This is a genomic window from Mycobacterium sp. IDUB_17 (genome assembly GCF_055419465.1).
The window spans coordinates 904109-961302 of record NZ_JBVAXS010000001.1; the positions used below are offsets into that span (position 1 = coordinate 904109).

The 57194-nt window shown below is 67.1% G+C and carries 55 protein-coding genes and 1 pseudogene (2 of these 56 running past the window's edge); 34 read left to right on the plus strand and 22 right to left on the minus strand.

Going from position 1 to position 57194, the window contains the following annotated elements; translation table 11 throughout:
* Positions 1-1087, plus strand: the 3' portion of a protein-coding gene (locus tag ACZYZ7_RS04400; RefSeq protein ID WP_463740287.1) for a PE-PPE domain-containing protein. It extends 104 nt beyond the left edge of the window; only the last 1087 of its 1191 coding nucleotides appear in the window; its start codon lies off the left edge, out of view; it ends in the stop codon at positions 1085-1087.
* Positions 1088-1114: 27 nt separating this feature from the next.
* Here the strand turns inward: ACZYZ7_RS04400 and ACZYZ7_RS04405 are convergent, their stop codons facing one another.
* The 3 genes from ACZYZ7_RS04405 to ACZYZ7_RS04415 form a co-directional block, all read right to left on the minus strand.
* Positions 1115-4186: an MMPL/RND family transporter gene (locus ACZYZ7_RS04405; RefSeq protein WP_463740288.1), complete on the minus strand. Its 3072-nt coding sequence runs from the start codon at positions 4184-4186 to the stop codon at positions 1115-1117.
* A gap of 74 nt (positions 4187-4260) precedes the next feature.
* Positions 4261-4995 (minus strand): hypothetical protein, encoded by a 735-nt coding sequence (locus ACZYZ7_RS04410; protein ID WP_463740289.1) that lies wholly within the window; start codon positions 4993-4995, stop codon positions 4261-4263.
* A gap of 47 nt (positions 4996-5042) precedes the next feature.
* Entirely contained in the window at positions 5043-5411 is a 369-nt protein-coding gene (locus tag ACZYZ7_RS04415) for an XRE family transcriptional regulator (RefSeq protein ID WP_463740290.1), read from the minus strand.
* A 135-nt stretch (positions 5412-5546) separates the two neighbouring features.
* Here ACZYZ7_RS04415 and ACZYZ7_RS04420 point away from each other — a divergent pair, with 135 nt between their 5' ends.
* Together ACZYZ7_RS04420 and ileS are read left to right on the plus strand one after the other, a co-directional pair.
* Positions 5547-6113, plus strand: a complete 567-nt coding sequence (locus tag ACZYZ7_RS04420; RefSeq protein ID WP_463740291.1) for a hypothetical protein — start codon at positions 5547-5549, stop codon at positions 6111-6113.
* Positions 6114-6426: 313 nt separating this feature from the next.
* Complete coding sequence (gene ileS / locus ACZYZ7_RS04425) at positions 6427-9582, plus strand: isoleucine--tRNA ligase (protein WP_463740292.1); 3156 nt, start codon at positions 6427-6429, stop codon at positions 9580-9582.
* Positions 9583-9607: 25 nt separating this feature from the next.
* Here the strand turns inward: ileS and ACZYZ7_RS04430 are convergent, their stop codons facing one another.
* Positions 9608-9826 (minus strand): RNA-binding S4 domain-containing protein, encoded by a 219-nt coding sequence (locus ACZYZ7_RS04430; protein WP_135454401.1) that lies wholly within the window; start codon positions 9824-9826, stop codon positions 9608-9610.
* A 32-nt stretch (positions 9827-9858) separates the two neighbouring features.
* Here ACZYZ7_RS04430 and ACZYZ7_RS04435 point away from each other — a divergent pair, with 32 nt between their 5' ends.
* Positions 9859-11241 (plus strand): DNA polymerase IV, encoded by a 1383-nt coding sequence (locus tag ACZYZ7_RS04435; RefSeq protein ID WP_463740293.1) that lies wholly within the window; start codon positions 9859-9861, stop codon positions 11239-11241.
* Here the strand turns inward: ACZYZ7_RS04435 and ACZYZ7_RS04440 are convergent.
* Positions 11223-11687 carry a hypothetical protein gene (locus tag ACZYZ7_RS04440; protein WP_463740294.1) on the minus strand — a complete coding sequence of 155 codons (465 nt, stop codon included), beginning with the start codon at positions 11685-11687 and terminating at the stop codon, positions 11223-11225. The two genes, ACZYZ7_RS04435 and ACZYZ7_RS04440, sit on opposite strands and share 19 nt — an antisense overlap.
* Positions 11688-11709: 22 nt before the next feature.
* On the minus strand, positions 11710-12678 hold the full coding sequence (locus tag ACZYZ7_RS04445) for an asparaginase (RefSeq protein ID WP_463740547.1): 969 nt from the start codon (positions 12676-12678) through the stop codon (positions 11710-11712).
* Positions 12679-12723: 45 nt separating this feature from the next.
* Here ACZYZ7_RS04445 and lspA point away from each other — a divergent pair.
* The 7 genes and pseudogenes from lspA to dnaE form a co-directional block, all read left to right on the plus strand.
* Positions 12724-13335 (plus strand): annotated as a pseudogene (gene lspA / locus ACZYZ7_RS04450) (signal peptidase II); the annotation flags it as partial.
* A gap of 164 nt (positions 13336-13499) precedes the next feature.
* Entirely contained in the window at positions 13500-14423 is a 924-nt protein-coding gene (locus ACZYZ7_RS04455) for an RluA family pseudouridine synthase (RefSeq protein WP_077739357.1), read from the plus strand.
* 50 nt (positions 14424-14473) lie between these two features.
* Positions 14474-15373: an EamA family transporter RarD gene (gene rarD / locus ACZYZ7_RS04460; protein ID WP_450069182.1), complete on the plus strand. Its 900-nt coding sequence runs from the start codon at positions 14474-14476 to the stop codon at positions 15371-15373.
* 31 nt (positions 15374-15404) lie between these two features.
* Entirely contained in the window at positions 15405-15782 is a 378-nt protein-coding gene (locus tag ACZYZ7_RS04465) for a YciI family protein (RefSeq protein ID WP_450069183.1), read from the plus strand.
* A gap of 29 nt (positions 15783-15811) precedes the next feature.
* Complete coding sequence (locus ACZYZ7_RS04470) at positions 15812-16987, plus strand: RNA polymerase sigma factor (protein WP_463740295.1); 1176 nt, start codon at positions 15812-15814, stop codon at positions 16985-16987.
* Positions 16988-17059: 72 nt separating this feature from the next.
* Entirely contained in the window at positions 17060-17707 is a 648-nt protein-coding gene (locus ACZYZ7_RS04475; protein ID WP_463740296.1) for a TetR/AcrR family transcriptional regulator, read from the plus strand.
* A 69-nt stretch (positions 17708-17776) separates the two neighbouring features.
* Positions 17777-21328: a DNA polymerase III subunit alpha gene (gene dnaE, locus ACZYZ7_RS04480; protein ID WP_463740297.1), complete on the plus strand. Its 3552-nt coding sequence runs from the start codon at positions 17777-17779 to the stop codon at positions 21326-21328.
* Here the strand turns inward: dnaE and ACZYZ7_RS04485 are convergent.
* Positions 21294-21776: a PPOX class F420-dependent oxidoreductase gene (locus ACZYZ7_RS04485; RefSeq protein WP_463740298.1), complete on the minus strand. Its 483-nt coding sequence runs from the start codon at positions 21774-21776 to the stop codon at positions 21294-21296. The two genes, dnaE and ACZYZ7_RS04485, sit on opposite strands and share 35 nt — an antisense overlap.
* A gap of 64 nt (positions 21777-21840) precedes the next feature.
* On the opposite strand from ACZYZ7_RS04485, the gene ACZYZ7_RS04490 reads away from it, so the two are divergent.
* Entirely contained in the window at positions 21841-22221 is a 381-nt protein-coding gene (locus ACZYZ7_RS04490) for a MerR family transcriptional regulator (protein WP_450069271.1), read from the plus strand.
* An 11-nt stretch (positions 22222-22232) separates the two neighbouring features.
* On the opposite strand, the gene ACZYZ7_RS04495 is transcribed toward ACZYZ7_RS04490, so the two are convergent.
* Positions 22233-23066 carry a class I SAM-dependent methyltransferase gene (locus ACZYZ7_RS04495; protein WP_450069188.1) on the minus strand — a complete coding sequence of 278 codons (834 nt, stop codon included), beginning with the start codon at positions 23064-23066 and terminating at the stop codon, positions 22233-22235.
* Between the two features lie 136 nt (positions 23067-23202).
* On the opposite strand from ACZYZ7_RS04495, the gene ACZYZ7_RS04500 reads away from it, so the two are divergent.
* Positions 23203-23607, plus strand: a complete 405-nt coding sequence (locus ACZYZ7_RS04500; RefSeq protein WP_463740299.1) for an SRPBCC family protein — start codon at positions 23203-23205, stop codon at positions 23605-23607.
* Here ACZYZ7_RS04500 and ACZYZ7_RS04505 read toward each other — a convergent pair.
* Both ACZYZ7_RS04505 and ACZYZ7_RS04510 read right to left on the minus strand, forming a co-directional pair.
* Positions 23601-23831 carry a hypothetical protein gene (locus ACZYZ7_RS04505; protein WP_135454428.1) on the minus strand — a complete coding sequence of 77 codons (231 nt, stop codon included), beginning with the start codon at positions 23829-23831 and terminating at the stop codon, positions 23601-23603. The two genes, ACZYZ7_RS04500 and ACZYZ7_RS04505, sit on opposite strands and share 7 nt — an antisense overlap.
* A 73-nt stretch (positions 23832-23904) precedes the next feature.
* A complete protein-coding gene (locus ACZYZ7_RS04510; RefSeq protein WP_450069189.1) occupies positions 23905-24342 on the minus strand; it encodes a lipoprotein LpqH in 438 nt (145 codons plus the stop codon).
* A 150-nt stretch (positions 24343-24492) separates the two neighbouring features.
* Here ACZYZ7_RS04510 and ilvA point away from each other — a divergent pair, with 150 nt between their 5' ends.
* On the plus strand, positions 24493-25773 hold the full coding sequence (gene ilvA, locus ACZYZ7_RS04515; RefSeq protein WP_463740548.1) for a threonine ammonia-lyase IlvA: 1281 nt from the start codon (positions 24493-24495) through the stop codon (positions 25771-25773).
* 49 nt (positions 25774-25822) lie between these two features.
* Here the strand turns inward: ilvA and ACZYZ7_RS04520 are convergent, their stop codons facing one another.
* The gene (locus ACZYZ7_RS04520; protein WP_450069190.1) at positions 25823-26989 is read right to left on the minus strand and encodes an MFS transporter; all 1167 of its coding nucleotides are present in this window, start codon (positions 26987-26989) and stop codon (positions 25823-25825) included.
* A 52-nt stretch (positions 26990-27041) separates the two neighbouring features.
* Here ACZYZ7_RS04520 and ACZYZ7_RS04525 point away from each other — a divergent pair, with 52 nt between their 5' ends.
* Positions 27042-27533, plus strand: coding sequence for a winged helix-turn-helix transcriptional regulator (locus tag ACZYZ7_RS04525; RefSeq protein WP_463740300.1), 492 nt, complete (start codon positions 27042-27044; stop codon positions 27531-27533).
* On the opposite strand, the gene treZ is transcribed toward ACZYZ7_RS04525, so the two are convergent.
* From treZ to ACZYZ7_RS04545, 4 genes are read right to left on the minus strand one after another with little or no spacing between them, the layout of a single operon-like run.
* Positions 27527-29260, minus strand: a complete 1734-nt coding sequence (treZ, locus tag ACZYZ7_RS04530) for a malto-oligosyltrehalose trehalohydrolase (RefSeq protein WP_463740301.1) — start codon at positions 29258-29260, stop codon at positions 27527-27529. The genes ACZYZ7_RS04525 and treZ overlap by 7 nt on opposite strands.
* Positions 29253-31520, minus strand: a complete 2268-nt coding sequence (treY, locus tag ACZYZ7_RS04535) for a malto-oligosyltrehalose synthase (RefSeq protein ID WP_463740302.1) — start codon at positions 31518-31520, stop codon at positions 29253-29255. Before treY ends, treZ begins: the two co-directional genes overlap by 8 nt.
* 1 nt (position 31521) lies before the next feature.
* Complete coding sequence (gene glgX / locus ACZYZ7_RS04540; protein ID WP_463740303.1) at positions 31522-33690, minus strand: glycogen debranching protein GlgX; 2169 nt, start codon at positions 33688-33690, stop codon at positions 31522-31524.
* A 4-nt stretch (positions 33691-33694) separates the two neighbouring features.
* On the minus strand, positions 33695-35866 hold the full coding sequence (locus tag ACZYZ7_RS04545) for an acyltransferase family protein (RefSeq protein ID WP_463740304.1): 2172 nt from the start codon (positions 35864-35866) through the stop codon (positions 33695-33697).
* 46 nt (positions 35867-35912) lie between these two features.
* Here ACZYZ7_RS04545 and ACZYZ7_RS04550 point away from each other — a divergent pair, with 46 nt between their 5' ends.
* From ACZYZ7_RS04550 to ACZYZ7_RS04565, 4 genes are read left to right on the plus strand one after another with little or no spacing between them, the layout of a single operon-like run.
* A complete protein-coding gene (locus ACZYZ7_RS04550) occupies positions 35913-37256 on the plus strand; it encodes an adenosylmethionine--8-amino-7-oxononanoate transaminase (RefSeq protein ID WP_463740305.1) in 1344 nt (447 codons plus the stop codon).
* 60 nt (positions 37257-37316) lie between these two features.
* Positions 37317-38465, plus strand: coding sequence for an 8-amino-7-oxononanoate synthase (locus ACZYZ7_RS04555; protein ID WP_463740306.1), 1149 nt, complete (start codon positions 37317-37319; stop codon positions 38463-38465).
* Entirely contained in the window at positions 38462-39139 is a 678-nt protein-coding gene (gene bioD, locus ACZYZ7_RS04560; protein ID WP_135454445.1) for a dethiobiotin synthase, read from the plus strand. Before ACZYZ7_RS04555 ends, bioD begins: the two co-directional genes overlap by 4 nt.
* Position 39140: 1 nt before the next feature.
* The gene (locus ACZYZ7_RS04565) at positions 39141-39650 is read left to right on the plus strand and encodes a 2'-5' RNA ligase family protein (RefSeq protein ID WP_463740307.1); all 510 of its coding nucleotides are present in this window, start codon (positions 39141-39143) and stop codon (positions 39648-39650) included.
* Positions 39651-39661: 11 nt separating this feature from the next.
* On the opposite strand, the gene ACZYZ7_RS04570 is transcribed toward ACZYZ7_RS04565, so the two are convergent.
* The gene (locus ACZYZ7_RS04570) at positions 39662-40279 is read right to left on the minus strand and encodes a TetR family transcriptional regulator (protein WP_450069198.1); all 618 of its coding nucleotides are present in this window, start codon (positions 40277-40279) and stop codon (positions 39662-39664) included.
* 96 nt (positions 40280-40375) lie between these two features.
* Between ACZYZ7_RS04570 and bioB the strand changes: the two genes are divergently transcribed.
* From bioB to ACZYZ7_RS04585, 3 genes are all read left to right on the plus strand, one after another.
* Positions 40376-41383, plus strand: a complete 1008-nt coding sequence (bioB, locus tag ACZYZ7_RS04575) for a biotin synthase BioB (RefSeq protein ID WP_135454451.1) — start codon at positions 40376-40378, stop codon at positions 41381-41383.
* 11 nt (positions 41384-41394) lie between these two features.
* Positions 41395-41634 carry a biotin synthase auxiliary protein BsaP gene (gene bsaP / locus ACZYZ7_RS04580; protein WP_167857844.1) on the plus strand — a complete coding sequence of 80 codons (240 nt, stop codon included), beginning with the start codon at positions 41395-41397 and terminating at the stop codon, positions 41632-41634.
* A gap of 62 nt (positions 41635-41696) precedes the next feature.
* Entirely contained in the window at positions 41697-42371 is a 675-nt protein-coding gene (locus tag ACZYZ7_RS04585) for a DUF2567 domain-containing protein (RefSeq protein ID WP_450069273.1), read from the plus strand.
* On the opposite strand, the gene ACZYZ7_RS04590 is transcribed toward ACZYZ7_RS04585, so the two are convergent.
* The 3 genes from ACZYZ7_RS04590 to ACZYZ7_RS04600 form a co-directional block, all read right to left on the minus strand.
* Positions 42352-42549: a hypothetical protein gene (locus ACZYZ7_RS04590; RefSeq protein ID WP_463740308.1), complete on the minus strand. Its 198-nt coding sequence runs from the start codon at positions 42547-42549 to the stop codon at positions 42352-42354. The two genes, ACZYZ7_RS04585 and ACZYZ7_RS04590, sit on opposite strands and share 20 nt — an antisense overlap.
* A 141-nt stretch (positions 42550-42690) precedes the next feature.
* Positions 42691-44022 (minus strand): lipase family protein, encoded by a 1332-nt coding sequence (locus ACZYZ7_RS04595; protein ID WP_463740309.1) that lies wholly within the window; start codon positions 44020-44022, stop codon positions 42691-42693.
* Positions 44023-44064: 42 nt separating this feature from the next.
* Complete coding sequence (locus ACZYZ7_RS04600) at positions 44065-44757, minus strand: NUDIX hydrolase (protein WP_463740310.1); 693 nt, start codon at positions 44755-44757, stop codon at positions 44065-44067.
* Positions 44758-44803: 46 nt separating this feature from the next.
* Between ACZYZ7_RS04600 and nadA the strand changes: the two genes are divergently transcribed.
* From nadA to nadC, 3 genes are read left to right on the plus strand one after another with little or no spacing between them, the layout of a single operon-like run.
* Positions 44804-45847 (plus strand): quinolinate synthase NadA, encoded by a 1044-nt coding sequence (gene nadA, locus ACZYZ7_RS04605; protein ID WP_463740311.1) that lies wholly within the window; start codon positions 44804-44806, stop codon positions 45845-45847.
* Positions 45844-47445, plus strand: a complete 1602-nt coding sequence (locus tag ACZYZ7_RS04610) for an L-aspartate oxidase (protein WP_463740312.1) — start codon at positions 45844-45846, stop codon at positions 47443-47445. Before nadA ends, ACZYZ7_RS04610 begins: the two co-directional genes overlap by 4 nt.
* On the plus strand, positions 47445-48302 hold the full coding sequence (gene nadC, locus ACZYZ7_RS04615) for a carboxylating nicotinate-nucleotide diphosphorylase (RefSeq protein WP_463740313.1): 858 nt from the start codon (positions 47445-47447) through the stop codon (positions 48300-48302). Before ACZYZ7_RS04610 ends, nadC begins: the two co-directional genes overlap by 1 nt.
* Here nadC and ACZYZ7_RS04620 read toward each other — a convergent pair.
* Complete coding sequence (locus ACZYZ7_RS04620) at positions 48299-49117, minus strand: helix-turn-helix domain-containing protein (RefSeq protein WP_450069203.1); 819 nt, start codon at positions 49115-49117, stop codon at positions 48299-48301. The two genes, nadC and ACZYZ7_RS04620, sit on opposite strands and share 4 nt — an antisense overlap.
* 99 nt (positions 49118-49216) lie before the next feature.
* Between ACZYZ7_RS04620 and ACZYZ7_RS04625 the strand changes: the two genes are divergently transcribed.
* Complete coding sequence (locus tag ACZYZ7_RS04625) at positions 49217-49627, plus strand: SRPBCC family protein (RefSeq protein WP_463740314.1); 411 nt, start codon at positions 49217-49219, stop codon at positions 49625-49627.
* A gap of 112 nt (positions 49628-49739) precedes the next feature.
* On the opposite strand, the gene rhtB is transcribed toward ACZYZ7_RS04625, so the two are convergent.
* Positions 49740-50375, minus strand: a complete 636-nt coding sequence (rhtB, locus tag ACZYZ7_RS04630) for a homoserine/homoserine lactone efflux protein (RefSeq protein WP_463740315.1) — start codon at positions 50373-50375, stop codon at positions 49740-49742.
* A gap of 21 nt (positions 50376-50396) precedes the next feature.
* Complete coding sequence (locus ACZYZ7_RS04635) at positions 50397-50807, minus strand: nitroreductase family deazaflavin-dependent oxidoreductase (protein WP_135454472.1); 411 nt, start codon at positions 50805-50807, stop codon at positions 50397-50399.
* Between the two features lie 104 nt (positions 50808-50911).
* On the opposite strand from ACZYZ7_RS04635, the gene hisD reads away from it, so the two are divergent.
* The 8 genes in view from hisD to hisI are tightly spaced (at most 31 nt apart) and all read left to right on the plus strand, a layout consistent with a single transcriptional unit that may run on beyond the window.
* Entirely contained in the window at positions 50912-52240 is a 1329-nt protein-coding gene (hisD, locus tag ACZYZ7_RS04640) for a histidinol dehydrogenase (protein WP_463740316.1), read from the plus strand.
* Between the two features lie 31 nt (positions 52241-52271).
* Positions 52272-53411: a histidinol-phosphate transaminase gene (locus ACZYZ7_RS04645; protein WP_450069207.1), complete on the plus strand. Its 1140-nt coding sequence runs from the start codon at positions 52272-52274 to the stop codon at positions 53409-53411.
* Complete coding sequence (hisB, locus tag ACZYZ7_RS04650; protein ID WP_135454477.1) at positions 53408-54016, plus strand: imidazoleglycerol-phosphate dehydratase HisB; 609 nt, start codon at positions 53408-53410, stop codon at positions 54014-54016. Before ACZYZ7_RS04645 ends, hisB begins: the two co-directional genes overlap by 4 nt.
* Positions 54013-54630 carry an imidazole glycerol phosphate synthase subunit HisH gene (gene hisH, locus ACZYZ7_RS04655; protein ID WP_044518435.1) on the plus strand — a complete coding sequence of 206 codons (618 nt, stop codon included), beginning with the start codon at positions 54013-54015 and terminating at the stop codon, positions 54628-54630. The genes hisB and hisH overlap by 4 nt, the downstream gene beginning before the upstream one ends.
* The gene (gene priA, locus ACZYZ7_RS04660) at positions 54627-55361 is read left to right on the plus strand and encodes a bifunctional 1-(5-phosphoribosyl)-5-((5-phosphoribosylamino)methylideneamino)imidazole-4-carboxamide isomerase/phosphoribosylanthranilate isomerase PriA (protein WP_463740317.1); all 735 of its coding nucleotides are present in this window, start codon (positions 54627-54629) and stop codon (positions 55359-55361) included. Before hisH ends, priA begins: the two co-directional genes overlap by 4 nt.
* A gap of 4 nt (positions 55362-55365) precedes the next feature.
* Positions 55366-56187 carry an inositol monophosphatase family protein gene (locus tag ACZYZ7_RS04665; RefSeq protein WP_463740318.1) on the plus strand — a complete coding sequence of 274 codons (822 nt, stop codon included), beginning with the start codon at positions 55366-55368 and terminating at the stop codon, positions 56185-56187.
* Positions 56184-56969, plus strand: a complete 786-nt coding sequence (gene hisF, locus ACZYZ7_RS04670) for an imidazole glycerol phosphate synthase subunit HisF (protein ID WP_463740319.1) — start codon at positions 56184-56186, stop codon at positions 56967-56969. The genes ACZYZ7_RS04665 and hisF overlap by 4 nt, the downstream gene beginning before the upstream one ends.
* On the plus strand, positions 56966-57194 hold the 5' portion of the coding sequence (gene hisI / locus ACZYZ7_RS04675) for a phosphoribosyl-AMP cyclohydrolase (protein ID WP_463740320.1). Its footprint extends 122 nt past the window's final position; only the first 229 of its 351 coding nucleotides appear in the window; the start codon lies at positions 56966-56968; the stop codon falls past the right edge of the window. Before hisF ends, hisI begins: the two co-directional genes overlap by 4 nt.

The following is a 57194-nucleotide window of genomic DNA, read 5'->3' on the forward strand; positions in this document are numbered from 1 at the left end:
CGGCGCCCGCGGGCCCGGCATCCCGTGGGACCAGATCACCAACAGGGTGGGCCGCGGCTTTTACCCGAATGCGAACCGGCACATCGTCGAGTACCCCGCCGGGATGGTGTACGGCCGGTTGCCGGACCAGTTGTGGCCCGGCAACGACATCTCGACCGACAGCGTGGGCGATTCGGTGGACATCGGTGCCCGCAACCTGAAGACCGCGCTGGCGGGCACCCCCGGGCAGACCGTGGTGGTCGGCAACTCCGAGGGCGCGCTGGTGCTCAGCGAGGCGCTGGCGCGCCTCTCGCAGGATCCCGGTGCGCGTGCCCCGGAAGGCGTGTCCTTCACGCTGTTCGGCCCCCCGCAGTCGGTGACGCCGTTCAGCCATTCGGTGCTGTCGTCGCTGACGCCGGGAACGTACGTTCCGCTGATCGACTACACGGTGCGCGGTCCGGTGGAGAGTCAGTACGACACCACCTTGGTGGTGGGCGAATACGATTTCATCGCCGACTTCCCAGACCGGCCGGACAACTTCCTGGCCCTGGCGAATTCGCTTGTCGCCCTTGAGTACCTGCACACCGAGACCTCGTACAGCGCGCCCGGGGACGTGCCGCCGCAGAACGTCTTCGTCACGGTCAACTCCCGTGGTGCGACGCAGACGGCGATGTTCCTGCCCACCAAGCTCTTGCCGTTGACCCGACCGCTTCGCGACCTGGGTGTTCCCAACGAGCTGGTCGATCAGCTCGACGGTGTGGTGCGGCCCATGGTGGATGCCGGCTACTCACGTAACGACTATCCGGGTGCCCCGGCAACCGGTATGGATCCGGTGGCCCGGGCCAACGTCGAGGACTGGTTGCGGCAGGCCGGCACCGGCCTGTCGGAACTGCCGCCACAGCCGGCCCCCGCGTCGCAGCCCACGATCAAGCTGAGCCGGACCGACCAGGAGAACATCGACAAGGCCGTGCAGGGCGTCAAGCTGAGCCCCACCGATCAGGCCAACATCGACAAGGCCGTGAAGGACGTCAAACTCAGCCCGACCGACCAGGCCAATATGGACAACGCGGCTCAGCAGGTGAAGAACCTGTTCCCGGGGATCGGCTAGACCACTTCGCCTTTGCCGCCCGGGGGCTCAGCTGCCGGGCTGGGTTCCTCGCTTGGCGGCCACCCTCAGCCGGCTTCTGAGCCGGTTGAGCTGACCTGTCACGAAATCCGACGGCCACCAGTTCGCCGACCCGATCAGGGTGGCGATCGCGGGAACGGTCAAGGTGCGCACCAGGAATGTGTCCAACAGAATCCCCACACCCACCACGAATCCGGCTTGCACGACCGTGCTGATGCTGGCGAACAACAACCCGAACATCGATGCCGCGAAGATCAGACCGGCCGCGGTGATCACACCGCCGGTGGACCCGACTGTGCGAATGACACCCGACCGCACACCATGCGGTGATTCATCGCGTATTCGAGATATCAACAGCAGGTTGTAATCGGCGCCAACGGCGACCAGCACGATGAAGGTCAGTGCGGGCACGCTCCAATGCAACTGTTGGCCGAGCACATACTGGAACATCACGACACCGATGCCCAAGGCCGACAGATACGAGATCACCACCGAGGCGATCAGATAGAGCGGAGCTACAAAGGCCCGCAGCAGGACAACCAGGATCAGCAGCACGACCGCGATCGTGACCGCGATGATCAGCCGGATGTCGTGGTTGTAGAAGTCGCGGGTATCGCGCAGCATCGCCGGATATCCGGCGATCGATACCGAGGATCCGTCGAGAGCGGTGTTCGGCAGGGCGCCGCGCGCGGTGTCACTGATCGCATTGACCAGGTTCATCGCCTCGGTGCCGAACGGATTGATGTCGGTCTGGATCAGGTAGCGCGCGGTATGGCCGTCGGGGGAGATGAATGTCGCTGCGGCCTTACGGAATTCGTCCTGGGTGAGAATCTGGGCGGGCACGTAGAACCCGGACATCGGCGGGCTGGCCGCGTCGGTCTTCATGTTGAGCAGGAAAGCCGATGCCTCGTCGAGCCCCGATCCCATTCGTTTGGTCTCGGTGACCAGTTGGGACACTCCGTCTGCGATCTGCCGGCTGGCGTCGGCGAGGGTATCCGCGCCGTTCTGCAGCGTGCCCAGCTGTGATCGCGCCTGGGCCGGATTGGCCAGTCCCATGGATTGCATGGCTTTGCTCGCGGTCTCGACGGTGGCGCTGAGCTTCTTGACCGTGTCATCGAGGGTCTGCACGGGATCAGTGGCTCGCAGATCCCGCGCCAGGGCAGCGATCTGATCGAAGGTTCCGTCAGTGCGTGCGGCGGCGAGCCGTCGCAATGATCCGCGGGCCTCGAGACAGGCCGGGTCGGTGAGGCAGACCGGGCTGGTGTCCAGTCCGCGCAGGACCGGATCGATCCACGGCATTCCGTTGGTCAGATCGGAGAAGTTCGAACCGAGCGAGTCGCCGAGTGCCCGCATACTGCTGACAAGCTTTGCCGCGCTGTCGATCTGCTGAAGTGTCGTATTGCCGCCGACTTGCTGTTGCATCGTCGCCAGGGCATCGACCAAGCCACGTGCTCCGGCCACGCCGCGGGTGACCTGCGTGCGTACATCGAGGAGACTGGTGGCCAGGGAATCGGCGCCGTCGGTGAGCCGGTTGAGATCGCTTGCGCGCCCGTTGATCTGTGTGGACGCGTCGTTGAGCTTGGTTCCGACCTCACCGGCCTGATAGCTCAGCCGTGCCTGCTGCAGGGATTCTCCGGTCGGCCGGGTGATTCCGCGTACGACCGCGATTCCGGGAAGCTGGCTCACCCGTTGGGCCATCTGCTCCAGGTCGGCCAGCGCCTGGGGCGTGCGCAGTTCGTTCGGAGACTGGATGATCAGATACTGCGGGATGGCCGAGCTGATCGGGAAGTGATCCTCCAGCGCCGCATACCCCATCGAACTCTCGGCGTGCGCCGGCAGTGCTTTGCGGTCGTCGTAGTTGTATTGGACCAGGGTCGCGCAACTGGCCAGCGCCGCAAGGACAACCAGGCTGGCGGCCAGGTGAGACCACGGCCGGCGCACGATGCGGATCCCGGATCGCCGCCAGATCCGGGTGGTGAGATCACGGCGCGGGGCTATCCAGCCGCGACGGCCGACCAACACCATCACGGCAGGCAACAGCGTCAACGCGGCCAGCAATGCGATGCCGATGGCGACTGCCAGTGCGGTGCCCACCGTGGAGAACACACCCAGCTGAGCGAAGGTCATCCCGAGGAAGGTGACGGCCACCGTGGCGGCGGACGCCGCGATGACCTTGCCGATCGAGCCGAGCGCCTCTACGACCGCGCGATCGGATTCCAGCCCCTCACGCAGATAGTCGTGATATCGGCTGATCAGGAAGACCGCGTAGTCGGTCCCGGCTCCGGCCATCATGGCGGTCAGGAACACGACGGTCTGGTTGGAGATCCCCATGCCGAGTGAGGCCAGGCCGGCGATCACCGACTGTGCGGTGACCAGCGATGCCCCGATGGTCAGCAACGGCAGCAGCATCGTGACCGGATTTCGGTAGATGATCAGCAGGATCACCAGCACCATGCCGATCGTGGCGATCTCGATGGCGGTCGTGTCGCGTTCGCCGATGTCGGTGAGATCGGCGACGGTGGCGGCGGGTCCGGTGAGGCTCGCGGTGAGCGAGACGTCATGCACGCTGTCTTTGACGATATCGGCGACGCGGGTATAGGACGCATATGACTGCGGTGAACCGACGTTCCCAGCGATGCCGACCGGCAGGATCCAGGCCTTGCCGTCTTTGCTGGACATGACCTCGCGCAGGGGAGGGGCACTGATGAAGTCCTGCAGCATCACGACGTCTTTGTCGTTCTTGCGCAGGTTGTCGACGAGGGTGCGGTAAGTCGCCTCATCGGCCGGACCCAGCCCCTTGTCGTTCGTCAGGACGACGAGTAGGACGTTCTCCGAGCCGGATTCGTGAAACGCCTCGGTCATTTCGCGGGTCGCGAGAGTAACCGGCGCGTGCGACGGCAGGATCGCGACCGGGCGTTGCTGCACCATCAGCGTCAACGACGGGAACGTGAGCGGCAGCGCGGCCGCGACGGCCAACCAGATTCCGATGATGAGCCAGGGCCAGCGCACTATCAACGAGCCGAGCCGGACGAACAGCGAGGAGTGTTCGGCGGTGCTCGTAGATTCTGTGGGCGGCGGCACTTTACGATCCTACGGGCGAGCGGGTGGGCACCCGTCGGCGCCGTGGTGGCAGTGAATTGATGTGCGCCTCGACCTCACCGATTGCTCGGAGACAGCCACCGGGTCTTGATCCGCCAGGAATGCGCGGAGGCGAGTGCGAAGATCGCGCCGCATCCGCAGGCGAAAATCCATACCAGGCGGCCGTTCTCGATGGGTTGCAGCGCCGGCACCAGCGACGTGACGATCCGGGTCGCGCAGGCGAGCATTCCGCTGACCGAGGCGAACAGGTAGATGTTCGCGATCCGCCGCGACCGCGGGTCCTTGCGCAGGATCAGCATGGCGCGGGCCCCGTAACCCAGCAGGTAGAGCAAGGTGCCGCAGAGCAGGATCCAGTAGACGCTCAGCCAGAAATCCGTCGGCACCTGGAAGAAATCGGCCCGGTACACCGCGGCACCGTTGCCCATCGAGAAGGTGGCCAGCAGCACCGGGATGCAGATGGTGGCCGGGCGCTCGACGTATTGCTTGAAGGAGCGCTGCATGGCGTTGTCGTCCTGGAGACGGCCCAGGGAGTTGTAGACGATGGCCGACGCCGCCACGATGTAGGCGTCATGGCCGATGTAGTCCTCGACGTTCCACTTGCCGGTCAGCTCATGCAGCACCGGTCCGATGGTCTCGGACGCCCACGGCGACATCAGCAGCACCGCCACCCCCTGCAGCGCGATGTTCAGGGTGGCGGCCACTTCCCATCGGCATGACCAGGTGACTCGCCTGATCCACAGGCTCCACAGGATGCAAGCCAGTGTGATCGCGATGAGTGTGGCGACGGACATAACAGTTTGCCTCGGACGGTGTTGCGGACAGCTGACGTGCCGGCGGCCTACAGGGGAGGTGCGTCGGCGCGTGGCGTCAGGTGGGACAGTTTCGTGGGCCGGTGGACGGCCGGGCGGACACGGGTGGCGGTTTCCACGGGCGCCACGGTCACCGGCGACGACTCCATGTAGTGCCACACTTCCTGGCGACTCATCAGCCCGAACCGGATCTGCAGGTCGGGATAGTTGAGGTGGAAGCGGTCGGCTACCTGACGCAGTTCCTCAGCGTTGGGATAGTCGGCCTCTTTCACGCGCCGGTAGTACGTGCTGCTGGAGACACCCAGCGCGCTGTACACGGCCTTGGCGTCGACCTCGCCGTCCAGCAGATAGTCGAGCAGGGCCTTGAGCTGCCTGCCGTTCTCGTCGGTTCGCGGCATCAGAACACAATAGACCCGAACCCGCAGTTGGTCGCAGCGAACCACGGCGATGCCAGCAATGACGTTATTGACAACAATGTCAGACTTTTGGCACAGCTCTCCCATTTTTGGGACTATCTAGCTAACGTTACAGATATGTCTGTTTCCGTCCTGCCCGACGCGGCCGGCACCGGCTCGTGGATCGCTGACTATGGCACGGTCGGGCCACCGGTTGCCTCAGACCTGGCAACGGTGTCCAGTTCGTTGGACGACGTATTGTCCGCCGAGCTGCACGGAGCCCGGACCGCGATGGGCTGCACCGCCGAGGAATTGCTGCTGGCCGCGCTGGGCCGGACAGTCGCCCGCGCGATCGGGGACGGACTACTGGCCGTCGATGTCGTGAGCGGTCCCGAGCGCGCGGGATATCGCCGCGTCGGAGTGCCATGTGTCTCCCAGAGGGGGCTGTCGGGGGCCGAATTGCTCGCAGCCGCACGTCCGGGCGTCGACATCGGCGAGCGCACGGGGGCGGACATGAGCTTCGCGTACGGAGAGGGGCCGCGGGCGGGGCAGTTCGAACACCCGTTGGCGCTGCACGTCCAGTGCGACACCGAGATCACCATGCGGCTGCTCTGGCGGTTCGACAGCCGCAGGTTCGACCAGTGCACGGTCCATGAGTTGGCCGAGCAGTTTCCGCTGGCACTGATCGAGGTCACCTCGGGTTAGATCTGATTTCCGATTGATTTGCGGGGCTCATTAGACTGGGCGGATCGGCGCTGATCCGGCCATCACCGGGGAGCCTTCGGAAGAACAGCTGCGGATCGAGTGTTCGGATTCGGCGTAGCCCAGTAGAACCGGACGGGTGGGCCCGTGATCGCCCGAAAGTTGAGCGGCGCGCTGCAGTGCAGCGCGCAAGCGGGGTGGTACCGCGGCGCTTGCGCACCCGTGCGACGTCGTCCCCGTGCCTGGACACACAGGCTCCCCAAGTGGGGAGCCCCGGACGCGGCCCGGCCGCGTCATAGGCACAGGAGACGCGCCAGTGACTGCCCAATCGGAGTCTTCAACGTCGGCCGGGTACCCCAAGCCGGCCGCACCCAACTTCCCGGAACGGGAACTTGAGGTGCTCGACTACTGGGCCGCCGACGACACCTTCCGGGCCAGCATCGCGCGCCGTGCGGATGCCGAGGAATACGTCTTCTACGACGGGCCCCCGTTCGCCAACGGTCTGCCGCACTACGGCCACCTGCTCACCGGCTACGTCAAGGACATCGTGCCGCGCTACCGCACCATGCGTGGCTACAAGGTGGAACGCCGGTTCGGTTGGGATACCCACGGGCTGCCCGCCGAGCTCGAGGTGCAGCGTCAACTCGGCATCGCGGACAAGGCCCAGATCGAAGAGATGGGCATCGAGAAGTTCAACGCGGCCTGTCGTGCCTCCGTGCTGAAGTACAGCGACGAATGGCGTGCCTACGTCACCCGTCAGGCGCGCTGGGTGGACTTCGACAATGACTACAAGACCCTGGATCCGACCTTCATGGAGTCGGTGATCTGGGCCTTCAAGCAGCTGTGGGACAAGGGCCTGGCCTACGAGGGCAACCGGGTGCTGCCGTACTGCTGGAACGACGAGACCCCGTTGTCCAACCACGAGCTGCGGATGGATGACGATGTCTACCAGAGCCGCCAGGATCCGGCGGTGACGGTGGGCTTCACCGTGACCGACGGCCCGCTCAGGGGCGCGCACCTGTTGATCTGGACGACGACGCCGTGGACGTTGCCGTCCAACCAGGCCGTCGCGGTCAACCCCGACATCGACTACGTGCTGGTGCAGGGCCCCGACGGGCGGCGCTACGTCCTGGCTCAGGCGCGGCTTGCCGCGTACGCGCGCGAGCTCGGGGAAGAACCCGAAGTTCTCGGCAGCTACACCGGGCGGGATCTGCTCGGGACGCGGTACCTGCCGCCCTTCACCTACTTCATGGATGCACCCAACTCGTTCCAGGTGCTGGCCGCTGACTTCGTCAGCACCGAGGACGGCACGGGCATCGTGCACATGGCCCCCGCCTACGGCGAGGACGACAAGGCCACCGCGGACACCGCCGACATCGTCGCGGTCACCCCGGTGGACTCGAAGGGCCGATTCGACGCATCGGTGCCCGATTACGCGGGTCAGCACGTCTTCGACGCCAATTCGCAGATCATCCGCGACCTCAAGAACAGCGACGGGCCTGCGGCGGCCAACGGCGCGGTGCTGCTGCGCCACGAGACCTATGAGCACTCCTACCCGCACTGCTGGCGGTGCCGTAACCCGTTGATCTACCGCGCGGTGTCGTCGTGGTTCATCAAGGTCACCGATTTCCGGGACCGGATGGTCGAGCTCAACCAGCAGATCACCTGGTATCCCGAGCACGTCAAGGACGGGCAGTTCGGTAAGTGGCTGTCCAATGCACGCGACTGGTCGGTATCGCGAAATCGGTACTGGGGCAGCCCGATTCCGGTATGGAAGTCCGACGATCCGGCCTATCCGCGGATCGATGTGTACGGCAGCCTCGACGAGCTGGAGCGCGATTTCGGTGTCCGGCCGACCGATCTGCACCGGCCGTTCATCGACGAGCTGACCCGGCCCAACCCGGACGATCCGACCGGCAAGTCCACGATGCGCCGCATCGAGGACGTGTTCGACGTGTGGTTCGACTCCGGGTCGATGCCGTACGCGCAGGTGCACTACCCGTTCGAGAACCAGGAGTGGTTCGACGGAACCGGTACGGACGGGGTGGATGCGCACTTCCCCGGTGATTTCATCGTCGAGTACATCGGCCAGACCCGCGGCTGGTTCTACACCATGCACGTGCTGGCGACCGCGCTGTTCGACAAGCCCGCCTTCAAAACCTGTGTGGCGCACGGGATCGTGCTGGGCAACGACGGTCAGAAGATGAGCAAGTCGTTGCGCAACTACCCGGATGTCAGCGAGGTGTTCGACCGCGACGGGTCCGACGCCATGCGCTGGTTCCTGATGGCCTCGCCGATCTTGCGGGGCGGCAACCTGATCGTCACCGAGCAGGGCATCCGCGAGGGCGTCCGTCAGGTGCTGCTGCCGTTGTGGAACGCCTACAGCTTCCTGGCGCTGTACGCGCCGAAGAAGGGCACCTGGCGGACCGACTCGAGCAACGTGCTGGACCGCTACATCCTGGCCAAGCTGGCCCAACTGCGTGATGATCTGACCATCTCGCTGGACACGTGCGATATCTCCGGGGCCTGCGACGAACTTCGGCAGTTCACCGAGGCGTTGACGAACTGGTATGTGCGCCGGTCACGTTCGCGGTTCTGGGAAGAGGACGCCGAGGCCATCGACACCCTGCACACCGTGCTGGAGGTGACCTGCCGACTGGCGGCACCGCTGCTGCCGCTGGCCACCGAGGTGATCTGGCAGGGTCTGACCGGTGAGCGATCGGTGCATCTGACCGACTGGCCCGAGGCCGACGTGCTGCCGAAGGACGCCGACCTGGTGGCCGCGATGGACCAGGTGCGCGAGGTGTGCTCGGTGGGGTCCTCGCTGCGCAAGGCCAAGAAGCTGCGGGTGCGCCTGCCGCTGCCGAAACTGACTGTGGCAGTGGAAAATCCGGCTGCCCTCGGGCCGTTCGCCGATCTCATCGCCGATGAGCTCAACGTCAAGCAGGTTGAGCTGACCGACGACATCGACACCTACGGTCGGTTCGAGTTGGCCGTCAACGCCCGCGTCGCCGGCCCCCGGATCGGCAAGGACGTGCAGGCCGCGATCAAGGCCGTGAAGGCGGGGGAGGGTGTGGTCAATCCCGACGGCACCCTGACCGCCGGTCCGGTGGTGCTGCAGCCGGAGGAGTACACCGCCAAACTGGTTGCCGCCGACCCGGAGTGGACCACGGCCCTGCCCGACGGCGCAGGCCTGGTGGTGCTCGACGGCACGGTTACCGAGGAACTGGAGGCCGAGGGCTGGGCCAAGGACCGCATCCGCGAACTGCAGGAACTGCGCAAGTCGACCGGCCTTGAGGTGTCCGACCGCATCTCGGTGCAGATCTCGGTTCCGGCTCAGTATGAGCCGTGGGCCCGCGCGCATCGAGATCTCATCGCCGGTGAAATCCTGGCCACCAGTTTCGAGTTCGGTGCCGTCGCCGACGGTGCCGAGATCGGGGACGGGGTGCGGGTCGCGATCGCAAAGGCGTGATGCGCCCCGATCAGGTACCGGCGGATCAGGCGCCCGTCACCCGGGCCGTGCGGTCACCGAGTGACACGGTGTCGCCCGGGCGTAGCTGGCGGCCGCGCCGGAGCTCGACCTCGCCGTTGACGCTGACCAGGCCGTCGGCGATGACGGCCTTGGCGTCGGCGCCGCTGTCGATCAGGGAGGCCAGCTTGAGGAACTGTCCCAGGCGAATCGACTCGTCCCTGATCGGTACGTCATCCGGCGTCATGCAGGTCAGGCTAGCGCCATAGCATCACAACTATGAACGGCGCCGAGGTCACGGGCGCGGGCGGACGCTGGGTTCTGCACCTCGACATGGATGCGTTCTTCGCATCCGTCGAGCAACTGACCCGTCCCACCCTGCGCGGCAGGCCCGTGCTCGTCGGCGGCCTGGGCGGCCGCGGCGTGGTGGCCGGGGCCAGCTATGAGGCGCGCCGCTACGGCGCGCGCTCGGCCATGCCGATGCATCAGGCCCGTCGGCTCGTCGGTGCACCCGCGGTCGTGCTGCCGCCCCGCGGTGCGGTGTACGGCGTGGCGAGTCGGCGCGCGCTGGATACCGTGCGCAGCGTCGTCCCGGTGCTCGAGCAGTTGTCCTTCGACGAGGCCTTCGGCGAACCTGTTGAACTGGTCGGCGCCACGGCGGCCGATGTCGAGGAATTCTGCCAGCAGTTGCGAGCCAAGGTGCGCGAGCAGACCGGGCTGGTGGCGTCCGTGGGGGCCGGATCAGGAAAGCAGATCGCCAAGATCGCTTCGGGGTTGGCCAAACCCGACGGAATCCGGGTCGTCCGCCGCGACGAGGAGGCGCGGCTGCTCGACGGCCTACCGGTGCGCAAGTTGTGGGGGATAGGCCCGGTGGCCGAGGAGAAGTTGCACCGGCTGGGCATCGAGACGGTGGGTGCGTTGGCCGCGCTGTCGGATGCCGAGGCCGCCAGCGTGCTCGGCACGGCGGTGGGCACTGCGCTGCATCGGCTGGCCCGCGGAATCGACGATCGTCCGGTGGCCGAGCGGGCCGAGGCCAAGCAGATCAGCGCGGAGTCGACATTCCCCGAGGATCTCACCACACTGCGTCAGCTTCAGGAAGCGATCGGACCGATCGGCGAACACGCGCACCGGCGCCTGGAGAAGGACGGCCGCGGCGCCCGTACCGTGACCGTCAAGCTGAAGAAGTCCGACATGAGCACGCTGACTCGTTCGGCCACACTCGCTTACGCCACCACCGAGGTGGCCACCCTGATCGGTACTGCCCGCCGGTTGCTGCTCGATCCCGTTGAGATCGGTCCGATTCGCCTTGTCGGCGTTGGCTTTTCGGGGTTATCCGATAGCAGGCAGGAATCGTTGTTCCCGGACCTGGAGCAGCTCGACGACATCTCAGACTCCCACCACCAGGCCACGGAGGCGGCCCAGGTAACCCAAACCGGTTGGCGCATCGGCGACGACGTGGTCCACCCCGACCATGGGCACGGCTGGGTTCAGGGCGCTGGACACGGGGTGATGACCGTGCGCTTCGAGACTCGGGCCAGCGGGCCTGGGCCGGCCAGGACATTCCCCGACGACACGCCGGGTTTCCGCAGGGCCGACCCGGTCGCCAGCCTGGACTGGGGTGACTATCTCAGCGGATTGGCCGACTACCAGAGCACGCCGTAGGTGCTGCTCAGGATGAAGCCGTGCTCCCCGTACGTCTTGCACGTCACCGTGCCCTGATAGCCGACTCCGCAACTGGCGCCCCAGTTCTCCAGTCGGTGGCCCTCGGGCAGCACGTCGACGTCCCGGGTGAACGAGGCGGTGTCGGAGTGCCGGTAGGAGGCGGGTCCGCCGCTGTTGACGAGGATCTGGTTGCTGCCTGCCGGTGCGTCCATCGGCACGGCGTCACAACCGACCGGGCCGCCGTTTGGGCCGATCCCGCAATGACGACCGTCGGGGGTCCGGAAGAACACGCCGTAAAAGTCGGTGGGCGAGCTGTAGTGCCCGTCCGCGACGGGGTAGCTGTCGATTTCCTCGACGCCGGGCGGCGAAGGCAGGGCCGGTGCCACCGGAAGCGGGCTGAGCGCCAGTAGGCCGACGGCAGCCGCCGCCGAAATGTGGAAACGCACGTTCTCTATTGAACACGCGGCGTCAACCCCAGGATTCGATGACCTCGACAACCGGTCGGGCGGCGGCCAACGCGGCCATCAACAGGACCCGGGCCTGGGGTGGGCGCAGCCGGGGCAACACCACTGCGCCGGCATCGACGAGTTGCCGTCCGGGGCCGTACTGCGCGGCGACCGGGCCGTCGGGAACCCGGGTCGATATCGCGATCACCACCCCGTCGAGGCAGTGCCTGCGGACCCCGTCGATCAACGCGGCCCCCGCGTTGCCCGAACCCACCGCCTCGACCACGATGCCCCGCGCTCCGGCGGCGACGCAGGCGTCGAGGGCTGCCGCATCCGCTCCCGGGTAGGCGGCGACGATGTCGACCCGGGGCGCTGACGCCGCGGCCAGTTCACCGAGAAAAGCACGCGTTTTCGCGGTGGTGATCGCACATCCGGAGTCGGTGACCGTTCCGAGCGGGGTTCCGGTGAACGCGTCCAACTCGTGGGTATGATGCTTGCGCAGGCCCAGCGGTTGCCACACCGTGCCGGCGAAGCTGACCGCCACGCCGAGATCCCGGGCCTGCGGGCCGGCCGCCACGGTGATCGCGTCACGCAGGTTGCCCGGTCCGTCACTGTCGGGATCATCTGCGCTGCGTTGCGACCCGGTGAGCACCACGGGGACGTTTCCGCCGTAGATGAGGTCGAGCCACAGGGCGGTCTCCTCCATGGTGTCGGTTCCATGCGTGATGACGACGCCGTCGGCGTGGGCCGCGGCGACGCTGACCGCGTCTGCAATCCGGTCCCAGTCGGCGGGTGTCAGCAGAGCGCTGTCGGTCGCCATCGCGTCGACGATGTCGACCTGCGCCGCCACGGCCATCCCGGCCGTCAGCTCAGCCCCGGTGCGTGTCGGGCGTCTGATTCCGGTCGCGTCGGTGCTGGTCGAGATGGTGCCCCCGGTGGTGATGACGACGATGCGCCTGGGCGGGTGCTCGGGCAGGTTCACGGGCTCCATCACGGTGCAGATTGTCCCGCATCGACTGTTTGGGATGATAGGAGAGTGACTGATGAAACGTCAGGCCCGGCCGAGCCGGTGACCGACGCAATCGGGGACGCGAAATCGTCCTCCGTAACCGCTGCGCCGCCTCGGCGGCGGCTGCGCCTGCTGCTCACCGTCGCTGCCGTGGTGCTGTTCATCGACGTGGTGACCAAGGTGCTCGCGGTGCGCCTGCTGACACCCGGCCAGCCGGTATCGATCATCGGTGACACCGTGACCTGGACCCTGGTCCGCAACTCCGGAGCGGCGTTCTCGATGGCAACCGGGTACACCTGGGTGCTGACGCTCATCGCCACCGGCGTGGTGATCGGCATCGTCTGGATGGGTCGCCGGCTGGTCTCCCCGTGGTGGGCGATCGGCCTGGGCATGATCCTGGGCGGTGCGACCGGAAACCTGATCGACCGTTTCTTCCGCGCGCCCGGACCGCTGCGCGGCCACGTGGTGGATTTCTTCTCGGTCGGCTGGTGGCCGGTGTTCAATGTGGCTGACCCGGCGGTGGTGGGCGGCGCCATTCTGTTGGTGGCGTTGTCGTTGTTCGGCTTCGACTTCGATACCGTCGGCCGGCGCCAGTCGGACGACGAGACTGCCGAGGTCGGCCGGCGTCAGGACGATCCCGCACCGGAGGACGCCGAACCGGAACCCGCCGACGACGCTCAAGCGAAGGACGCGAAGGACGCGAAGGACGCGAAGGACCTTGAGGCCGAGAAGACCGGTGACGCCGAGCCGGTGACCGACCCCGACGGGTCGAGTCCGGTCGGTCGCCAGGCCGAGACGTCATAGTGACCACGCGGTCGATGCCGGTGCCCGAGGGCCTGGCAGGGATGCGAGTCGACGCCGGGCTGGCCCGGCTGCTCGGGCTGTCGCGTACGGCAGTGGCGGCCATGGCCGAGGACGGCGGCGTCGACATCGACGGCGCCCCGGCCGCGAAGTCCGACAAGCTCGTCGCCGGGGCCTGGCTGGAGGTCCGGCTGCCGGAAGCGCCCGCCCCCGTCGAGAACACTCCGGTCGACATCGAGGGCATGGACATCCTCTACGCCGACGATGACATCGTGGCGGTGGACAAGCCGCCGGGAGTGGCCGCGCACGCCACGGTCGGCTGGCACGGCCCGACCGTGTTGGGCGGCTTGGCCGCCGCCGGATTCCGGATCAGCACCTCGGGGATCCACGAACGCCAGGGCATCGTGCACCGACTCGATGTCGGCACCTCCGGCGTCATGGTGGTGGCGCTGTCCGAGCGGGCATACACGGTGCTCAAGCGGGCGTTCAAGCAGCGCACCGTGGACAAGCGTTATCACGCGCTGGTGCAGGGGCACCCGGATCCGTCGAGTGGGACCATCGACGCGCCGATCGGGCGGCACCGCGGTCACGACTGGAAGTTCGCGGTCGTCGAGGGTGGCCGGCACAGCATCACCCACTACGACACCGTCGAGGCGTTCCAGGCCGCCAGCCTGCTCGACATCGAGCTGGAGACCGGCCGGACCCATCAGATTCGTGTGCACTTCGCCGCGCTGCATCACCCCTGTTGCGGCGACATGACTTACGGCGCCGACCCCACGTTGGCGAAAAAGCTTGGGCTGGAACGTCAGTGGTTGCATGCCCGGTCCCTGGCCTTCGCGCATCCGGCTGACGGCCGGCGCGTCGAGATCACCAGCCCGTACCCGGCCGACCTGCAGGCCGCCCTCGACGTCCTGCGCCGCCACTAGCCGTGGGTGTGCAGGCACCTCCGCAGCAAGTCGGTGCAGGGCGCTCCGGCGTGCTGTACGGCGCAGGTGCCTACATCTGGTGGGGATTGTGCCCCGGTTTCTTCCTGTTGTTGCTGCCCGCGGGAGCGCCGGAGGTGTTGGCGCACCGCATCGTGTGGAGCGCACTGTTCCTGCTGCTGGTGCTGGCGGCGGCCCGGCGACTCGGTGATCTTCGGCGATTGACGCTGCGTACCTGGCTGCAACTGCTGGCGGCCTCCGTCCTCATCGCCATCAACTGGGGGACGTACATCTATGCCGTCACCACCGGTCACGTCGTGGACGCAGCGCTGGGGTATTTCATCAATCCATTGGTGAGCGTGCTGCTGGGTGTGCTGGTGTTCCGCGAACGGATCAACCGATGGCAGGCGGTCGCGTTGGGCCTGGCCCTCATCGCGGTGGCGATTTTGACCGTCGAACTGGGCGCACCGCCCTACATCGCGGTCATCCTCGCGCTGTCCTTCGGGGTGTACGGCCTCGTCAAGAAAGTCGTGCAGGCCGACCCACGGGTGAGCGTGGCCGTGGAAACGTTGCTGGCCCTTCCGCTCGCCGCCGGCTACGTGATCACGCTGGAGGTACTGGGCAGGGGGAACTTCCTCAACCACGGTCCCTGGCACGCGGTGCTGTTGTTGCTCGCCGGCCCGGTGACCGCCGTGCCGTTGCTGCTGTTCGCCGCGGCCGCGCAGCGGCTTCCGATGGTGACGCTGGGCCTGCTCTTCTATCTCAACCCCGGCCTGCAGATGGCCTGGGGTGTTTTCGTCGGCCATGAGCCGATGCCACCCGGCCGGTGGGTCGGTTTCGCCCTGATCTGGGTGGCGCTGGTGATCATGACGTTCAGTGCACTGCGGAGGAAACCGGCCGATTCGACGGCCGACATTGTCGATCAGGTGGAACCTGAATCGTCATCACGGTGACAGGCTGGAATCGAGAACCCAGGAGGACACCGTGCAGTACTGCCTACTCATGCACTACCAGGAGGGACCGGAGGCGGGCCTGACCGAGGAGGACATGGAGCCGGCCCGGGCCGCGTTCGCCCGATATGCCGACGACCTGGATGCCGCCGGTGTGCTCGTCGGCACGCAAGTGCTCCAATCGGCGTCGGCCACGACGACCTACACCGCGCGCACCGGCGCCGCCGAGATCCAGGACGGACCCTTCGCTGACACCAGGGAGCGGTTGGGTGGGGTGTTCGTCATCGAGGTGACCGACCTCGACGCGGCATTGGCCTGGGCGGCGAAATGCCCCGCCGCGGCTTGGGGTTCGATCGAGATCAGGCCCGTCGCGGTGACCTACGGCCGGGGCCGGGGCTGGTACACGCCCTGAGTACGCAGGCCAGGGAGCGGCTCACGCAAGTGGTCGGCCAGTACTACGGCCGGCTGCTTGCGCTGCTGGCCGCGCAATGCCGCGACATCGCTGCCGCCGAGGATGCGTTGGCCGACGCCGTTGAGCGCGCGCTACAGCGCTGGCCCGCCGACGGCGTGCCGGGCAACCCTGAAGCGTGGTTGCTGACAGTCGCGCGTAATCGGCTGCGGGACATGTGGAAATCGCCGGCTCACCGGTTGACCGGGCCGTGGACCGAGGACCACGACATCGCCGACGACGAGACTGAGCCGGCGGCGATTCCCGACCGTCGGCTCGAGCTCATGCTTGTGTGCGCACACCCGGCCATCGCGTCCGACATCCGTACCCCGTTGATGTTGCAGACGGTGCTGGGCGTGGACGCAGCCGCCATCGCCGCGGCTTTCGCCATCGCCCCGGCGACCATGTCGCAGCGGCTGGTGCGGGCGAAGAAACGCATTCGGGATACGGGAATCCCGTTCACGCTGCCCGAGCGCACCGACCTTGCCGCACGACTGCCTGAGGTACTCGAAGCGGTCTACGGCGCATATTCGATCGACTGGTTGTCGGTGCCGCAGCGGTCGGCCGTCGAATCGCTGTCGTCGGAGGCCCTGCATCTGGTCACGGTGCTCGTCGAGTTGCTGCCCGAGGAGCCCGAAGTACTGGGCCTGGCGGCACTGATCTGCCTGTGTGAGGCCCGGCGTCCGGCGCGCCTCGACCGGCACGGCAACTTCGTTGCGCTGGACGACCAGGACCGCGGCCGGTGGGACCACGAGCTGTACGCGCGGGGGGAACGGTTGCTCGCCCGGGCCCACAGTTTCGAGCGGCCGGGCCGGTTTCAATACGAGGCGGCAATTCAATCGGCGCACTGCGCCGCCGACGTCGACCGGCGCGCACTGCGGAAGTTGTATCGGGCACTGATCCGGGTGGGGCCGTCACTGGGCGCCGCGGTGGCCCTGGCGGCATTGGACGGCGAAATCGACGGTGCCGACACGGGATTGCATGCCCTCGACGCGATCACGGACCCGGTGGCTGAGGAGTTTCAGCCGATGTGGGTCACCCGCGGCCATCTGCTCGCCGAGGCCGGACGGATCGATGAGGCCGCGGCGGCATACTGCCGCGCCATCGAATTGACCACCGACGACGCGTTGCGGGCCTACCTGAACGAGTGCGTCCGGAGTCTCCGGTGATTCCGTACTGAAGGGCCGCATTTGCGGAGTGACCTTTTGACCCCGTAATGGCAATGCCATAGGGTTTGCTCGATGACTCCGCGTGGCAGATCTCTTGGCGGCCGTCGAGGGCCGGGCCGCCCGGTCGGTGCCGATGCCGCGCAAACCCGCGGGCGCATCATGCAAGTGGCTTACGAAGTCATCAACGAACGCGGTTATGCGGCGACGACCTTCCAGGAGATCGCCAAGCGCAGCGGCTTGAGCCGGCCGACGCTGAACTACTATTTCGCCAGTCGCGAGGCTCTCTACCAGGCGCTGCTGGCGCAGGCGCACGAGGTTGTCACGTCGTGCATTCACATCGCGAAACAGCATGATGGAACACTGGATCGGCTGCGGGCGTACATCGATGCCGTGGTGGCGGTGTGGCATCGGGACGGTGCGGTGGTGGGGTTTCTGGTCAACGCCCGGCTGGAGTCGTACCGCCATCCAGATCTACCCGCCGTTACCGTCGCGGCCACCCACGGATTCCTCGGCGAACTGATCACCGAAGCGGTCGACCGGCGCGAGCTGCCGCCGCACACCGAGCAGGCGAGTCTGGTCGAACTGTTGTATGCGATGTTGTGGGGAGTGGGTGCCTACAGCGGGTGGCAGCGCCGGCCCGTCGATGTCGTTGCGATTGCTAAGCAACTGCATTTGGTGATTGGTAACGGGTTGCTATCTTCCGCCGATCGTGATCTCTGACTCGTCGGCAGAGACACGCGTGGCGACACGCGCGGCGGTGTCGGTGGGGCGCCATAGACTGGCATCCCTATGAGCGGTTCATCTTCGGGGTCCTTCGTACACCTGCACAACCACACCGAGTACTCGATGCTGGACGGCGCCGCGAAGATCACTCCGATGCTGGCCGAGGCACAGCGTCTGGGCATGCCGGCGATCGGCATGACCGACCACGGCAACATGTTCGGCGCCAGCGAGTTCTACAACTCGGCGACCAAGGTCGGCATCAAGCCGATCATCGGTATCGAGGCGTACATCGCGCCCGCCTCGCGGTTCGAGACCAAGCGCGTCCAGTGGGGTGACCCGAGCCAGAAGAGCGACGACGTCTCGGGTAGCGGCGCCTACACGCACATGACGATGGTCGCGGAAACCGCGACCGGTCTGCGCAACCTGTTCAGGCTGTCATCGTTGGCTTCGTTCGAAGGTCAGCTCGGTAAGTGGTCGCGCATGGACGCCGAGATCATCGCCGAACACGCCGAGGGCATCATCGCGACCACCGGTTGCCCGTCCGGCGAGGTGCAGACCCGGCTGCGGCTGGGCCAACGCCAGGAGGCGCTGGAGGCCGCCGCCAAGTGGCGCGACATCTTCGGCCCCGACAACTTCTTCCTGGAGCTGATGGACCACGGCCTCGATATCGAGCGCCGCGTCCGGGAGGGCCTGCTGGAGGTCGGGCAGAAGCTCGGCATCCCACCGTTGGCCACCAACGACTGTCACTACGTGACGCGCGAGGCTTCGCAGAATCACGAAGCGCTGCTGTGTATTCAGACCGGCAAGACCCTGTCGGACCCGAACCGGTTCAAATTCGACGGCGACGGCTACTTCCTCAAATCGGCCGAGGAGATGCGCGCACTGTGGGACTCCCAGGTGCCGGGCGCGTGCGATTCCACGGTGCTGATCGGCGAGCGGGTGCAGTCCTATGCCGACGTCTGGACGCCCACCGACCGCATGCCGGTGTTCCCGGTCCCAGACGGCCATGACCAGGGTTCCTGGCTGGCGCACGAGGTGCAGGCCGGGCTGGAGGAGCGCAGGTTTCGTGGCGCGGCCGTGCCCCCCGAGTACACCGACCGCGCGGCCTACGAGATCAAGGTCATCTGCGACAAGGGCTTTCCGTCCTACTTCCTGATCGTGGCCGACCTGATCAACTACGCCCGGTCGGTCGGGATCCGCGTGGGGCCGGGCCGTGGATCGGCCGCCGGATCACTGGTGGCCTACGCGCTGGGTATCACCAACATCGACCCCATCCCGCACGGTCTGCTGTTCGAGCGCTTCCTCAACCCGGAACGACCGTCGGCCCCCGATATCGATATCGACTTCGACGACCGCCGCCGCGGCGAGATGCTGCGATACGCGGCCAACAAGTGGGGCAGCGACCGGGTGGCCCAGGTCATCACCTTCGGTACCATCAAAACCAAAGCGGCGCTGAAGGATTCGGCCCGCGTGCATTACGGCCAGCCGGGTTTCGCGATCGCAGACCGGATCACCAAGGCGCTGCCGCCGCCCATCATGGCCAAGGACATCCCGGTGTCGGGGATCACCGATCCCAACCACGAGCGGTACAAGGAAGCCGCCGAGGTCCGCGCCCTGATCGACACCGATCCGGATGTGCGGACCATTTTCGAGACAGCGCGTGGCCTCGAAGGTCTGGTGCGCAACGCGGGTGTGCACGCCTGTGCGGTGATCATGAGCTCCGAGCCGCTCATCGACGCGATCCCGCTGTGGCGGCGGCCCCAGGACGGCGCGGTCATCACCGGCTGGGACTATCCGTCGTGTGAGGCCATCGGCCTGCTGAAGATGGACTTCCTGGGCCTGCGGAACCTGACGATCATCGGTGACTGCCTGGAGAACATCCAGGCCAACCGGGGGATCGACCTGGATCTGGACACGCTGCCCTTCGATGATCCGGCCGCCTACGAGCTCCTCGGCCGCGGCGACACGCTGGGCGTGTTCCAGCTCGACGGCAGCGCGATGCGTGACCTGCTGCGCCGCATGCAGCCCACCGGCTTCAACGACATCGTGGCGGTGCTCGCGCTGTACCGTCCCGGTCCGATGGGCATGAACGCCCACAACGATTACGCCGATCGCAAGAACGGCCGTCAGGCGATCAAGCCCATCCACCCCGAGCTCGAGGAACCGCTCAAAGAGATCCTCGCCGAGACCTACGGCCTGATCGTCTACCAAGAGCAGATCATGTTCATCGCGCAGAAGGTCGCCTCCTACACCATGGGTAAGGCCGACGCGCTCCGTAAGGCCATGGGTAAGAAGAAGCTTGAGGTGCTCGAGGCCGAGTACAAGGGCTTCAAGGAAGGCATGACCGCGAACGGGTTCTCCGAAGCCGCGGTGAAAGCCCTGTGGGACACCATCCTTCCGTTCGCCGGGTACGCGTTCAACAAGTCCCACGCGGCCGGCTACGGCCTGGTGTCCTACTGGACGGCCTACCTCAAGGCGAACTATCCCGCCGAGTACATGGCCGGTCTGCTGACCTCGGTCGGTGACGACAAGGACAAGGCGGCGGTCTACCTCGCCGACTGCCGGCGGCTCGGTATCACCGTCCTGCCGCCCGACGTCAACGAGTCGGTGCAGAACTTCGCCTCGGTCGGGAATGACATCCGGTTCGGGCTCGGCGCGATCCGCAACGTCGGCGCGAATGTCGTTGCGTCGCTGATCAGTACCCGCACCGAGAAGGGCAAGTACACCGACTTCTCCGATTACCTCAACAAGATCGACATCGCCGCCTGCAACAAGAAGGTCACCGAATCGCTGGTGAAGGCAGGCGCGTTCGATTCGCTCGGCCACCCCCGCAAGGGGCTGTTCCTGGTGCACACCGACGCCGTCGATTCGGTGCTCGGCACCAAGAAGGCCGAGGCGATGGGCCAGTTCGACCTGTTCGGCGGGGCGGATGACGGCGGCGGCACGGACGCGGTGTTCACGATCAAGGTGCCAGAGGAGGAGTGGGAGGACAAGCACAAGCTCGCACTCGAACGCGAGATGCTGGGGCTGTACGTGTCCGGCCATCCGCTCAACGGGGTCGCCCACCTGCTGGCCAATCAGGTCGACACGCAGATCCCGGCAATTCTCGACGGCGATGTCGCCAACGATGCGCAGGTGGTGGTCGGCGGTATCCTGGCCTCGGTCAACCGTCGCGTGAACAAGAACGGCTTGCCTTGGGCCTCGGCCCAATTGGAAGACCTCACCGGTGGTATCGAGGTGCTGTTCTTCCCGCAGACCTACTCGCTGTTCGGTCACGAGATCGCGGACGACGTGGTGGTACTGGTCAAGGCGAAAGTGGCGGCGCGCGATGACCGGATCTCGCTGATCGCCCACGAACTTGTCGTGCCTGACTTCAGCAGCGCCCAGGCCGACCGGCCGCTGGCGGTGAGCCTGCCCACCCGCCAGTGCACGATCGACAAAGTGACTGCGCTCAAGCAGGTGCTGGCCAATCATCCCGGCACCTCCCAGGTGCATCTGCGGCTGATCAGTGGTGAGCGGATCACAACGCTGGAACTGGATCAGTCGCTGCGGGTGACACCGTCCTCGGCATTGATGGGTGATCTCAAGGCGTTGCTCGGTCCCGGTTGTCTGGGGTAGCAGCCAGGTCGATCTTCACGATCGCGCTGTCGGGCCACAGCGCGCGATCTCGCGCCCTCCGTAGCTTCTCCCGCAACGGCAGGTCGCGGTGCACGTTGGTGACGCCAGGGATCTTCAGCAGCGGCACGATGTTCCATTGCCATCCGTATCGCCGGTGCAGGGCGCGGTTGGCCCGTTGGGCGTCCTCGTCGCCCAGGACGGTGGCCCGGCCGCTCAGCCAGGTGCTCCCGGTGACTCGTCCCTTGTAGTCGCAGACCACCAGTTCGACGTCGGGTCGGGCGCTGAGTCTGCGGGTTTTCGGGCCGATCTTGGTGCGGAACAAGGCCGTTGGGCCGTCGAGCACGAACCAGATCGGGGTGTCGACGGCTGTGCCGTCGCGGCGGAAGCTGCGCAACAGCGCGTAATGGGAGCGGCCGAGGGCTTCGAGCGTGGTGTCGGTATGCGGCATGCATCCAGTCAACGACTTAGAGTTGACTCTAAGTCAAGTCCGGCGAGGAGGGCAGATGCGCGCGATGCTGACCATTGGAGATGTCACGCAGCGGACCGGGGTCGCCCAGACCGCGCTGCGCTACTACGAACAGGTCGGGCTGCTGCCCGCGCCGGAGCGCGTGGGCGGGCAGCGCCGGTATCCGGAGTCGGTCCTGCTGCGGCTGGACGTGATCAGGTTGTGCAAGGTCGCCGGGTTCTCGTTGACCGAGATCGGGCTGCTGCTCAAGGATGACACTCCGGGCCGGCCGGTGGCTCGTGAGCTGGCGCAGGCCAAACTCGCCGAGATCGATGCCCAGCTGGAGGCGCTGGCCCGGGCGCGGGCCGTCATCGAGTGGGGTATGCGGTGCACGTGCCCGTCAATCGAATTGTGCACGTGCGGGATTCATCACGAACTCCCGGCCTGATGGAGGAGCCGTCAGAACCGGTACCGCAGGATGCGCGCCTTGCGGGCCGTGGCCTTGCTGAGTCCGGTGGCCCGCGTGGCGATCCGCAGCAGGCCGGGAAAGAGGTCGACCTCCGGCTGGTGGGTCAGGCTGGACTCCTCGACGAGTTGCATTCGCGGGCTCCAGGTTTCGGGGTGGTGGGCATCTTTGAAACCTGGGTAGCCCCATTGGCTTCCGACGTCTTTGAACATCTTGGCCGGGAAGAACTTGAGCGCCGCCCGACTCATCCAGCCGATCCGGCCGTAGTCGTTGAACGCCAGTTCCCCGGATTCGAAGTGTTCGGTGATCCGCCGGAAGATGCCGGCGATCACCGGTTCGCTGAGGAACGCGAACAGTCCGTCGGCCACCAACATGGTGGGTCGATCGGAGGGAATCGGGTCGGTCCAGTCCCGGTCGGCCAACGATGCGGCGACCGTATGTGCCTGGGGGAGAGGAGGCAGCACACGGTCCCGTAGCTGGCTGATCCCCGGCAGGTCCACGTTGTACCAGTCGACTGTGGCCGGCGGCGAAACGCGGTGCACTCCGCTGTCGAGACCGCCGCCGAGATCGACCACGACGGCATCGGGATGGCTGGTCACGAACGCACGCACCCGGTCGTCGAGCATCTTGGCCCGCAGCGCCGACTGACACACCACGCTGGTCTGCACCCCCAGACCGGCGAAGTCGTAATCGAGTTGGCCGACGGACTCATCGGCCATGGTGTCGCCGAGGATCGGGCGGGCCCACCGGCTGTCGAGTGCCCTGGCGTACAGCGTCAGGAAAGCGGTTTCCTCTACCGGTGTGAGGCCCGTCGTCGCAATATGCACAAACCCGACCGTACACCCGATGTGCGGCTGAACAGTTGGGCGAAAACGTTTACCGCCCTTGCGATCACAGGTCGGCGCATCGGTTGCACCGGGTGCGTGGGTGCGCGGCGGGCTAGCGGCAGCCTACGGTGGAACCATGCGTAGCAGGCATGTGAGCGTCTGGATCGACGTCGCTCCCGACGCGGCGTACTCGTACGCCGCGGATCCGCGGCAGCTGGCCACGTGGGCGGCGGGACTGGCCGAGGGCGGGTTGCGCCTCGGTCCGCGAGGATGGGTGGCGGATTCGCCGATGGGCGAGGTCACCGTCGAATTCACGGCGACGAACGCGCTGGGCGTGCTCGATCATGTGGTGCGTCTGCCCTCGGGTGAGGCCGTCTACAACCCGATGCGGGTCGTCCCGGCCGGGGTCGACGGCACGTCGTGCGAAGTCGTGTTCACGATTCGGCAGCGACCGGGGATGACTGATGAACAGTTCGAGGCGGATATTGCCGCGGTGGCGGCGGATCTAGAGACCCTGCGGAGACTGCTGGAGGGTCACTGATCGGAGGGGGAGATGCGCCCCAACCCCAGCCACACCACGATGGTGACCGCGGCCGCGGAGAGTACGGCGGGTGCCGCACTCATCGTGGCCACGCCGACGACCACCAGCACCAGGGCGCCGATCGCCAGGGCGATCAGCTTGTAGGTCGGCCAGGGCACACCGGCGATGTCGACCTGGTGATCGGCCCGGGAGGTGACGCTACGAAAGTTCCCGGCGGTGGTCATATGTTGACGATAGCTCGCAACAATGATTTCGGCTAGCCGAAACCTTGGATCAGGCGTGTCGTTTTACGACTGCTCAGCAGTGCGCTTCCATCCGGTACTGAACCTCGGCCGGTTTGGTCGGGCGGTCGGCGAAGGAGCCGTGTGCTGTGCCGCTGAGGTGGAATGCGGAGCCCTCGATGCTGGCGTGGGTGTCCGACGCCTCGGCCAGTGCGCTCCCGGTGAAGCCGGTCAGGTCCCGGAGCCGCATGACCTTGGGCTCGATAGTGGCTCCGGTCTGGATGATCGCGGTGAACCCGGGTGTTTGCGGCTCCGTTTCGATGGTCCACAACCAGGACAGTTGCGTGCACTGCACCTTGTAGGACGTCGGCATTTCCTGGTTGTCGATGAAGACCCGCGCGGTGTTGGCATCGGCGGGGCTCGTGGTGGGCGCCGCACACGCGGACGCGGCAAGCGCGACCACCATCGCGGTGGGCGCCGCCGCCCACCGCATCCGCTGCTGAGTGCGCCGCATGATGGTTGTTTTCCCAGTTCGGGGTCTGTTCAACCACATGTCGTGAATCTCGGCGGTTTGGTGGTGCGCGCACCCGGATATCGGCGTGTGCGCCTACCCAGGTGCAGTGAAACCGCTGGCCAGTGGCACCATTGAACGGTGACTGCCGATTTGAGCAAAGGCTCCCGAGTGTCCCCGCTGGCCGCGCCGCTGAACGCGGCCGACATCGACGAGGCCGCCAAGCGAATTTCAGGGGTGGTCACCCGCAGTCCGCTGCAGTTCAACGAGCGCCTTTCGGAAGCTACCGGGGCCAACGTCTACCTCAAACGCGAGGACCTGCAGGCGGTGCGTTCCTACAAGGTGCGCGGGGCCTTCAACCTGATGGCCCAGCTCTCGCCCGAGGAGCTGGCCGCCGGCGTCGTGTGTTCCTCGGCCGGCAACCACGCCCAGGGCTTCGCGATGGCGTGCCGGTCGATGCGCACCCATGGCCGCGTCTATGTACCGGCCAAGACCCCCAAGCAGAAGCGGGACCGGATCCGATACCACGGCCGCGAGTTCATCGAGCTCATCGCGGGAGGGTCGACGTACGACCTGGCGGCTGCCGCGGCGCTGGAGGATGTCGCGCGTACCGGGGCCACCCTCGTACCCCCCTATGACGATGTGCGCACGATGGCCGGCCAGGGCACCATCGCCGCCGAGCTGCTCGAGCAGCTCGACCAGGAGCCCGACGTGGTGATCGTCCCGGTCGGCGGCGGCGGCTGCATCGCCGGTATCACCACATATCTCGCCGAGCGTGCCTCGAACACGTCGGTACTCGGTGTGGAGCCCGCGGGCGCGGCATCGATGATCGCCGCGCTGGCTGCCGGCGAACCGGTGACCCTCGAACACGTCGATCAGTTCGTCGATGGTGCGGCAGTGGCACGGGCCGGAGCGCTGCCTTATGCCGCACTGGCCGCCGCCGGTGACATGGTCGCTCTCACCACGGTCGACGAGGGCGCCGTCTGTACCGCGATGCTGGACCTGTACCAGAACGACGGAATCATCGCCGAGCCCGCCGGAGCGCTGTCGGTGACCGCGTTGCTGGAGGCTGACATCGAGCCGGGATCTACCGTGGTCTGCCTGATCTCCGGTGGCAACAACGACGTCTCCCGCTACAGCGAGGTGGTCGAACGGTCGCTGGTGCACCTGGGCCTCAAGCACTACTTCCTGGTCGACTTCCCGCAGGAACCCGGGGCGCTGCGGCGCTTCCTCGATGAGGTTCTCGGGCCGGGTGATGACATCACCCTGTTCGAGTACGTCAAGCGCAACAACCGGGAGACCGGCGAAGCCTTGTGCGGCGTCGAGTTGAGCGCGGCGACGGATCTGGAAGGTCTGCTGGTCCGGATGCAGGATTCCGACATCCACGTCGAGCTGTTGGAGCCGGGGTCACCGACATACCGGTATCTGACCTGAGGCTCAGGCTTCGATGCCCCGCACGCGCGGTGGTTGATGGTGGTCGCGGTCATCGTGGCGTTCGGTGCGCCGCTCGGCTGACCGACCAGACAACGAGTGCACCGGCCGCGAACGCAGCGCCGAGGATGCTGGAGCCGGTCCACCCCGCAACCGAGTACACCGCGGTCGTGGCGGTCGCCCCTAGGGCCGAGCCGAGTGAATAGAAGAACATGTACCCCCCGATCACGCTGCTGGTGCGATGCGGGTGGGCCGTCGTGAGCAGGTGCTGATTGCTCACGTGCACCGCTTGCACGGCGAAATCGAGCGTGATCACACCCAGCACGACCAGTACCAGCGACCATGATGCGTGCCCGATCGCCAGCCACGACACGACCAGGAGTGCGAGTGCCCCGCCGGTGACGGCGCTCGCGAGCCCGGAGTCGGCCCAGCGTCCTGCCCGGGCCGCGCCGAGCGCGCCGGCAAGGCCGGCGATTCCGAAGAGGCCGATCTGTGCCGTGCTCAGATGCCACGGAGCCGCGGTGAGCGGCAGCGCCAGGCCGCTCCACAGCGTCCCGAAGGACGCGAACAGAAAGAACGCGATCAGCCCGCGCGAGACGAAAAGGCGTTCGCGGAACAGTCGGGCCAACGACGTCAGTACGTCGCGGTAAACGACCTGTTCGCGCCGTGGGTCGGGCGGCAGGAGTTTCGGGACCAGGCCTGCCAGCACAACCAGCAGGACCGCCAGCCCGACATAGACACTGCGCCACCCCCACACGGCGGCGAGGGCACCGGCCGCGACGCGTGAACCGAGGATGCCGACGACGACTCCGGAGGTCACCATGCCGAGGGTGCGGCCGCGGTCCTCGGCCGCGGACAGGGCCGCAGCGTAGGCGACGGTGGTCTGGACTACGACCGCGAACAGTCCGGCGAGCGCCAAACCGGCCAGCAGCAGCCAGGTTTGGGGGGCCGCAGCTGCCACTGCCACCCCGATCGCGGCCAGCAGAAGGTGTCCGCTGATGAGCCGACGACGGTCGACGATGTCGCCGAATGGGACGAGAACCACCAGCCCGACCAGATAACCGAGTTGCCCGGCCGTGACGATCCAGCCCAGATCGGCCTCCGGCACGCCAAGGTCGCGGCCGATCCCGGCGAGGACGGGTTGCGCCGCGTAGATCGTCGCGACGGCCACCGCACACACGGTGGCGAAGAACATTCGCAGGCCGAGAGTCAGTTCCATGCACACTCCTCAGATTGGTTGCATATTGCAACTAATCGGAGGTTACGGCAGAATGGTTTCAATCAGCAACTCTTCAGGGGGAGTGATGGCCGACTCGGTGCCGCACAGCGACGACGTGACCTGGACCGATCCCACCTGCCCTGTCGCGCGCACTCTCGACCTGGTTGGGGATCGCTGGAGTCTGCTGATCGTCCGCGACGCCATGGATGGAGCCCGGGCATTCACCGACTTTCAGCAGCGCACCGGGATCGCGCGCAATATCCTCACCGACCGGCTGCGCCGACTCGTCGAGCGCGGCATCCTCGATCGGGAGGTGGCCGCATCGGGCCGCCGGCAGGTGTACACGCTCACCCAGGCCGGTCGTGACCTCTTCACCGTCGTGGTGGCGCTGCGCCAGTGGGGTGAGCGGCACGCGTTCGAGGCTGACGAGGCTCGCTCGGTACTCGTCGACGAGCGGGGTCTCGCACTCGCGGAATTGCGTCCCAGGAACTCGCGCGGCGCCCCGGTGGATCCGGACAGCGCGTCCGTGCGAAAGGACTACTGAACGCGCTCGGTGCGCAGGATTGCGAACGAGTGAGCGGCCAATGTCGTAGCGAAGGAACCGATGTCGGGTTCTTCCCAGGCGGCGACCAGTTCTCCTGTCACCGGCACGGAAACCGGGTCGGAGCCGAGGTTGCAGGCGATCGACAGGGTGCCACGGTGCAGCACGATCCAACGCTGCTGCTCGTCGAAGTCGATCGACATGTGATCCAGCCACGGATCGGCGAGGTCGGGCTCGGTGCGCCGCAACGCGATCAGCTCCCGATAGGTCCTGTGCAGCCGATCGTGATCTCCGTCGGAGACCTCGTTCCAGTTCAGTTTGGACCGCAGGAATGTCTCCGGGTCCTGCGGATCCGGGATCTCGTCGGCATCCCAGCCGTGCTCGGCGAACTCGGCCTTACGACCCTCGGCGGTGGCGCGGGCCAGTTCCGGCTCGGGATGCGAACTGAAGAACTGGAACGGTGAGGAGGATCCCCACTCCTCACCCATGAAAAGCATTGCCGTATAGGGTGATCCGAGCGCAAGCGCGGCCTTGACGGCCAGCTGGCCGGATGTCAGGAGCTGCGATGGCCGGTCGCCGACGGCACGGTTGCCTACCTGGTCGTGGGTAAGGGTGTAAGCCAGCAGCCGAGTACCCGGAATGGTGGCGGTGTCCAACGGGCGACCGTGCCTACGATGGCGGAAGGATGAATAGGTGCCGGCGTGGAAGTATCCATGCTTGAGCGTCTGTGCCAGGGTGGCCAGCGATCCGAAATCGGCGTAGTAGCCCTGCCGTTCACCCGATACCGCGGTGTGGATCGCATGGTGGACGTCGTCGTCCCACTGTGCGGTCAGGCCGTAGCCACCACGGTCGCGCGGGGTGATCAGCCGGGGGTCGTTCAGGTCGCTCTCGGCGATCAAGGAGAGAGGACGGCCGAGTTCTTCGGCCAGGGCGTCGGTCTCGGCCGCCAGTTCCTCGAGCAGATGGATCGCGGTGGTGTCCACCAGCGCATGCACCGCATCCAGACGCAGACCGTCGGCGTGGAAGTCGCGCATCCAGCGCAGCGCACAGTCGATGACGTAGGTGCGAACCTCGTCGGCGTCGGCGTCGGACAGGTTGATCGAACTGCCCCACGGATTGCGGCCGGCCGACAGATACGGACCGAACCGCGGCAGGTAGTTGCCCGACGGGCCGAGGTGGTTGAACACCGCGTCGATCAGCACGCCGAGTCCACGCGCGTGGCAGGCGTCGATCAGTCGGATGAGGCCGTCCGGTCCGCCGTAGGGTTCGTGCACCGCGTACCAGAGCACCCCGTCATAACCCCAGCCGTGGGGGCCGTTGAAGGCATTGACCGGCATCAACTCCACGAAATCGACACCGAGATCAACGAGATGATCGAGTTTCTCGATGGCGGCATCGAATGTGCCTGCGGGAGTGAAGGTCCCGGTGTGAAGTTCGTAGATCACCCCGCCGCAGATGGACCGGCCCGCCCACCCGGCGTCGGTCCAGGCGTCCGGTGCGGGCCGCCACAGCTGCGAGCGTTCATGCACGCCGTCGGGTTGACGTGCTGAGCGGGGATCCGGCAGTACCGCCGGATCGTCGTCGAGGACGAACCCGTACCGGGCATCGGCGGGGCAGCTGGCCTCGGCGCGCCACCAGCCGTCGGCGGCGCGCGTCATCTCGTGCAGCGCTCCGTCCACGTCGACCCGCACGCGGTCGGGCTTCGGCGCCCACACGGTGAATTCAGTCATCCGTGCGCTCCAGCAAGGCCACCGGCGAATCGGCGAGCAGGTCGGTCAGCGGCACCAGGCCGGTCCACTGCCGGCCACTGAGCCGATCCAGCCACCGGCCGTCGGGTAACGGCAATGCCGTGTCGGCCCAGCCGGTTTCGGCCAGTCCAACGGTCCACCGGCACGCGGCCACCACGACATCCTGACCGCGCAGAAACGACACCAGGTGTGCTGCGGCGCTACCGGTGGCGGGCAGCGGCGTGTAGCCGCCGGCCAGGAAGGTCGCCGGCCGCGCACGGCGCAGGGTCAACGCAGCCATCGTCACCCGCAGCTTGTCATCGCCCCCGCGCTCCAACGCATCGTGCAGTGCCGCATAGTCGACGGGGCGCCGGTTGTCCGGATCGACCAGACTGTCCTCGGTCGTTTCGGTGCCCTGGTAGACGTCGGGAATGCCGGGCGCAGTCAGTTGGATGAGTTTCTGGCCCAGGCTGTCATTTCGGGCGTGCGCGTCGAGTCGACCCACCAGCGCCGTCAATTCGGCCGCTACCGGCCCCTCGAGTACCCGGTCCAGCCAACCGTGCACCTTGTTCTCGAAGTCCACGCACGGGTCATGCCAGGAGGTTCGTGTGGCAGCTTCCCGGGTCGCCTTCTCGGCGTAGGCGTGCAACCGGGCACGGAGCTCGTCGGTGACGACGCCGTCCACCGGCCAGACGCCGAAGATGTTCTGCCACAGGAACAGTGCGGAGCCCCGGTCCGGGGGAGTGGACGCGGCGGTCCACCGCTCGACCGAATCCGCCCATGTAGCCGGCACCTGGGACAGCAGCCCGATGCGGGCGCGGACGTCTTCTCCCCGTTTGGTGTCATGGGTCGACAACGTCGTCATCGTCCTCGGCCAGGCGCGCATCCGCGTCGTCGTCCGCTGGTGGAACTCGGCGGTGGACACCCCGAACAACTCCGGTGCACCGCCGACCTCGTTGAGCGATACCAGTCGGGCGTCGCGGTAGAACAGGCAGTCTTCGACGGCCTTGGCCGTCGCCGCCCCACACAGTTGGTTGAACCGGGACACCACCTCGGCGCTGGTGGACAGTGCCGTCGCGATGATCGACAGCGTATCGGTGAGTTCCGGTGCGGCCCAAGATGTCTCCTGCAGCGCGACCGGAAGGATCGCGCCGAGCGCCGGATAGTCACTGCGGTACACGCCGATCCTGCTGATCAGGGTGGCCACCGCTGCCCGCAGCTGGGGATCCTGCCGGGTGGTCACCGGCGTGATCGCTCGGCACAGTCGACCCAATTCGCTGGCCAGGGTGTCGGTGACCGCCGCGGTCTTGAGCGTGCGTTCGGCGTCGCGGTCCGGCCGCCCGCTCACCGCGGTGAGTGCGGTCTCCCCGGTCGGGGCGATGAACAGTCCGCCGACCTCGCGCAGCGCGTCATACCCGGTGGTGCCGTCGACGGGCAGTGACGCATCGAGGCTCTCGTCGGCGGCCAGGATCTTCTCGACCACGATCCAGGCTTCGGGACCGGTGAGTTCGCGCAACCAGCGCAGATAGCCTGCGGGGTCGGATAATCCGTCCGGATGGTCGATGCGCAGGCCGTCCACCAGGCCCTCGTCGAACCAGCGCTTGATCTCCACGTGGCTCGCGTCGAAGACGGCACGGTCCTCCTGGCGCAACGCCGCCAGGGAGGTGATCGAGAAGAAGCGACGGTAACCGCAGATCCCGGTGCGCCATCCGGTCAGCCGGTAGTGCTGGCGGTCGTGGACCTCGCTGCCGGTGCCCGCGCCGGTTCCCGGCGCCACCGGGAACACGAGATCACCCAGTCGCAGCACTTCGCCGTCGACCGCAAGGTCGGCGACATCGTCGTCGGAACCCAGGACCGGCAATACGATTCGTCCGCCGTCGATATCCCAGTCGATGTCGAAGTAGTCGGCATAGGCGGAGCCGCGGCCATACCGCAGCAGATCCCACCACCAATGGTTCTGCTCGGGGTGGGCCACGCCGACGTGGTTGGGCACGATGTCCACGATCAGGCCCATGCCGCGGGCCCGGGCGGCCTCGGACAGCCGCCGCAGTCCGTCCGGGCCGCCGAGAGCGGCCGATACCGTGGTGGGATCGGTGACGTCGTATCCGTGTGTGGATCCGCGGGCGGCGGTCAGGATCGGCGACAGATACAGATGCGAGACGCCCAGCCGGTCGAGATAGTCCAGCAGCTTCACCGCATCATCGAATGTGCAACAGTCCCCGCGCATCTGGAGCCGATACGTGGACAGGACCGGGCCCGGCATGTCAGGCCGTCTTGCGCAGCACGAGCAGCGAGCGGGCCTGTAGCGAGATCTTCTCGCCCGCGGCGACGACCAGATCGGAATCGCCGGTCGGGCTGGCGGTATCCAGGTCGCCCGTCCATTCGGCGGCGTAATCGCCGTTCGGGGTGACGAAGTCCTGCTCGTGGTCATTTGCGTTGAAGCACAACAGGAACGTGTCGTCGACGACGCGTTCACCTCGGGCGTTGGGGGCCGGGATGGAATCGCCGTTTAGGAACACCGCGACACAGGTACCCAGCCCGGCGCCCCAGTCTTCCGGGGTCATCTCGGTACCCGCCGGGGTGAGCCACGCTATGTCGCGGACCTGGTCACCGCTTCGGATCGGCTTGCCCTCGAAGAACCGGCGACGCCGAAATGCCGGATGGCGCTTGCGGAAGGCCAATACCTTGCGGGTGAACTCGAGATGGTCGGCGTTGGTCTCGAGTAACGACCAGTCCACCCAGGAAAGCTCGGAGTCCTGGCAGTACACATTGTTGTTGCCCAACTGGGTCCGACCGATCTCGTCGCCGTGGGCGATCATCGGGGTGCCCTGGGACAGCATCAATGTCCCCATGATGTTGCGCATCTGCTTGGCGCGCAGGGCCAGGATCTCCGGGTCGTCGGTCGGCCCCTCGACACCGCAGTTCCACGACCGGTTGTGGCTTTCGCCGTCGCGGTTGTCCTCACCGTTGGCCTCGTTGTGCTTCTCGTTGTAGGACACCAGGTCGTTGAGGGTGAACCCGTCGTGGCAGGTGACGAAGTTGATGCTGGCTCCGGGCCGTCGGCCGGTGGCTTCGTAGAGGTCCGACGAGCCGGTGAGCCGGGATGCGAACTCGCCCAGCGTCGAGGGCTCGCCGCGCCAGTAGTCCCGCACGGTATCGCGGTACTTGCCGTTCCACTCGGTCCACAGGCCGGGGAAATTGCCGACCTGGTAGCCGCCCTCGCCGACGTCCCACGGCTCGGCGATCAGCTTCACCTGGCTGACCACCGGGTCCTGCTGGACCAGATCGAAGAACGCCGAAAGCCGGTCCACGTCATAGAATTCGCGGGCCAGCGTGGAGGCGAGGTCGAATCGGAACCCGTCCACGTGCATCTCCAGCACCCAGTACCGCAGCGAGTCCATGATCAGTTGCAATGTGTGCGGGTGCCGGGCATTGAGGCTGTTGCCGGTCCCGGTGAAATCCTTGTAGTACTCGGGTTGTCCGTCGAGCAGCCGGTAGTAGGCGGCGTTGTCGATGCCGCGGAAATTGATGGTCGGACCGAGGTGGTTGCCTTCGGCGGTGTGGTTGTACACCACATCCAGGATGACCTCGATACCCGCGTCGTGGAACGCCTTGACCATGGTCTTGAACTCGGCCACTGCACCGCCGGCGTGCCGGGTGGCCGCGTATTGGAAGTGTGGGGCGAAGAAGCCGACAGTGTTGTAGCCCCAGTAGTTTCGCAGCCCGAGGTCCAGTAGCCGGTGGTCGTGCATGAACTGGTGTACCGGCATGAGTTCGATCGCGGTGATGTTCAGCGACTGGAGGTATTCGATGACCACCGGGTGGCTGAGCCCCGCGTACGTGCCCCGGAGTTCCTCGGGGATCCCCGGGTGGGTCTCGGTCATCCCCTTGACGTGCGCCTCGTAGATCACCGTGTCGTGATACGGGGTCTTGGGTGCGCGGTCCGAGCCCCATTGGAAGAACGGGTTGATGACCACGCTGGTCATGGTGTGTCCCAGGGAGTCGACCTGGGGCGGGGTTCCGGTACCGGGCGGGTCGGCCGTCAGGTCGTAGGAGAACAGGGCCTGGCTGAAATCGAAGTCGCCGTGGAACGACTTGCCGTAGGGGTCCAGCAGCAGCTTGCTGGGGTCACATCGATGTCCGCTGCCCGGATCCCAGGGGCCGTACACCCGATACCCGTACCGCTGTCCCGGCGTGACCGTCGGCAGGTAGGCGTGCCAGACGTAGCCGTCGACCTCTTCGAGATTGATCCGGTGCTCGGTGCCGTCCTTGGCGATCAGGCACAGCTCGACGCGTTCGGCGACTTCGGAGAACAGCGAGAAGTTGGTGCCCGCACCGTCATAGGTCGCGCCGAGCGGGTAGGGCTCGCCGGGCCAGACAGTCGACATCGGCGTGGGGATGGAAGACGGCGGCACTGCGGACGGCGGCGGCATGGCTTCACCACCAACCGGTGGCAGCTGCCATCTGGCGGCCCAGTTCACCTGTCATCGTGCGCATATATGTCGTGGAGATGTGATGGGAGTCGTGATACAGCAACACATTTCCCTCGACCGCTCGGCAATAGTCCTTACGGCACACCGCATCGCTCATGTCGAGTGGCTTGAGCAGAGGAAACCTTCCGACGAAATCCAGCGTGGGGTTGTGGTCGGAGAGTACCTTGGACCGCTCGATGCCGCACGAGATGGAATCGCCGCCATTGGCCAGGCAGTCATACGGGAAGTACGGCTGGCCATTTCGGGTGAGCCACGGCGTGTCGCGCATCGCGAGGATCGGAATGTTGTTCTGGGAAAGGGTTTCCCAGATGCCGATGTAGGTGCCGGGCATGACGTCGCCGTCTTTGATGTTCCACGGCCGGGTCGAGGTGGTGAACACATAATCGGGGCGATCGGTGATGAGCTGGGCCATCACCTTTTCGTTCCACTCATGACATTTCGGGTATGCGCGATTGTCGCCCATCACCAGTGGCGTCTCCTCCGTGGTCAGAGGACAACCCATTTTGAGGTACGTGACCACTTTGAAGTTGTGCCGGCGGCCCAGTAGGTCCAGCGCGGTGATCCAGTGCTCGGCGTGCGACCCGCCCGCTACTGCGACGGTGCGCGTCGCGTCCTTGTCGCCGTACGTGCAGTTGATGACGTCGGTGTTGCCGAAATCGCTGATACAGCCGTCGGTGGTCGACGCGGGCAGATCGTCCTTGGCCTCGAGCACGGTGGGGCGCATCGGCAGCTTGGGCACCCGCGCGTGATCGACCAGTGCGCGCGCTCCCGGATAGTCGCGGGCCGACAGCCCCGACAGCTCCTTGCCATTGGCGCGCTGCACGGTGACATGCTCACGCCAGGTGAAGGAGGTGGCCGTCAGCGCGACACCGAGAAGGCCGACGATGGAGCCGAGGACGATCGTCGGTCGGCGCAGACGGACCCGTAACGGAAGGGCAGGCGCGGCGGCGGGGGCGGCCTTGGCCTGCTGTGAGCGCAGCGGCTCTTCGATGTAGCGCGTGGTGAGCCAGGCCAGAACACCCGAAACCAGCAGCACGACCGTGCCCTCGAGGAAGTTGGCGTGGGCGTGGCCCGAGTAAGACAGCCAGAAGATCAGCAACGGCCAGTGCCACAGGTAGAGCGAGTAGGCCATCGAGCCCAGCGACACGAACGGCTTTGTCGCCAGCATCCGGTTGGGTGCGGGCAACCGCTGGCCCGCGTTCGGATCGTCGACCCGGTTGGCGGCGGTCAGGATGAAGATGACGGTGGCGCCGACCGGAACCAGCGTCCACGGCCCGGGAAACTCCTTGACACCGTCGATCCACCAGCCACAGGTCAGGATCGCGGCCAGCGAGACGGTGGCCAGGACGGTGCGCAGCCACATCGGCCAGCGCACCGCCGGGACCAAGGCCCCCGCCAGTGCGCCGATCAGCAGCTCCCAGCCGCGCGCAAAGCTGTTGTAGTAGGCGGTGGCCTGGTCCGTGTTGTGCGCGATGATCGCGTACACGAAGGACGCGATGGTGAGCGCGCTCAGTAAAACGATGAACGCGGTGCGCAGGTGCCGGCCGAACAGTCGACGGCCGAGGAAAGCGAACCCGAAGACCAACAACAGGAATGCCAGATAGAACTGCCCCTGGACCGACATCGACCAGATGTGCTGCAGCGGGCTGACCGCCTCACCAGCGCGAAGGTAGTTCGCGGCAGTGTTGGCCAGCTCCCAGTTCTGGTAGTAGCCCAGGCTCGCCAGACTTTGGTCAGCAAACGTTTCCCAGCGGGTCTCGGGCTGCACGAGGATTGTCATCAGCGCGGCTGCGGCAAGCACCACGACCAGTGCGGGTAGCAATCGCCGAATCAACCGGACCACTTCGGGAAGCGGCCACAGCGGCGCCTCCGGGTTGAGTGCGATGCGCAGGATCTTGCCGCCGAAGAAGAATCCCGACAGCGCCAGGAAAACGTCGACACCACCGGAAACCTTGCCGAACCAGATGTGGAACATCGCCACGAGGGCGATCGCGACGCCGCGCAGTCCATCCAGATCATGGCGGTAAAAACCCGATGCTCGGGTACCCATGGCGGCGCGCGGAACGGAACCGGAATCGGCGCCGGGCTCCGTCCGGGGGGCATCAAGGGTTTTCATGGTCGAGGCCAATTTACCTAACATCGGCCTGCCGCTCATATTTCGGATGCGTGCGTCACGTTCGGTGAGCAAAGAGCTAGGCTGCCCGACTGTGCCTGAGCTGACCCCAGCGCAGATCAATGCCATCGACGCGGACCACATCTGGCACCCCTACAGTGCCATGGGTTCCGACACACTTCCGCCCGTGGTGGCGGTGGGTGCCAAAGGCGCGTGGCTGACTGTGATCGACCCTACCGACGGCGCACCGATCGAGGTGATCGATGCGATGGCGTCCTGGTGGACTGCCGTGCACGGACACGGGCACCCAGTGCTGGACCGTGCGATCACCGACCAGCTCGCGACCATGAACCACGTCATGTTCGGCGGTCTGACCCATGAACCGGCCGCACGGCTGGCCCAACTGCTGGTCGAACTGACCCCCGAGGGCCTGGAGACGGTGTTCTTCAGCGATTCCGGGTCGGTGTCCGTCGAGGTGGCGGTGAAGATGGCGCTGCAGTACTGGCGCAGCCGGGGCAGGGGCGCCAAGCACCGGCTGATGACCTGGCGTGGCGGTTATCACGGCGACACGTTCACCCCGATGAGCGTGTGCGATCCCGACGGCGGCATGCACTCCCTCTGGACGGACGTGCTGGTGGCGCAGGAGTTCGCGCCGCCTGTGCCCGCCGACTATCAACCGGCCTACAGCGAAGCGTTCGAGCGGCAGTTGGCCGACCATGCCGACGAGCTCGCCGCCGTGATCGTGGAACCCGTCGTGCAGGGCGCCGGGGGCATGCGCTTTCACGACCCGCGTTACCTGTCAGATCTGCGTGCGATCTGCGATCGCCACGATGTGTTGCTGATCTTTGACGAGATCGCCACCGGATTCGGCCGCACCGGCAAGTTGTTCGCCGCCGAGCACGCTGGGGTCAGTCCCGACATCATGTGCGTCGGCAAGGCGCTGACCGGCGGCTACATCACCCTGGCCGCCACGCTGTGCACGCGGGAGGTCGCGCGGACGATCAGCGCGGGGGAGCCCGGAGCCCTCATGCACGGGCCGACGTTCATGGCCAACGCGTTGGCCTGCGCGGTCGGTGTCGCTGCAGTGGAACTGCTGGTCAGCGGCGACTGGCCGGCCCGGGTGGCCGAGATCGAGGCGGGGCTGCGGGAAGGTCTCGAGCCGGCCCGCGCATTGCCGGGAGTGGCTGACGTCCGGGTGCTCGGTGCCATCGGTGTGATCGAGATGCGCGAGCCGGTGGACATGCGGGTGGCCACCTTGGCGGCGTTGCGCCACGGCGTCTGGCTGCGCCCGTTCGGCAAGTTGATCTATGCCATGCCGCCCTTCATCTGCACGACGGCGGAGGTGGAACAGATCACCGCAGGCATGATCGGCGTGGCTCGTGCACTAACCTGAACGGTGTTCAATTGTCGGCACCGCCGACGTGTTCAACTTGTCGGCACCGAGGAGCACCGCGTGACGCGAACCGATCTTTCACCGCTGGCCTGGCTGGCCGGCGTCGAGCAGCAACGTCGACAAGCCGGCCTGCGCCGCGAGTTGCGCACGCGTCCCGCGGTAGCCACCGAGCTGGACCTGGCCTCCAACGACTACCTGGGGCTGTCGCAGCACCCGGAGGTCCTCGATGGTGGCATCGAGGCGCTGCGGACCTGGGGCGCAGGTGCCGGTGGATCACGCTTGGTCACCGGTAACACCGAGTTGCACGAAGGGTTCGAGACCGCCCTGGCGACGTTCGTCGGCGCCGAGTCGGCGTTGGTCTTCTCCTCGGGTTACACCGCCAACCTGGGCGCCGTCGTCGCGTTGTCCGGTCCCGGCTCGCTGCTGGTCTCCGACGCGCTGACGCACGCGTCGCTCGTCGACGCCTGCCGGTTGTCGCGTGCCCGGGTGACCGTCACTCCACACCGTGACGTCGACGCGGTGGATGCCGCACTGTCGGCGCGCACCGAGGAACGCGCGGTAGTGCTGACCGAATCGGTGTTCAGCGCCGACGGCGTGCTGGCACCTCTGCGCGAGCTGCACGCGGTCTGCCGCCGCCACGGCGCACTGTTGCTCGTCGATGAGGCACACGGGCTCGGTGTGCGCGGACCGGGTGGGCAGGGCCTGCTGTATGAGGAGGGGCTGGCCGGGGCGCCCGATGTGGTGATGACGACGACGCTGTCGAAGGCGCTGGGCAGCCAGGGCGGCGTGGTGCTCGGTCCGGAAGCGGTGCGCGCCCACCTGATCGATGCGGCCCGCCCGTTCATCTTCGACACCGGCCTGGCGCCGGCGGCCGTCGGTGCGGCGTGGGCAGCCCTGCGGGTGCTGATCGCCGAACCGCAGCGCGCGCAAGCTGTGTTGGATCATGCCGCCGAACTCGCCCGGATTTCCGGGGACACCGCGGTGCCGGACTCGGCGGTCGTCTCGGTGATCCTCGGTGAGCCCGAGGTGGCGGTGGCCGCGGCCGCGGCCTGTCTGGACCGCGGCGTGCGGGTGGGGTGCTTCCGGCCGCCGACGGTGCCCGAGGGAACCTCACGGCTGCGATTGACTGCGAGGGCCTCGCTGACCGCCGACGAGATGGACCTGGCCCGTCAGGTGTTGACCGAGGTGCTGTCGAAGGCCCGGTTGTGAGCACGCTGGTCGTCACCGGTACCGACACCGGCGTCGGCAAGACAGTGACGACCGCCGCGCTGGCGTGCGCGGCACGCCTGACCGGCCTCGACGTCGCGGTCTGCAAGCCGGTGCAGACCGGAACCGTCGACGGCGACAACGACCTCGGTGAGGTGCAGCGGCTGTCCGGGGTGGACAACTTGCATGGGGGATGGCGTTATCCGGAGCCGCTGGCGCCGGTCGCGGCCGCGGACCGGGCCGGGTGTGCGTTGCCGACCCGCGCGGAGTTGGTGGACGCGGTGCGTGCCGCCGAGATCGCCGGCGGGCTGACCCTGGTCGAGGGTGCCGGTGGCCTCCTCGTCGAATTGGGTGCCGACGGCGTCACGGTGCGTGATCTGGCCGCCGATCTGTCCGCCGCTGTCCTGGTGGTGGTGTCGCCCGGGCTGGGCACACTCAACCACACCGCATTGACGTTGGAATCGCTTGCTGGGCAGGGGATTCCATGTGCCGGGCTGGTGATCGGAGCATGGCCGGAGCATCCCGGCGTCACAGAGTCGGGCAACCGGGAGGCCCTGGCGCAGCTGGCGCCCGTACGTGCGGTGCTGCCCGCGGGGGCCGGCGGCGCGAGTGCCGCGGAGTTCGAGGCACTGTGCGCCGACGCGTTCGACCGGGACTGGCTGATCGGTCTGATCTGACGTGGTGCACTCCGTCGAACTGGTCTTCGATCCGGACACCGAGGCCGCGGTCCGCGGAATCTGGGATACGCTGCGCGACAAGGACATTCCCAGCCAGGCGCCGGCCAGTCGGCCGCATGCGACCCTGACTGTCGCCCAGCGCATCGACGCCGAGGCCGATGCGGTGCTGACCGAACTCGTGGACCGATTCCCGCTGCCGTGCCGGCTCGGTGCGACCCTGATCTTCGGGCGTTCGGCCGGAGTGCTGGCGCGGCTGCTGGTGCCGACCGATGAACTGCTCGGCATCCAGGCTGATACGTACCGACTGTGCCTGCCGTTCATGGACCCGGCCCCGATGCCACACGCTGAACCGGGGAACTGGACCCCGCACGTCACGCTGGCCCGGCGGGTGGCTCCGGCGAGGTTGGCCACAGCCGTGCGGATCGCCGGACGTCCCGCCGAGATCGTCGGCCAGGTGACGGGGTTACGGCATTGGGACGGCGACAAGCGCCTCGAACACCCGATCGGCTGATCGGCCGGCGATCAGCCCCGGCTGCGTTGCGGGATGTCGCGTCCGGAGCCGAGGGTGCTGGCGCCCCGCACGGCCAGACCGTCGACCAGCAACTGCAGGCCGAACGCGAACTGGCGTGACGTATCGCGATCGAGCACCGACTGCTCATCGGCCAGCGCACCCGCGGCGTCCCACTGCAGTCGGGACTGCTCGTCGGCGGTGAAGCCCAGCACGTAATAGAGCACGGTGCGGGCGGCCAGCTCGTCATCCGGCGACATCACGCCGGCCTGCTTCGCGGCATCGGCGAGCTGCCCCACGATTGCACCGACCGTCTGGGACTTCCCGGCGGCAAAACTGGATGAGACCAGCTCGGCCCCATCGGTGTGCGACAGCAGTGCGTCACGCAACGCCACGCAGGTCTGGTGGATTCGGCTCGGCCACGCTGTTGCGGCGCCCTCGGTGCGGACGGGTTGCAGAATGCGGTCGGCAACGGCGCCGAGCAGTTCCTGTTTGTTGGCGAAGTGCCAGTACAGGGCGCCCGGGCTGACGCTGAGCTCACGGGCCAGACGCCGCATCGTCAGGTCGGCGATGCCGTAGTTGTCCAGGATGGCCGTCGCCGCATCCACCACGTCGGGTTTGTGGAGTTGCACACCGTTACCCTAGCCTGAACGGTGTTCAAGTATCGGCTCGGCCGACGTGTTCAACCGTCGGCCCGGCCGGCAGACGATCCACAGGAGGACTTTTCGGTGACGCAGGCAGCCGTAGATGTACTGGGCGTAGCTCGCGAGCAGGTTCTGGAGCGTGGCGTCGGCCTCGACCGGGATCAGACGCTGCAGGTGCTGCAGCTGCCCGACGACAAGCTCGAGGAGCTGCTGGCCCTGGCCCACGAGGTCCGGATGAAGTGGTGTGGCCCCGAGGTCGAGGTCGAAGGCATCATCAGCCTCAAGACCGGCGGCTGCCCGGAGGACTGCCACTTCTGCTCGCAGTCGGGTCTGTTTGCCTCCCCGGTGCGCAGCGCCTGGCTCGACATCCCGAGCCTGGTCGAGGCCGCCAAGCAGACTGCCAAGACCGGCGCCACCGAGTTCTGCATCGTGGCCGCGGTGCGTGGCCCCGACGAGCGGCTGCTGGCCCAGGTGGCCGCAGGCATCGAGGCGATCCGCAACGAGGTCGACATTCAGATCGCCTGCTCGCTGGGCATGCTGACCCAGGAGCAGGTGGACCGCCTCAAGGACATGGGCGTGCACCGCTACAACCACAACCTGGAGACCGCGCAGTCGTTCTTCCCGAATGTGGTCACCACCCACTCGTGGGAAGAGCGCTGGGGCACGCTGGAGATGGTGCGTGAGGCCGGTATGGAGGTCTGCTGCGGCGGCATCCTGGGCATGGGGGAGACGCTGGAGCAGCGTGCGGAGTTCGCCGCCAACCTGGCCGAGCTGAACCCGCACGAGGTGCCGCTGAACTTCCTCAATCCGCGCCCGGGCACACCGTTCGGTGATCTCGAGGTGCTGCCGGCCTCTGAGGCGCTGAAGGCCGTGGCCGCGTTCCGGTTGGCGCTGCCGCGCACCATGCTGCGCTTCGCCGGTGGCCGCGAGATCACTCTCGGCGACCTCGGCGCCAAGCAGGGCATCCTGGGCGGCATCAACGCCGTCATCGTCGGCAACTACCTGACCACGCTGGGTCGCCCGGCCGAGTCGGACCTGGAATTGCTCGATGATTTGCAGATGCCGATCAAGGCACTGAACGCCAGCCTGTAGAACTGGTGGTGATGGTTCACGATTTGCCCGCGCCCGTCGGCGCCGGCCTATACAACGTCTACACCGGGGTCCAGGCTGACGCGGCGGAGGGAACTGTGCTTCCCACCGCGGCTCAACTCGGCCTGGAACCACCCCGGTTCTGCGCCGAGTGCGGCCGCCGGATGATCGTGCAAGTGCGGCCGACCGGGTGGTGGGCCAAGTGCTCGAGGCATGGGCAGGTGGATTCGACGGACCTGGATACGCGGCGATGAGCCTCTCGGGCGAAGAGCAGAAGGCACCGATGAGCCTCTCGGGCGAAGAGCAGAAGGCACCGATGAGCCTCTCGGGCGAAGAGCAGATGCTGTCTGTCGGCCTGGCGCCCGCCAATATCCCCGGCGCACCGCGAGTTTCGCGGGAGCGGGCGGTGCTGATCGTCATTGGTGCACTGGCCGTGGTTGGTGCCGTCCTCGGTGCCCTGTGGGCCTTCGTGGCCCCCGGCGTGCACGGCGTGGTGGCTCTGACCCGTAGCGGCGACCGGGTGCACGCCTATCTGGGCGGTGAGTCTGACCATTTCTTCACGTCGGCGTTCATGTTCGTCGGTTTGCTCGTCGTCATGGCGGTCGTGGCCGCCGTGGCAGTGTGGCAGTGGACCGCGCATCGCGGGCCGGTGATGGTGGCTGCGTTGGTCACCGGTTGTGCGGTGGCGACGGCGGTGGCGGCGGGAGTCGGTGCGGCACTTGCACACTGGAGGTTCGGTTCGCTCGATATCGCGGGCGCACCGGTCACCCCGGAACACCGTGTCCACTACGTGGTGGAAGCCGCGTCGGTGTTTTTCGGGCATACGCCGCTGCAGATCGCGGGGACGATTCTGTTCCCGGCTGCCATGGCAGCGATGGTCTACGCGCTGATCGCGGTCTCGACGGTGCGCGATGACCTGGGCGCCTGGCCCCCGGTGCAGACGCCGACCTATCCGGTGATCCCGCCGGTGGTCAGTCCGCCGGGGTCTTGATTCGATTCCCGGGCTGCTGCGGAGAGTCGGCCAGATATGGGTCGCGGCGGTAGTACCTGCGGTTGGTGAGCATGGCGACCAGAACCAGGGTGGCCAACGACGTCCCGTGTCCGACGAAGAACACCCATGCCCCGGGTCCGGTGTAGGGCTTCGTCGATAGAAAATTCGCGTGTTTCACCCCGGTGCAGTTCGCGGGCCGCCCTTGGGGTTGCCGCATACATATAGCCATGACGAAGACGATGGACGCCGCCGCATAGGGCCACCGTCGGGGCTGACGGACATACCGCATCTACCCCGATTTCTGCCGGCGCCAGGCAGGTCAGAGTGGGCGTCGTCGGACCGTGCGCCCCAAGGCGACTTTGGTGGCGATTCGGGCCAGCCGTGCCATGCCCATGTAAGTGATCGGATTGAGCAGCGTCGGCCACTTGGACCGCACCAGGTTTGCGGTCAGCGGGCGATCGGCGAACCGGTCGCTCAGCCAGCGCAGCGCCATCGGCGCCGAGAATGGGTGCAACAGCAGGTGTTCGCTGAACATGTCGCGGTGGTAGGTCACGTCGGCGCCGCCGGCCAGATAGGTGTCGGCGAGTTCGTCGATGTCGCCGACCGAGATGATCTCGTCGTGCACGGCCTGCACGATCAGGACGGGCGGAACCGGCACGGCCACACCGAGTTTGGTGTCCTCGAACACCTCACTGACTTCGGGTCCGTCGAGGATTTCCTCCAGTGGCATGTCGACCAGGTCGGCCATGTCGGTCCGGAACATCTGCACCATGGCTTCCACGGTGGTCAGGCGGTGCAACCGGTCCAGGATTTTGCGTCCCTCGGTCGTGGCGTGCTCGGCGATGACTCGGTTGAGACTGGGATAGATGTCGGAGAGGGCGGCCACCACAAGGGCCGGCAGGCCCGAGAACACGGTGCCGTTGAGCCGGCGGAAGGTGTTTCCGAGATTGCCGACGGGCGATCCGAGGACGGCGCCGACGATGTTGAGCTCAGGTGCGTAGCTGCCGGCCATCTCGGCGGCCCAGGCGCTGGCCAGGCCGCCGCCCGAGTATCCCCACAGACCGATGCGCGCCGACGGTGACAGCGACAGGTGTTCGGTGTTGATTGCCGCACGCAGGCCGTCGAGCACCCGGTAGCCCGGCTCGTAGGGCGCGCCCCACATGCCGTTGACACCCTCATGGTCGGGAACCGAGACCGCCCAGCCCTCGGCTAGGGCGGCCGAGATCAGCAGGAATTCCAGTTGGGCCAGGGAGCCGGTGGCTTTGGCGTGGTGGCGCAGGGCGTAGGACGGGAAGCACCGGGCCGAGATGGCGTCGATCGCGCACTGGTACGACACGACCGGGCAGTCCGGTGCCGCGTCGACCGGGACGATGACGGTGGTGGCTGCGGCTTCGGGGATGCCGTTGCGGTCAGTGGAGCGGTACAGCAGCTGCGTGGCCTGCAGGCGCTGCGGAATCAGGCCAAGAAACGCCAGTTCGACATCGCGGCTGCGTAGGACGGTGCCAGGCTCGGCGTGCTGGAAACCCGCAGGCGGGACGTAGAACGCATCGTCGTGGGGGAGCTGGGGTCGCGCCGCCCGGTCGAGCACCTCGTGAGGTGCCCGACCGATCCATTCGGCTCCGGAGACGCTGGCCGCACTGCCCAAGTCCATCCGGGCATTCTTGCTTAAGAAGGGTCTAAGAATCCAGTCGACTCACCCGGGCGGGCGCAGTGCGGCGAATGCGTCGGTGACGCGATACCTGGATTCGGTGAAGCGGTACAGCGCTGCCGGGCGCCCGCCGCTGCGGCCGGATCGCGCGGTGGTGCCGGTCGGGGTGATCACTTTGCGACGTTCCAGAACCCGTTGCAGGTTGGTGGCATCGACCTGATGGTCGAGCGCCGCGCTGTAGATGTCACGCAACGTGGAGAGGGCGAATTCTTTTGGCGCCAAGGCAAATCCGATGTTGGTGTACGACATCTTGGCCACGAGTCGAGTGCGTGCGTGTTCGACCATCGGCGCGTGGTCGAACGCCATCGGGGGCAGATCGCTGACCGGATGCCAGCGGGTGTCCGGCGGCAGGGCCGGGGTGGACGAGGAGGGCACCAGACCCAGGAATGTCGACGCGATTGTCCGTATCCCGGGCACTCGGGCGGGATCGGAGAAGACCGCCAATTGTTCGAGGTGGGCGATCTCGCGCAGGTCCACCTTCTCGGCCAGCTGTCGCCGTACTGAGCTGGTCAGATCCTCGTCGTCCTCCAGTCGCCCGCCCGGCAGAGACCATTTGCCCCGCTCCGGATCCAGCGCGCGTTGCCACAGCAGCACGTTGAGGGTGGGCTGCCTGGTGTCGAGGCCGCGAACCTGGAACACGGCGGCAAGCACTTCGTGCGCGGTGCTAATATGTGGCATGTTTTCGATTATAAGTCGAAAACCTGACTCAGTGGAGGAGGTCGGCGTGACCGCTCTCAATGGCACCCTTGCGGGGGGCTTGGCAGATCAGATCGTCGATGGCCCCGGTGGCTATTCCGGCGTAGACGGCGACGAGAAATGGGCCGCTGAGATCCGCCGTTTGGTCGAGCTGCGCGGTGCGACGCTGTTGGCGCACAACTACCAGTTGCCGGCCATCCAGGACGTCGCCGACCACGTCGGTGATTCTCTGGCGCTCTCGCGTATCGCCGCCGAGGCCCCCGAGGACACGATTGTGTTCTGTGGCGTGCACTTCATGGCCGAGACGGCCAAGATCCTCAGCCCGGACAAGACCGTGCTGATTCCGGATCAGCGGGCCGGTTGTTCGCTGGCCGATTCGATCACCACCGACGAACTGCAGGCCTGGAAGGACGAGCACCCCGGCGCGGTCGTCGTCTCCTACGTCAACACCACCGCCGCGGTGAAGGCACTCACCGACATCTGCTGCACCTCGTCGAATGCCGTCGAGGTGGTGGCCTCGATCCCCGAGGACCGCGAGGTGCTGTTCTGCCCGGATCAGTTCCTGGGCGCACACGTGCGGCGCGTCACCGGCCGCAAGAACCTGCACGTCTGGGCCGGAGAATGCCACGTGCACGCCGGGATCAACGGCGACGAGTTGGCCGCCCAGGCCAGGTCGCACCCCGGCGCCGAACTGTTCGTGCACCCCGAATGCGGATGTGCCACCTCGGCGCTCTACCTCGCCGGTGAGGGCGCGGTCCCGGAGGAGCGGGTGAAGATTCTGTCCACCGGCGGCATGCTCGACGCCGCTCGGGAGACTCGGGCGCGGCAGGTTCTTGTCGCGACTGAGGTCGGCATGCTGCACCAGTTGCGCAGGGCTGCACCCGAAGTCGAGTTCCTGGCGGTCAACGACCGCGCCTCGTGCACCTACATGAAGATGATCACCCCGGCCGCGCTGCTGCGGAGCCTGGTCGAAGGCGCCGACGAGGTGCACGTCGATCCCGAAACCGCTCGCCTGGGTCGTGCCAGCGTGCAGCGCATGATTGCGATTGGCCAGCCCGGCGGCGGCGAATGACCCCGACGGGCAGCGCCCGGGGATCGAGCCGCTTCGCCTGCGGCAGTTCAACGCTGTGGCAACAGCGCGCTGACGTCGTCGTCGTCGGCACCGGGGTCGCGGGCCTGGTGGCGGCCCTGGCCGCGCATCGCCGCGGCCGCCGGGTGGTGGTGCTCAGCAAGGCCCGCGAGACCGCGACGTTCTACGCCCAGGGCGGGATCGCCGTGGTGCTGCCCGACACTGACGACTCCGTCGAGGCGCACGTCGCCGACACGGTCGCCGCCGGGGGCGGCCTGTGTGACCCGGATGCCGTGCGCTCCATCGTCGCGGCCGGCTATGACGCGGTGGCTGATCTGGTGGCCGACGGCGCACAGTTCGACGAGACCGCTCCCGGGCGTTGGGCGCTGACCCGCGAGGGCGGACACACCCGGCGCCGGATCATCCACGCCGGCGGCGATGCCACCGGGGCCGAAGTGCAGCGGGCTCTCGACTCTGCGGCGGCCAACCTCGACATCCGCCGTGACCATGTGGCGCTGCAGGTCCTGCGCGACGACGCCACGGTGACCGGGGTGCTGGTGCGCAACGAGGACGGTCTGGGGATCATCCACGCGCCGTCGGTCATCCTGGCCACCGGGGGCCTCGGTCACGTGTACGCGGCCACCACCAACCCCAGTGGCTCCACGGGTGACGGCATCGCCCTCGCGATGTGGGCCGGTGTTCCGGTCCGCGACATCGAGTTCGTTCAGTTCCACCCGACCATGTTGTATGCCGAGAACAGCGGTGGGCGTCGCCCTCTCATCACCGAGGCGCTGCGCGGTGAAGGCGCCATACTCGTTGACTCGCAAGGTAACTCGGTGACCGACGGGGTGCACCCGATGGGGGACCTGGCTCCGCGGGACGTGGTCGCTGCAGCCATCAACGCCCGGCTGAGCGCCACCGGCGACCCGTGCGTGTACCTCGATGCCCGGGGTATCGCCCAGTTCGCCGACCGGTTTCCCACGGTGGCGGCGGCGTGTGCGGCGGCCGGTGTCGATCCGACCCACCAACCCATCCCGGTGGTTCCGGGCGCGCACTACAGCTGCGGCGGCGTGGTCACCGACGTGCATGGACGCACCGAACTGCCCGGGCTCTTCGCCGCGGGGGAAGTGGCCCGCACGGGGATGCACGGAGCCAACAGGTTGGCCTCCAACAGCCTCCTGGAAGGACTCGTCGTGGGCGGCCGGGCCGGCCGGCTCGCCGCCGAGCACGCCGGCGCAGCAGGTTCGGTGCGTGCACAGGCACCGCAGGACCGGCCTTATGACTCGGTTGACCGAGATGCCTTGCAGCACGCCATGTCTGAACATGCCTCTGTGGTCCGCAACGCCGGAGGCCTACGTCAGCTCGATGCCGTTCTTGCCGATGCGCGCTCGGTGCAGCCCGCCAACCGCCAGAGCTTCGAGGACGCTGCCCTCACCGCGACGGCACGCGCAATTGCCGTGGCCGCCCTGGCCCGTACCGAAAGCCGTGGCTGCCACCATCGCGGCGATTACCCCGAAACCGACCCCGCTCAGGAGCATTCCGTGACGATTCGCGCCGTAGCCGGCTGTCCCGCCCTCGACACCGCAACGGTGGTGTGCTGATGGCACTTTCGGATATCGAGCTGGCCGAGGCTCGGGCCACGATCGCGCGGGCGCTCGAAGAAGACCTGCGCTACGGACCAGATATCACGACGCTGGCCACCGTGGGTGCCGATGCCATGACCACCGCCTCGGTGGTCAACCGGGAGCCGGGCGTGGCCGCGGGTGTGGACATCGCGCTGCTGGTGCTCGACGAGGTGCTCGGCGCTGACGGCTACCGCGTGATCGACCGCGTCGAGGACGGCGCCCGGCTGGACGCCCGTTCGGCGATCCTCACGGTCGAGGCGCCGACCCGCGGGCTGCTCACCGCCGAGCGCACGCTGCTGAACCTGATGTGCCACCTGTCGGGGATCGCCACCGCGACCGCGGCCTGGGTTGACGCGGTGGCCGGCACCAACGCCAAGATCCGCGACACCCGCAAGACGCTGCCGGGCCTGCGTGCGCTGCAGAAGTACGCGGTACGCGTCGGCGGCGGCGTCAACCACCGTATGGGACTGGGCGACGCCGCGCTGATCAAGGACAACCACGTTGCGGCGGCCGGGTCGGTGCTGGCCGCGCTCAAGGCCGTCCGGGCCGAGGCGCCGGACCTGCCGTGCGAGGTCGAGGTGGATTCGCTCGAACAACTCGACGATGTGCTCTCGGCCGACGTGGAACTGGTGCTGCTGGACAACTTCCCGGTCTGGCAGACCCAGATTGCGGTTCAGCGCCGGGACACGCGTTCACCCAAGACGCTGCTGGAATCCTCGGGCGGCCTGACGCTGGACAGCGCCGCCGATTACGCCGGAACCGGTGTTGACTACCTCGCGATCGGCGCCCTCACCCATTCGGTGCGGGTGCTCGATATCGGCCTGGACACCTAATCCGCAGCGGCTCGGCGTAATTCGCGTCGGGTCGCGGTGGGCGTCCACCCGGTGTGCGCGCGCACTGTGCGGCAGAAGTGAGCCTGGTCGGCGAAGCCCAGCGTGGCTGCGACGTCGGCCATCGTGGATTCGCCGCGGTGCAGGTGGTCGAGCGCCCGTTCGACCCGGACCCGGTTGCGGTACCGCGTCACCGACACCCCGAGTTCATTGCTGAACGAGCGGCTCAGCCGGTACGGGGATACGCCGAGAGTAGCTGCCAGGGGGAACAGGCCCACGGCAGCGTCATCGGCCTGCCTGATCGCCTCGCGGGCCTGTGCCACCAACCGCCGCTCGGAGAGCCGAGCCGGTGATCCGGCCGGTATCGGCCGTTGCGCCGCCGAACGCAGCGCCGCACCGACCAGCTGCACCAGCCCCTCGGCGAGCTGATAGTCGGGATCAGCGCGACCGGCGGCCAGAAGCCGCCTGTGCGCCAGTTCAAGCCGGGCGTCCACGTACACGGCGGCAGGGCCGGTCCGTTCCGGCTCCCCGGCGAGTTGCCACCAGTTTTCGGCGTTGAGTTGCAACGACGTACAGGCGTCGCCGCCGTGCGGATGGGCGAAATGTTCGGGCTCCCCGGGTGTACCGAGGTAGCCGAGCGTCGCATCGTGTTCCACCGCGCCGCCCGATCCACGACGGTGAAAGCGCCCCGAGCGCACCAGAACGAACCGCCCGTCGACCGGGCGTTCGGGCTCGGACCAGTCAGCGTGCTCGCCGGTGCAGCTCCAGGTGGCGATGCTGAAATCCGGCCGGGAAATCAGCGTCTGGGCGGTCAACACCTTCTGCACGTTAGCGATCGGGACCGACAGCCGCGGACGGCACCGACAGCCCGCAAGAATGTTCAAGACACCGGGCCGGCGCCCGACCAGACTGGTGCCATGGCATCAATCCACATTGAGTTCGACGTTGAAGCTGACAGTTCGCGGGTCTGGCAGGTGATCGGCGACTGGGCGGAGGGCCCGGTACGCATGGCACCGGGCTTCGTGACGTCGTCTGAGGCTGACGGCGATGTTCGCGTCGTGACGTTCGCGGACGGATTCGTTGCCCGCGAGCGCCTGGTCAGCCGCGACGAGCCGATTCATCGAATCGCCTACTCACTGATCGGAGACGCCGCGCGCCCCGAACACGACAATGCGGTGATGCAGGTGGTGGCCGACGGCCCGCACCGTTGCCGGTTCCTGTGGTCGCGTGATGTCCTGCCAGACGACGCCGCCGGTCCCTTGCGGGCCGCGATGGAGCAGGCCGCGCCGATCATCAAGAGCGCGATGGAGTACACGTCGACTGGCTAGCCGGGATTGCGGAGCCTGCCGGTCGGTGATCACGGCAGGCTTCGAGCACTCAACCGAGGATTCCGGTCAGTATGTGGCTGAAATCCTCGGTTTGGTGCTCGACAGAGGGCTCCTAGGTCGCCGCGCCGCGGCGCACCAGCGAGAGCACCACGGCGGCCGTGGCGAACAGCCCGGAGAACACCCGGCCGAGGATGGTCTGCTGCCGCGGTGTCTGCAGCCAGGTGAGCAGCCGGGCTGCCAGACCGGTGTAGAGGCTCATCACGACCACGTCGACGGCGACCATGGTCGCCCCGATCGCCAGGTACTGCGGCAGCAACGGCGCCGTCGGCACCACGAACTGCGGCAGTACCGCGACCAGGAACACCAAGCCCTTCGGGTTGGTGGTGTTCACGAGGAATCCGCGCATCACCAAGGCCGGCCGGCCGCGCTCGCCGGTGCCGCCCATCCGGTCGCGAAGGTCCTGCGAGGCGCTACGCCATTGCTGGATCGCCAGGTAGATCAGATAGGCCACACCGATCCACTTCACGATGTGGAAGGCCAACATCGACCTGGCGACGAGGGCGCCCAAGCCGACGGCGACCAACACCAGTTGCAGGAGCAGACCGATCTGGAGTCCGAGCACGCTCCACGACCCGCGCCGTACGCCATGGGTCAGGCCGGTCGCCATCGACTGGATCGCCCCGGCTCCGGGGGACACGCTGATGGCGATCGACGCGCCGAGAAACGCGAGCCAGATCTGCCAGGTCATGTATGCAGTCTGGCGACCGTGTCAAACGATATCTGCGACGAAGACGCCCATCCGGCGGGCCGCGCTGCGGGGGATCCGGGGGAGGGTCGGATCGTCGGTGCCCGCCGGCAGGACGCGCGGGTTGGTGATCTTGATGTCGCCGCGGAACAGGTGCACGTCGGCCCCGCCGGCCGCGATCACGTTCTTCACCCAGTTGGTCTTGCCGTGCATGAGCGTCACCGCGAAGACATTGCCCTTGCGGTAGCTGGTGACGATCGTCTCGTACGGCGTACCGGAGGTGCGACCCCGATGCTTGATCACGGTGAAACCAGGCAAGCGCCTGGAAAAGGGTTTCACCAGCGGGTTGATGTATTTGATCTGGAACCGCTCCAGCGCAGGTGGCATAAGCATCGGTACGCCGGGGGCGTTGTTCGGGTGGTCTTTCGCGGACATCTAGGGCTCCATTCGGCAGTCTGGAACTACCCTACGGCGGGTCGTGCCGGCGGCAGTGGACGACGGATTTTTATCAACTGGACTGATCAGGGACAATTGAACCGATGGCCGAGTTTCAGATGTCCCGTATCGACCTGCGTAACCGCGTGCTGAACGCCGCGCAGTTGCGATCCGCGCTGCCTCGCGGCGGAGTCGATGTGGACGCAGTGGTGCCCAAGGTCCGCCCGATCGTGGAGGCGGTCGCCGAGCATGGCGCCGAGGCCGCCCTGGATTACGGCCATACCTTCGACGGCATCCGCCCCGACACCGTGCGGGTCCCCGTGGCCCGGCTCACTGCCGCCCTGGCCGACCTCGACCCCGACGTACGCGCCGCGCTGCAGGTCGCGATCGACCGGGCGCGCGCGGTGCACGCCGATCAACGCCGCACCGACACCACCACCACGCTGGCGCCCGGTGCCACCGTCACCGAACGCTGGGTGCCGGTCGAGCGCGTCGGGCTGTACGTGCCCGGCGGCAACGCCGTCTACCCGTCGAGCGTCGTGATGAACGTGGTGCCCGCGCAGACCGCCGGCGTCGATTCGCTGGTGATCGCCAGCCCGCCCCAGGCGGAATTCGACGGCCTGCCGCACCCGACCATCCTGGCCGCCGCGGCACTGCTCGGTGTCGACGAGGTGTGGGCGGTCGGTGGTGCGCAGGCGGTGGCGCTGCTGGCCTACGGCGGCACCGACACCGACGGTGCCGAGCTGGCCCCGGTGGACATGATCACCGGCCCCGGAAACATCTACGTGACTGCCGCCAAGCGGATCTGCCGCTCGCAGGTGGGCATCGACGCCGAGGCGGGCCCGACCGAGATCGCGATCCTTGCCGACGACACGGCCGATCCGGTACACGTCGCCGCGGATCTGATCAGCCAGGCCGAGCACGACGAGATGGCGGCCAGCGTGCTGGTCACCGACAGTGAGGCGCTGGCCGAGGCCACCGATCGCGAGCTCACCCGCCAGCTGGCAACCACCGTGCACGTCGACCGCGTTCGAGTGGCGCTCTCGGGCAAGCAGTCCGCGATCGTGCTCGTCGACGATATCGAGGCGGGGGTGCGGGTGGTGAACGCCTACGCGGCCGAGCACCTGGAGATCCAGACCGAGGACGCATCCGCCGTGGCCGGCCGGATTCGTTCCGCGGGAGCCATTTTCGTCGGCGCCTGGTCGCCGGTCAGCCTGGGTGACTACTGCGCCGGCTCCAACCACGTGCTGCCGACCGCGGGTTGTGCCCGGCACTCCAGCGGCCTGTCCGTGCAGACGTTCCTGCGCGGCATCCACGTCGTCGAGTACGACGAGGCCGCCCTCAAAGACGTTTCCGGACATGTGATCACGTTGTCCAAGGCGGAAAACCTGCCCTCGCACGGCGAGGCGGTACGACGGAGGTTCGAACGGTGATGAGCGCTTGCGCGAAGAACCGAGGGCGCAGATGAGCGCACAGGACGTGACGCTGGCCGATCTGCCGCTGCGCGAAAACCTGCGCGGGAAGTCGCCTTACGGAGCGCCGCAATTGGTGGTTCCGGTGCGGCTCAACACCAACGAGAACCCGCATCCGCCGACTCAGGCCCTGATCGACGACGTCGCCGCATCGGCCCGCGCAGCAGCCGCCGAACTGCACCGCTATCCCGACCGTGACGCGGTGGCGTTGCGGACTGACTTGGCGGCTTACCTCACCGCGGCCACCGGTGTGCAGCTCACCGTCGACAACCTCTGGGCGGCAAACGGTTCCAACGAGATCCTGCAGCAGCTGCTGCAGGCCTTCGGCGGGCCGGGCCGCACCGCGATCGGGTTCGTGCCGTCGTATTCGATGCACCCGATCATCTCCGACGGCACCCAGACCGACTGGCTGCAGGCTGCCCGCGCCGCGGACTTCGGACTCGACGTAGACGCAGCCGTTGCCGCCATAAAAGAGCGCTCACCCGACGTGGTGTTCGTGGCGAGCCCCAACAACCCGTCGGGCCAAAGTGTTTCGATCGCGGACCTGCGCCGTCTGCTGCAGGCGATGCCGGGGGGCATCTTGATCGTCGACGAGGCCTACGGCGAGTTCTCGTCGCAGCCCAGCGCGGTCACCCTGATCGACGAGTTCCCGGCCAAGCTGATCGTCACCCGCACGATGAGCAAGGCGTTCGCCTTCGCCGGCGGTCGGCTCGGATATCTGGCCGCCGCACCCGCGGTGATCGACGCGCTGCTGTTGGTGCGTCTGCCATATCACCTGTCCGTGCTCACCCAGGCCGCCGCGTGTGCGGCACTGCGGCACGCCGACGACACCCTGGCCAGTGTCGCGACCTTGGCCGCCGAACGTGACCGGGTGAGCGCTGAGCTGACTCGCCTCGGGTACCGCGTGATCCCCAGCGACGCGAACTTCGTGTTGTTCGGTCCGTTCCGCGACGCCCCGGCCAGCTGGCAGCGCTACCTGGACAAGGGAATCCTCATCCGCGACGTCGGTATCCCCGGCTTCCTGCGCACCACGATCGGTCTGGCCGAGGAGAACGACGCGTTCCTGGCCGCCAGCGCCGATCTGTCCGCCACCGAACTTCAGCCAGCCAACAGCCCGGTAGGAGCATCGTGACCCGTCGCGCGAAAGTCGAACGCAAGACCAGGGAATCCGACATCGTCGTCGAGATCGACCTCGACGGCACCGGTGTCGTCGACATCGACACCGGTGTCCCGTTCTTCGACCACATGCTGACCGCGCTGGGCACCCACGCCAGCTTCGACCTCACGGTGCACGCCAAGGGCGACATCGAGATCGAGGGGCACCACACGATCGAGGACACCGCGATCGTGCTGGGCCAGGCGCTCGGCCAGGCCCTCGGTGACAAGAAGGGCATCCGCCGGTTCGGCGACGCGTTCATCCCGATGGACGAGACCCTCGCGCACGCCGCGGTCGACGTGTCCGGCCGGCCGTACTTCGTGCACACGGGGGAGCCGGAGTTCATGGTGGAGTTCACCATCGCCGGATCGCAGGCGCCGTACCACACCGTGATCAACCGGCACGTGTTCGAATCGCTGGCGTTCAATGCCCGTATCGCATTGCACGTGCGCACGCTCTACGGTCGCGACCCGCACCACATCACCGAGGCGCAGTACAAGGCGGTGGCCCGCGCGTTGCGACAGGCCGTCGAGTACGACGCCCGGGTCACCGGCGTTCCGTCGACCAAAGGCACTCTGTGACCAAGAAAGTCATCGTTCTCGATTACGGATCGGGCAATCTGCGCTCGGCTCAGCGCGCGCTGGAGCGGGTCGGTGCCGACGTCGAAGTGACGGCCGATCCGGGTGCTGCCGCGGCAGCCGACGGCCTGGTGGTGCCGGGTGTCGGTGCGTTCGAGGCCTGCATGACCGGGCTCCGGGCGATCGGAGGCGAGAAGATCATTGCCGACCGCTTGCAGCACGGCCGTCCGGTGCTGGGTGTCTGCGTCGGCATGCAGATCCTGTTCGCCCGCGGAGTGGAGTTCGGAACGGAGTCCACCGGTTGCGGGCAGTGGCCCGGTTCGGTGACCCGACTGGACGCCCCGGTGATTCCGCACATGGGTTGGAATGTCGTCGATGCCGCTGCCGGCAGCACCCTGTTCAAGGGGCTCGACGCCGCCACCCGCTTTTATTTCGTGCATTCGTACGCCGCCCAGGAGTGGTCCGGTAATCCGGACGCACTGGTCACCTGGGCGACGCATCACGTGCCGTTCATCGCCGCCGTCGAAGACGGCGCGTTGTCGGCCACGCAATTTCATCCGGAGAAGAGCGGTGACGCCGGTGCGACGCTGCTCGCGAATTGGGTTGAGGGACTGTGAGTTTGATTCTGTTGCCGGCTGTCGACGTGGTGGACGGCAAAGCGGTGCGTCTCGTGCAGGGCAAGGCAGGCAGCGAGACCGACTACGGTTCGGCGCTGGAGGCCGCGCAGACCTGGCAGCGTGACGGCGCCGAGTGGATCCACCTGGTGGACCTGGACGCCGCCTTCGGACGCGGCAGCAACCGTGAACTGCTGGCCGATCTGGTCGGCAAGCTCGACGTGAAAGTCGAACTGTCCGGCGGCATCCGCGATGACGAGTCGTTGAAGGCCGCCATGGACAGCGGCTGCGCCCGGGTGAACATCGGCACCGCGGCGCTGGAAAGTCCCGAGTGGTGCCGCCGCGCCATCGCCGAATACGGCGACCGGGTAGCCGTCGGGCTGGACGTGCAGTTCGAGAACGACAGCTGGCGACTGCGCGGCCGTGGCTGGGAAACCGACGGTGGTGACCTGTGGGAGGTCCTTGATCGCCTTGATCGCGAAGGGTGTTCGCGGTACGTCGTCACCGACGTCACCAAGGACGGCACCCTCACGGGCCCCAATCTGGAACTGCTGGCGGCGGTAGCGGACCGCACCGACGCCCCGGTGATCGCCTCGGGCGGGGTGTCCAGCCTGGACGATCTCCGTGCGATCGCCACCCTGACCGGCCACGGAGTCGAGGGCGCGATCGTCGGGAAAGCGCTCTACGCCGAACGATTCACCTTGCCGCAGGCACTGGCCGCGGTCAGCGGATAAGCGGGTGGCAGCCCTGGACCCGTCGAAGTTGGCCGCACTGGTAGATGCGGCGACTGAGATCCTCGACGCGGCGTCGGTGCCCTTCATCGCCGGCCACCGCGCCGATTCCGCGGTGAGCAAGCAGGGCAACGACTTCGCCACCGAGGTCGATCTCGCGATCGAACGGCAGGTGGTGCGGGCGCTGACCGAGGCCACCGGGATCGGGGTCCACGGCGAGGAATTCGGCGGCGAGCCCATCGATTCGCCGCTGGTGTGGGTGCTCGACCCGATCGACGGCACGTTCAACTACGCGGCCGGATCCCCGATGGCGGCCATTCTGCTCGGCCTGTTGGCCGATGGCGAGCCGGTCGCCGGACTGACCTGGCTGCCGTTCACCGGACAGCGCTACTCGGCGCTGGCCGGAGGTCCGGTGCGGGACAACGGCACCGCGCTGCCACAACTGGGATCGCCGACCCTGACCGATTCGATCGTCGGTATCCAGACCTTCAACATCGCTTCCCGCGGCCGGTTCCCCGGCCGCTACCGGGTCGAGGTGCTGTCCAATCTGAGCCGGGTGTGTTCGCGGATTCGGATGCACGGCGCGACCGGGGTGGACCTGGCGTATGTCGCCGCCGGAATCCTGGGCGGGGCCATCAGTTTCGGGCACCACATCTGGGACCATGCGGCCGGCGTGGCCCTCGTTCGAGCCGCCGGGGGCATCGTGACGGACCTGGCCGGCGATCCATGGACGGCCCAGTCGAAGTCGGCGCTGGCCGCCGCGCCCGGCGTGCACGAACGCATGCTGGAAATCGTGAAATCCGCTGGCAATCCGGAGGACTACCTGTGAGCACCATCAGTGACGTTGCAACGAGGGTCATCCCGTGCCTCGACGTCGACGCCGGCCGGGTGGTCAAGGGCGTCAACTTCGAGAACCTGCGCGACGCGGGTGATCCCGTCGAACTCGCCGCCGCCTACGACGCCGAGGGTGCAGACGAGCTGACCTTCCTCGACGTGACCGCGTCCTCGTCGGGCCGGGCCACCATGCTCGAGGTGGTCAAACGCACCGCCGAGCAGGTGTTCATCCCGCTGACCGTGGGTGGTGGCGTGCGTTCGGTCGATGACGTCGACGTGCTGCTGCGCGCGGGCGCCGACAAGGTGTCGGTCAACACCGCCGCGATCGCGCGGCCCGAGCTGCTGGCCGAGATGGCCCGCCAGTTCGGATCCCAGTGCATCGTGCTCAGTGTCGACGCGCGCACCGTGCCGGCGGGCGATCAGCCGACCGCCTCGGGGTGGGAGGTGACCACCCACGGTGGGCGCCGCGGCACCGGACTCGACGCGATCGAGTGGGCCGCGCGCGGTGCCGAACTCGGGGTCGGCGAGATCCTGCTCAACTCGATGGATCGCGACGGCACCAAGGCTGGGTTCGACCTGCCGATGCTGCGCGCGGTGCGTGCCGCGGTCGGGGTCCCGGTGATCGCCAGCGGCGGTGCCGGTGCGGTGGCCGATTTCGCCCCTGCCGTGCAGGCCGGAGCGGATGCGGTGCTGGCCGCCAGCGTGTTCCATTTCCGGGAACTGACCATCGCCCAGGTGAAGGCTGCGATGGCGGCGGAAGGGATCGTCGTCCGATGAGCGCTCTCGACCCGGCGATCGCGGCACGCTTGAAGCGAAACGCCGACGGATTGTTCAGCGCCGTGGCGCAGGAGCGGTCCACCGGTCAGGTGCTGATGGTCGCCTGGATGGACGACGACGCGCTGGCCCGCACCCTGGAAACCCGTGAGGCCACATATTTTTCGCGGTCCCGCGGTGAGCAGTGGGTCAAGGGTCTGACGTCGGGACACACGCAGTACGTGCACT

Excerpts from the sequence above, each read along its gene's own strand:
- ACZYZ7_RS04610 (WP_463740312.1), top strand. The coding sequence starts at position 45,844 with ATGACCCCGACGGGCAGCGCCCGGGGATCGAGCCGCTTCGCCTGCGGC.
- ACZYZ7_RS04435 (WP_463740293.1), top strand. The coding sequence starts at position 9,859 with ATGAACGGCGCCGAGGTCACGGGCGCGGGCGGACGCTGGGTTCTGCAC.
- hisD (WP_463740316.1), top strand. The coding sequence starts at position 50,912 with ATGGCCGAGTTTCAGATGTCCCGTATCGACCTGCGTAACCGCGTGCTG.
- ACZYZ7_RS04445 (WP_463740547.1), bottom strand. The coding sequence starts at position 12,678 with ATGGAGCCCGTGAACCTGCCCGAGCACCCGCCCAGGCGCATCGTCGTC.
- ACZYZ7_RS04505 (WP_135454428.1), bottom strand. The coding sequence starts at position 23,831 with ATGACCACCGCCGGGAACTTTCGTAGCGTCACCTCCCGGGCCGATCAC.
- ACZYZ7_RS04625 (WP_463740314.1), top strand. The coding sequence starts at position 49,217 with ATGGCATCAATCCACATTGAGTTCGACGTTGAAGCTGACAGTTCGCGG.
- glgX (WP_463740303.1), bottom strand. The coding sequence starts at position 33,690 with ATGCCGCCGCCGTCCGCAGTGCCGCCGTCTTCCATCCCCACGCCGATG.
- ACZYZ7_RS04420 (WP_463740291.1), top strand. The coding sequence starts at position 5,547 with ATGTCTGTTTCCGTCCTGCCCGACGCGGCCGGCACCGGCTCGTGGATC.
- ACZYZ7_RS04600 (WP_463740310.1), bottom strand. The coding sequence starts at position 44,757 with ATGCCACATATTAGCACCGCGCACGAAGTGCTTGCCGCCGTGTTCCAG.
- treZ (WP_463740301.1), bottom strand. The coding sequence starts at position 29,260 with ATGACTGAATTCACCGTGTGGGCGCCGAAGCCCGACCGCGTGCGGGTC.
- ACZYZ7_RS04545 (WP_463740304.1), bottom strand. The coding sequence starts at position 35,866 with ATGAAAACCCTTGATGCCCCCCGGACGGAGCCCGGCGCCGATTCCGGT.
- ACZYZ7_RS04410 (WP_463740289.1), bottom strand. The coding sequence starts at position 4,995 with ATGTCCGTCGCCACACTCATCGCGATCACACTGGCTTGCATCCTGTGG.
- treY (WP_463740302.1), bottom strand. The coding sequence starts at position 31,520 with ATGCCGGGCCCGGTCCTGTCCACGTATCGGCTCCAGATGCGCGGGGAC.
- ACZYZ7_RS04430 (WP_135454401.1), bottom strand. The coding sequence starts at position 9,826 with ATGACGCCGGATGACGTACCGATCAGGGACGAGTCGATTCGCCTGGGA.
- ACZYZ7_RS04520 (WP_450069190.1), bottom strand. The coding sequence starts at position 26,989 with ATGGAACTGACTCTCGGCCTGCGAATGTTCTTCGCCACCGTGTGTGCG.
- dnaE (WP_463740297.1), top strand. The coding sequence starts at position 17,777 with ATGAGCGGTTCATCTTCGGGGTCCTTCGTACACCTGCACAACCACACC.
- ACZYZ7_RS04490 (WP_450069271.1), top strand. The coding sequence starts at position 21,841 with ATGCTGACCATTGGAGATGTCACGCAGCGGACCGGGGTCGCCCAGACC.
- rhtB (WP_463740315.1), bottom strand. The coding sequence starts at position 50,375 with ATGACCTGGCAGATCTGGCTCGCGTTTCTCGGCGCGTCGATCGCCATC.
- ACZYZ7_RS04645 (WP_450069207.1), top strand. The coding sequence starts at position 52,272 with ATGAGCGCACAGGACGTGACGCTGGCCGATCTGCCGCTGCGCGAAAAC.
- ACZYZ7_RS04475 (WP_463740296.1), top strand. The coding sequence starts at position 17,060 with ATGACTCCGCGTGGCAGATCTCTTGGCGGCCGTCGAGGGCCGGGCCGC.
- ACZYZ7_RS04525 (WP_463740300.1), top strand. The coding sequence starts at position 27,042 with ATGGTTTCAATCAGCAACTCTTCAGGGGGAGTGATGGCCGACTCGGTG.
- ACZYZ7_RS04415 (WP_463740290.1), bottom strand. The coding sequence starts at position 5,411 with ATGCCGCGAACCGACGAGAACGGCAGGCAGCTCAAGGCCCTGCTCGAC.
- ACZYZ7_RS04550 (WP_463740305.1), top strand. The coding sequence starts at position 35,913 with ATGCGTGCGTCACGTTCGGTGAGCAAAGAGCTAGGCTGCCCGACTGTG.
- ACZYZ7_RS04585 (WP_450069273.1), top strand. The coding sequence starts at position 41,697 with ATGAGCCTCTCGGGCGAAGAGCAGATGCTGTCTGTCGGCCTGGCGCCC.
- ACZYZ7_RS04595 (WP_463740309.1), bottom strand. The coding sequence starts at position 44,022 with ATGGACTTGGGCAGTGCGGCCAGCGTCTCCGGAGCCGAATGGATCGGT.
- ACZYZ7_RS04510 (WP_450069189.1), bottom strand. The coding sequence starts at position 24,342 with ATGCGGCGCACTCAGCAGCGGATGCGGTGGGCGGCGGCGCCCACCGCG.
- ACZYZ7_RS04635 (WP_135454472.1), bottom strand. The coding sequence starts at position 50,807 with ATGTCCGCGAAAGACCACCCGAACAACGCCCCCGGCGTACCGATGCTT.
- ACZYZ7_RS04485 (WP_463740298.1), bottom strand. The coding sequence starts at position 21,776 with ATGCCGCATACCGACACCACGCTCGAAGCCCTCGGCCGCTCCCATTAC.
- nadC (WP_463740313.1), top strand. The coding sequence starts at position 47,445 with ATGGCACTTTCGGATATCGAGCTGGCCGAGGCTCGGGCCACGATCGCG.
- bsaP (WP_167857844.1), top strand. The coding sequence starts at position 41,395 with ATGGTTCACGATTTGCCCGCGCCCGTCGGCGCCGGCCTATACAACGTC.
- ACZYZ7_RS04500 (WP_463740299.1), top strand. The coding sequence starts at position 23,203 with ATGCGTAGCAGGCATGTGAGCGTCTGGATCGACGTCGCTCCCGACGCG.